This is a genomic window from Streptomyces sp. NPDC023481, from assembly GCF_055560195.1.
The window spans coordinates 1-56,773 of record NZ_JBVHJE010000002.1 but is presented as its reverse complement, the minus strand read 5'-3'; the positions used below and the strand labels follow the sequence as shown (position 1 = coordinate 56,773).

Below are 56,773 nucleotides of genomic sequence, written 5' to 3'. Positions count from 1 at the left end.
AAGGCCACCTACACCGCCGCCCAGGCCCAGACCCGTATCGGCGAGGCCTTCTCCGGCATCTCCGAGGAGATGGGCGACGTCGGCCTGGCCATCCAGCGCGCCGAGGACAAGACCGCCCAGCTCCAGGCCCGGGCCGGCGCCATCGACGAACTGCTCGCCTCGGGCGCCCTTGACGACCAGTCCGGGATGCACAAGGACGACCTCCAGGCCGAGCTGGACCGGCTCTCCGGTGGTACGGATGTGGAGCTGGAACTGCAGCGCATGAAGGCCGAGCTGGCCGGGGGCTCCCCGCAGCAGGCCATCGAGGGCGGCACCGGTCAGGGGCAGCCCCGGCAGCAGCCGCAGGACACCCCGCGCTTCGACAAGCAGTAGCGGCGCCGGGGCCCGAGCCGAGGAGGCCGACGTGATCGTACGGATCATGGGGGAGGGCCAGGTGAGGCTGGACGACACCCACCTCGCCGAGCTGAACGAGCTGGACGACGAGCTGCTGGCCGCGATGGAGAGCGGCGACGAGGACGGCTTCCGCCGCACCCTCGGCGCCCTCCTGGACGCCGTCCGCCGGCTCGGCGCGCCCCTGCCGGACGCCTCCCTGGAGCCGTCCGACCTGATCCTGCCGTCGTCCGACGCGACGCTGGAACAGGTCCGCGAACTGCTGAACGACGACGGACTGATCCCGGGCTGAGCGGCGCGGTCTGGTTCCGGGCCGGGCGGCCGAGTGGCTGGTCCGGGCCGAGCGGGCGGGCGGTGAGGGGCTGGGCGCGGCCGTGGGGCGGGAAGGCCGTTCGGCCGTCGGCGTCCTGCCCCGGAACCGTACTGTTCCTTACGTGAGCACTCTCGAACGCGCCCGGTGCGGTCTCAAGGCACACCCTCTCGCCCTGGACGCGGCCCTCGCGGCGGGCGTGCTGGCCTGCATGATCGCCGGTACCTTCGCGGTGCCCCGGCGGGAACAGGGCGTCACCTGGGAGCTGCGGATCCCCGCCACCCTCAGCCTGCTGCTGATGCTGGCCGGCGCGGCGGCGCTCGTCTTCCGCCGCCGTACCCCGCGCACGGTCCTGGCCGTCACCGGCACGGCGTCCCTCGTCGAGTTCGTCACCGGTGACCCGCGCGCCCCGGTCGCCATGTCCGCCGTCGTCGCCCTGTACACGGTGGCGGCGACCACCGACCGCCCCACCACCTGGCGCCTCGGCCTGCTCACCATGACCGTGCTGACGGCCGCCGCCATGCTCGCCGGCCCGCTGCCCTGGTACGCCCAGGAGAACCTGGGCGTCCTCGCCTGGACCGGCATCGGCGCCACCGCCGGGGACGCCGTACGCAGCCGCCGGGCGGTCGTCCAGGCCATCCGGGAGCGCGCCGAACGCGCCGAACGCACCCGGGAGGAGGAGGCCCGCCGCCGGGTCGCCGAGGAGCGGCTGCGCATCGCCCGCGACCTGCACGACGTCGTCGCCCACCACATCGCCCTGGTCAACGTGCAGGCCGGTGTCGCCGCCCATGTCATGGACAAGCGGCCCGACCAGGCCAAGGAGGCCCTCGCGCACGTGCGGGAGGCCAGCCGCAGCGCGCTGAACGAACTCCGCGCCACCGTGGGCCTGCTGCGCCAGTCCGGCGACCCGGAGGCGCCCACCGAACCGGCCCCCGGTCTGAGCCGCCTGGAGGAGCTGGCCGACACCTTCCGCAGCGCGGGCCTGCCGGTCGCCGTGGCCCGCGCCGACCAGGGCACCGAACTCCCGGCCGCCGTCGATCTGGCCGCCTACCGGATCGTCCAGGAGGCCCTCACCAACGTCCGCAAGCACGCGGGCCCCGGCGCCGAGGCCGAGGTGAGCGTCGTACGGGTCGGACCACGGGTGGAGGTCACCGTGCTGGACGACGGCTCGGGCACGGTCGGCGCCCCGGAGGCCGGCGGCGGGCACGGGCTGCTCGGCATGCGCGAGCGGGTCAGCGCCCTCGGCGGCACCCTGACCACCGGGCCCCGCTACGGGGGCGGTTTCCGGGTCCATGCGATCCTGCCGGTCAAGACGCCGACGGCCCAGGGGGAGTCCGTATGACCATCCGTGTCCTGCTCGCCGACGACCAGGCGCTGCTGCGCAGCGCGTTCCGGGTGCTGGTCGACTCCGAGCCCGACATGGAGGTGGTCGGGGAGGCCTCCGACGGCGCGGAGGCGGTCCGTCTCGCCCGGGAGCACGGTCCCGACATCGTCCTCATGGACATCCGGATGCCCGGCACCGACGGTCTCGCCGCGACCCGGCTGATCAGCGCCGATCCCGCCCTCGCGCGGGTCCGCGTGGTCATCCTGACCACGTTCGAGGTCGACGACTACGTGGTGCGGGCGCTGCGGGCCGGCGCCTCCGGCTTCCTCGGCAAGGGCAGCGAGCCCGAGGAGCTGCTGAGCGCCATCCGGGTCGCGGCCGGCGGCGAGGCGCTGCTGTCCCCGGCCGCCACCAAGGGGCTGATCGCCCGCTTCCTCGCCCGGGGCGACGACGGCGACGACCGCGACCCGGCCCGCTCCGAGCGGCTCGGCGCGCTCACCGGCAGGGAGCGCGAAGTCCTCGTCCAGGTGGCCGGCGGCCACTCCAACGACGAGATCGCCGAGCGCCTCGCGGTCAGCCCGCTGACGGTGAAGACGCACGTCAACCGGGCCATGGCCAAGCTGGGCGCGCGGGACCGGGCCCAGCTCGTCGTGATCGCGTACGAGTCGGGGCTGGTCCGCCCGAGGATGGACTGATCTCCACCCACGCGTACTGCGCGCGGAGTAGGGGCCGGGTAAAGGAACGGGACCTGGGGCCTACGGTTCGGGCCCCCGGCATGGCTCAGATTGGTCGGGTGGGCGCTCACCTGCGTCCTTGCCGCTTCTGCCGCTCACAGAAGAGAGACCCCGAACCATGTCCTGGCTGTCCAGGTTCAGCCTCGCCCAACGGGCCCTCGTCGGGCTCGTGTCGGTCATCGCGCTCGCCTTCGGGCTGATCGCGATACCCCAGATCAAGCAGCAGCTGCTGCCCACCATCGAACTGCCCATGGTGTCGGTCATCGCGCCGTACCAGGGCGCCTCGCCCGACGTGGTCGAGAAGCAGGTCGTCGAGCCCATCGAGGACAACCTCCAGGGCGTCGACGGCGTCACCGGGGTCACCTCCACCGCGAGCGAGGGCAACGCCGTGATCATGGCGTCCTTCGACTACGGCAACGACACCGACCGGATCGTCTCCGACGTCCAGCAGGCCGTGAACCGGTCCCGCAACCGGCTCCCGGACGACGTCGACCCGCAGGTCGTCTCCGGCTCCACGGACGACATGCCGACCGTGGTCCTCGCCGCCACCTCGGGCAAGGACCAGCAGGCCCTCGCCGACCAGCTCGACACGACCGTCGTACCGGCCCTGAAGGACATCGACGGCGTCGGCCGGGTCCAGGTCATGGGCGTGCGCGACCTCCAGGTCACCGTCACCCCCGACGACGCGAAGCTCGCCCGGGCCGGCCTCACCCCCGCGGCCCTCGGCCAGGCCCTCCAGGCGGGCGGCGCGACCGTCCCGGCCGGCTCCTTCGACGAGGACGGCGCGAACCACACCGTCCAGGTCGGCGGCGGCTTCACCTCGCTGCAGCAGATCCGGGACCTCGCCGTCGCCGGTGAGAAGGGCGGCAGGCCGGTACGCCTCGGTGACGTGGCCGCCGTCGCGGAGCGGCCGGCCCCGGCCGACTCCCTCACCCGCACCGACGGCCGGCCGAGCCTCGCCGTCAACGTCACGATGGACCACGACGGCAGCGCGGTCGCCATCTCGGACGCGGTCAAGGACAAGCTGCCCGGCCTGCGCGCGGCCCTCGGCTCCGGCGCGCGGCTCACCATCGTCAGCGACCAGGGCCCGGCCGTGTCCAAGTCCATCAAGGGCCTGACCACGGAGGGCGCCCTCGGCCTGCTCTTCGCGGTCCTGGTGATCCTGGTCTTCCTGGCGTCGGTGCGCTCCACCCTGGTCACGGCGGTGTCCATCCCGCTGTCCGTGGTCCTCGCGCTGCTCGTGCTGTGGACACGCGACCTGTCGCTGAACATGCTGACGCTGGGCGCTCTGACCATCGCCATAGGCCGGGTCGTCGACGACTCCATCGTGGTCCTGGAGAACATCAAGCGGCACCTCGGCTACGGCGAGGAGCGCAGGGAGGCCATCCTCACCGCCGTGCGCGAGGTGGCCGGCGCGGTCACCTCCTCCACCCTCACCACGGTCGCCGTGTTCCTGCCGATCGGCCTGGTGGGCGGCATGGTGGGCGCCCTGTTCGGCTCGTTCAGCATCACGGTGACGGCGGCCCTGCTGGCGTCCCTGCTCGTGTCGCTGACGGTCGTGCCCGTGCTGTCGTACTGGTTCCTGCGCGCCCCGAAGGGCACCCCCGCCGACGCGGCCGAGGCCCGCCGCAGGGCCGAGGAGAAGGAGGCGGGCAGCCGCCTCCAGCGCGTCTACGTCCCCGTCCTGCGCTTCGCGACCCGCCGCCGTCTCACCAGCGTGGCCATCGCGCTCGTCGTCCTGGTCGTCACCTTCGGCATGTCCGGCCTGCTGAAGACGAACTTCTTCGACCAGGGCGACCAGGAGGTCCTCACCGTCAAGCAGAAGCTGAAGCCCGGCACCAGCCTCGCCGCCACCGACGCGCAGGCGAGGAAGGTCGAGAAGCTGCTCGCCTCCACCGAGGGCGTGAAGGACTACCAGGTCACCGTCGGCTCCTCCGGCTTCATGGCGGCCTTCGGCGGCGGCACCGACACCAACCAGGCGTCGTACCAGGTGATGCTGAAGGACTCCGCGTCCTACGACGACGTGCAGAAGCACCTCCAAGACGGCCTGAGGAAGCTGGACGGCGTCGGTACGACCACCGTGTCGGCCGGTGACGGCTTCGGCAACCAGGACCTGAGCGTCGTGGTCAAGGCGTCCGACCCGCAGGCGCTGCGCACGGCGGCGGAACAGGTCCGCTCCACGGTCGCCGGCCTCGACCACGTCACGGACGTCAGCAGCGACCTCGCGACCAGCGTCCCGCGGATCTCGGTGAGGGCCGGCGCGAAGGCGGCGGCGGCCGGGTTCGACGACCAGAAGCTCGGTGCGGCGGTCGCCCAGGCGGTGCGCGGCACAACGGCGGCCAAGGCGGTCCTCGACGACACCGAGCGGGACGTCGTCGTACGGTCGGCGAAGCCCGCGACCACGCTGGCCCAGCTGAAGGCGCTGCGCCTCGGCCCGGTGAAGCTGGGCGACATCGCCACGGTGAAGCTGGTGGACGGCCCGGTGTCCATGACCCGCATCGACGGGCAGCGCGCGGCCACCGTCACGGCCCGGCCGACCGGTGACAACACGGGCGCGATCAGCACCAGGCTCCAGGCGAAGATCAAGGACCTGAAGCTCCCGGCGGGCGCCACGGCCGAGATCGGCGGTGTCAGCTCCGACCAGGACGACGCGTTCAAGAACCTGGGCCTGGCCATGCTGGCGGCCATCGCGATCGTCTTCATGCTCCTGGTCGCGACGTTCCGCTCGCTCGTCCAGCCGCTGATCCTGCTGGTCTCCGTCCCGTTCGCGGCGACGGGCGCGATCGGCCTGCTGGTCGCCACCGGTACCCCGATGGGCGTGCCCGCGATGATCGGCATGCTGATGCTGATCGGCATCGTGGTGACCAACGCGATCGTGCTGATCGACCTGATCAACCAGTACCGGGCGCAGGGCCACGGCGTGGTGGAGGCCGTGATCGAGGGCGGCCGGCACCGGCTCCGCCCGATCCTGATGACGGCGCTGGCGACCATCTTCGCCCTGCTCCCGATGGCCCTGGGCGTCACCGGCGAGGGCGGCTTCATCGCCCAGCCGCTGGCCGTGGTCGTCATCGGCGGCCTGATCACCTCGACCCTGCTGACCCTGCTCCTCGTCCCGACGCTCTACGCGATGCTGGAGCTGCGCAGGGAGCGGCGGGCGAGGAAGCGGGCGGCCAGGCGCGGCACGCGGCAGACGGAGGTGCCGGAACCGGCGGGCGTGTAGGCCGGTGAGGCGACAGGGGCGCCCCCGGCCTCGGGGGGCGCCCCTGTCCGCGTTCGGGCGATGAGCCCTACGGCAGCGCCAGCATCCGCTCCAGCGCCAGCTTGGCGAACGCCTCAGTCTCCTCGTCGACCTCGATCCGGTTGACCAGGTTGCCCTCGGCCAGGGACTCCAGGGTCCAGACCAGGTGGGGCAGGTCGATGCGGTTCATGGTCGAGCAGAAGCAGACCGTCCTGTCGAGGAAGACGATCTCCTTGCCCTCGGGCGCGAAACGGTTCGCCAGGCGGCGGACCAGGTTCAGCTCGGTGCCGATGGCCCACTTCGAGCCGGCCGGGGCGGCTTCGAGGGCCTTGATGATGTACTCGGTCGAGCCGACGTGGTCCGCCGCGGCCACGACCTCGTGCTTGCACTCGGGGTGGACGAGGACGTTCACCCCGGGGATGCGCTCGCGGACGTCGTTGACCGAGTCCAGGCTGAAGCGGCCGTGGACCGAGCAGTGGCCGCGCCACAGGATCATCTTCGCGGCACGCAGCTGCTCCGCGGTGAGCCCGCCGTTCGGCTTGTGCGGGTTGTAGACGACGCAGTCGTCCAGGGACATGCCCATGTCGCGGACGGCGGTGTTGCGGCCCAGGTGCTGGTCGGGCAGGAAGAGGACCTTCTCGCCCTGCTCGAAGGCCCATTCGAGGGCGCGCTTGGCGTTGGACGAGGTGCAGATCGTGCCGCCGTGCCTGCCGGTGAACGCCTTGATGTCGGCGGAGGAGTTCATGTACGACACCGGGACCACCTGCCCGGCGACGCCCGCCTCGGTCAGCACGTCCCAGCACTCGGCGACCTGTTCCGCCGTCGCCATGTCGGCCATGGAGCAGCCGGCCGCCAGGTCGGGCAGGACGACCTTCTGCTCGTCGGAGGTGAGGATGTCCGCGGACTCGGCCATGAAGTGCACACCGCAGAAGACGATGTACTCCGCCTCCGGGCGCGCCGCCGCGTCCCGGGCCAGCTTGAAGGAGTCGCCCGTGACGTCGGCGAACTGGATGACCTCGTCGCGCTGGTAGTGGTGGCCGAGCACGAAGACCCTGTCGCCGAGCTTCTCCTTGGCGGCGCGGGCGCGCGCGACCAGGTCGGGGTCGGACGGCGACGGCAGGTCACCGGGACACTCGACGCCCCGCTCGCTCTTGGGGTCGGCCTCGCGGCCGAGCAGCAGCAGGGCGAGCGGAGTCGGCTGCACGTCGAGCTCCTGGGTCTGGGCGGTGGTCACCACACGCACCCTTTCTACTTTTCGTCTAACTGACGCTATCTATCATAACCGGTTCACGTCACTTTGACGATGGCGATTGCGTCGATGTGACGTGAATCCCGCCGGGAGTCCCTCTTCGGGCGCCTGTCCGCGTTCCCGGGCGTGTGCGAGCATGAGGGAGCAAGGAAAGAACAACGCGACCACGCGAATGCCCGGCCCGGAATGAATCCGGGGGAACGCCGGTTGCACTCGTCGGCAAGCAGTCTCCGTACAACCCGGGAGAGATGTAGATGTCCGTATCGGACGAGACCACCACCGTCACCGACGGCATCATCCTGACCGACGCCGCCGCGGCCAAGGTCAAGGCCCTGCTCGACCAGGAAGGCCGCGACGACCTCGCGCTGCGCGTCGCCGTCCAGCCCGGCGGCTGCTCCGGCCTGCGCTACCAGCTCTTCTTCGACGAGCGCTCGCTCGACGGCGATGTGGAGAAGGACTTCGGCGGGGTCAAGGTCGTCACGGACCGGATGAGCGCTCCGTACCTGGGCGGCGCCACCATCGACTTCGTGGACACCATCGAGAAGCAGGGCTTCACGATCGACAACCCGAACGCGACCGGCTCCTGCGCCTGCGGCGACTCCTTCAGCTGAGCCGGCCACCGGCCCGCACGGGCACGGACAAGGCGGAAAGGGCGGCGGTCCCCTCCGGGGGGCCGCCGCCCTTTCGTACGCCCTTCTCCGCTCCCGTTACCCTCCGGCGCCCGGCCGGCGCGGCTGCGCCGACGCGTCCGGCCGCAGCGAGCCCGGCTTCGCCTTCGCGACCGCCTTGCCGTCCGTGCCGACCACCGTCCGGCCGTCCAGCGGAGCCTTGAGCGTCACCGTCTTCACGTACTGCTTCGCGATCAGCACGCACACCCGGCCCGGCCAGGGCCGCTCGGTCACCCGCACCGTCACCCGGTCGCCGCTCTCCCGGGCCGACGTCCTGTAGTCGGCACACACCCCGCCGTAGAAACTCAGGTTCAGGGTCCGCCCGTCGGCCGTGTAGGCGGCCACCTCCACGCTCCGGCTCCGGCCGGGCGCCCCGGACGCCGACGGTGCGGGGGACGACGACGAGGACGGCGAGGACGGCGAGGACGCGCCCGCCAGGTACTCGGGGGCGACCGCCGGGTAGGTCACCGTGAACGCGGCGTCCGCCGCGGACCCGCGCACCCGGAACAGCCAGGACGGCACCAGCGTCTGCCGGCCGCCGACTGAGTGCGCGGCCAGCCCGAACACGGCCTTCTCGACCGTGACGGTGCCCGTGCCCGTCGCCTGGCCGGCCGACGGCTCCGGCGCCCCCGTGGACGCGCCGCACGGCTGCTCCAGCCGGTCCTTCGGCGGCACCGCGCTGGCGCACCCCCCGATCCCCATCCGGTGGTCGCCCTTCGCCGCCCCGTTCATCAGCTCCAGCGTCTTCTGCGCGCCCAGCACGGGATAGGTGGCGCCCTTCACCGGCGCGCCCAGCAGCCCCTGACCGCCGACCAGCACACCCTCGCGGTCCACGGTCAGGCCGGTCGTCCAGCCGTACGTGGGCAGCCCGCCCACCACCGGATCGGCGTTCACCACCCGCTGGGCGCCCATGACCTGGCTCGCGTCGAGCTTCGCGTCGTCCAGTCCCGCCGCCTTCAGCACCGGCGCCGCCGCCTTCTCGGCCGCGGCCACGCTCACCGGTGCGCCGGCCGGAGCGCCCGGGTCCTGCGCGCAGACGGTCACCTTGCGGCAGTTGTCGGTGCCGGGCGCGTACCGGTCGAAGCTCCAGCTGCCCGGCGCGTCCCGGTTCACCGTCAGGCGCGGCCCCGAGCCGTCCCCGCCGCCGACCCGCCAGATCCGGCCCTCGGCCACCGGCGCGCCGTCGATCCCGAGCGCCTTCGCCAGCCGGACCACCCGGTCCCGGCCGACCTCGCCGCGCGGCTCGTACACCGGCGCCGCGCGGGGGCCGTCCGGCAGGTCGCCCCCCGCCACGTACCGGGTGCCGTACGGATCCGGCTCGCCGGGCGCGATCCCACCGGTGCCGGTGTGCTCCCAGCCGTCCAGGGTGAGCGGCGGGGGAGTGCCGCCCGCCCCGCCGGGAGCGGCCGTGTCACCGGAGTGACCGCCCGTGCCGCCGCTCGCGGCGAGGTAGGCGCCCCCGCCACCGACCAGCAGGACGGCCGCGGTGGCGACGGCGACGACGACGGCGGTGGGGCGTCGACTGCTCGTCCGCCCCGGCTCCGCCCCTTCGGGCGCTTCGGCGTTCTCGGGCCGCTCGGTGTTCACCGCATCGCTCCTCGCTGGTCGTGTCCCGCGTCCCCGGCCGCGGGGGACGGCGATGGGACGCGGGAGGGGAGCGTACGGTTCCCGGGCGCGCGCCCTCCGTCAGTCGCCGTAGTCGGACATCGCGTCCAGCAGCCTGGCCGAGCGCACCGGCACGTCCACCCCGTGGATGCGGGACGGCGACACCGGCCGGGACTCGGCGTGGTCCGGGGCCGCCCAGTGCGGGACCATCCGGGCGCAGTCGCCGCGCAGCGCGGCGAGGCCGCCGTCGAGGTCGGCCGGGGCGGTGGAGGTGACCTTGAGGTTCGTCATGCCCGAACCGTAGGCACGGCCGACGGTGTGGAGAAAGAGCTACTATCGGGTAGTTTTGCCTCCTTCAGTGGCGGCGTCCGACCGGGTAGCGTGAACTGTCAATCCCGCCTCCCGCAGGAGAATCCCCGTCGTGCGCATCGCAGTCACCGGCTCCATCGCCACCGACCACCTCATGACCTTCCCCGGCCGTTTCGCCGACCAGTTGGTCGCGGACCAGCTGCACACGGTTTCGCTCTCCTTCCTCGTCGACAACCTCGACGTGCGCCGCGGCGGCGTCGCCGCGAACATCGCCTTCGGCATGGGCCAGCTCGGCACCCGCCCGATCCTGGCCGGCGCCGCCGGCTTCGACTTCGACGACTACCGGGCCTGGCTCGACCGGCACGGCGTCGACACCGAGTCGGTCCGCATCTCCGAGACCCTGCACACCGCCCGCTTCGTGTGCACCACGGACTCCGACCACAACCAGATCGGCTCCTTCTACACCGGCGCGATGAGCGAGGCGCGCCTCATCGAGCTGAAGACCGTGGCGGACCGCGTGGGCGGCCTCGACCTGGTCCTCATCGGTGCCGACGACCCCGAGGCGATGCTCCGCCACACGGAGGAGTGCCGCTCCCGCTCGATCCCCTTCGCCGCGGACTTCTCCCAGCAGATCGCCCGCATGGAGGGCGAGGAGATCCGGATACTGCTGGACGGGGCGACGTACCTCTTCTCCAACGAGTACGAGAAGGGCCTCATCGAGTCCAAGACCGGCTGGAGCGACGCCGAGATCCTCGCCAAGGTCGGCCACCGGATCACCACGCTCGGCTCGCGCGGCGTACGCATCGAGCGCACCGGCGAGGACCCGATCGAGGTCGGCTGCCCCGAGGAGGAGCGCAAGGCCGACCCCACGGGCGTCGGCGACGCCTTCCGCGCGGGCTTCCTGTCCGGGCTGGCCTGGGGCGTCTCCCTGGAGCGCGCCGCCCAGGTGGGCTGCATGCTGGCGACCCTCGTCATCGAGACCGTCGGCACGCAGGAGTACCAGCTGCGGCGGGGCCACTTCATGGAGCGGTTCGTGAAGGCGTACGGCGACGAGGCCGGGCAGGAGGTCCGCGGCCACCTGAGCTGAGGCCGGCCGCGTCCTCGGGGGTCCGCCACCCGGACCCCCTCGGCTCCTCAGCTCACCCGGCGGACCACGTACGCCGATCCCCGGTCCGCCGGCTCCTCCCCGACGTACTCCTGCCCCCGCATCTCGCACCACGCCGGGATGTCCAGGCGGGCCGCCTCGTCGTCGGACAGGACGCGCACGGTGCCGCCCACGGGGACCTCGCCGAACACCCTGGCCAGCTCGATGACGGGGATCGGGCAGCGCTTGCCGAGCGAGTCGACGACCAGCTCCTCGGGGCCCGCCCGGACGACCGGCGCGGGCGCGCCCAGCTTCTCGCGCACCCCGGCCACCGCCCCCGGCAGCACCTGGAGGAACCGCTCCACGTCGGCCTCCGCCGTGCCGGGCGGCAGCGAGACCCGTACGTTGCCCTCGCTGAGCACCCCCATCGCCTTCAGCACATGGCTGGGCGTCAGCGTACTGCTCGTGCAGGAGGAGCCGGAGGAGACCGAGAAGCCGGCCCGGTCCAGCTCGTGCAGCAGGGCCTCGCCGTCGACGTACAGGCAGGAGAAGGTGACGATCCCGGGCAGCCGGCGCTCGCCGTCGCCGACCACCTCCACGTCCGCCACCAGCTCCGGCACCCGCGCCCGGATCCGCGCCGTCAGCTCCCGCAGCCGTACCGCCTCCTGGGCCGCCTCGGCCCGGACCGCGCGCAGCGAGGCCACGGCCGCCACGATCGCCGGGATGTTCTCGAACCCGGGCGCCCGGCCCGACTCCCGCTCGTCCACCGGCCCCTGCGCCGCGAACCGCACCCCCTTGCGGACGGCCAGCAGCCCCACGCCCGACGGGCCGCCCCACTTGTGGGCGCTCGCCGCCAGCAGCGACCAGTCACCCCCGACCGGCCCCCAGCCCAGCGACTGCGCCGCGTCCACCAGCAACGGCACCCCGGCCGCCCGGCACGCCTCCGCCACCTCGGCCACCGGCTGTACGGTCCCCACCTCGTGGTTGGCCGACTGCAGGCAGGCCAGGGCGGTGTCGGGGCGCAGCGCGTCCGCGTACCCGGAGGGATCGACGGCCCCGGCCCGCCCGACCGCCACCCGGGTCACCGTCCCGCCCCCGGCCTCGCACTCCTCCGCCGAATGGAGGACGGAGGAGTGTTCGACCGCGGACACGATCAGGTGGCGTCCGACCCGCCGCCGCCCGGCCAAGGCCCCCGCGACGCCCGCGTGTACGGCCCGCGTCCCGGACGGCGTGAACACCACCTCGTCCGCCCGGCACCCGACGGCCTCCGCGGCCGCCTCCCGCGCGGCGTCCAGCAGCATCCGCGCCTTGCGGCCCTCCCGGTACAGCCGGGCCGGATCGGCCCACCCCTCGTCCAGGCAGGCCAACAGCGCCTGACGGGCGACGGGATGGAGAGGGGCGGCGGAGGCAGCGTCAAAGTAGGCCATACGGCAACGTTAAGACCCCCGCGGAGGTGGCCGAGCCAGGGTCGCGACCAGCCACGATGACCCCGCAGCCGCCAATCAAGCGAACCACCCCACCCAGTAGGCACCCCTCCCCGCGAACCCCCGGAGAGGGTGGGCTAGGGTTTGGTCCGCATAAACATCCAAACCCCTGCCCGACGCAGGGCGGCGACCGACCAGCGAGAAGGCCGCAGCCAACCGCGCGGGCGAGACTCTCGGGAAGGCGCTACGTGAGTCCCAACGGCTCCGACCGCTCGCCGCGGCGCCCGATGCGGCGGAAGCTGCTGCAGGCACTGACCGCGGGCCTGGTCCTGGCGACCGCAACCGGTTGCACATACAAGGACTTCCCCCGCCTTGGCATGCCCACCCCGACCACGGAAGAGGCTCCGCGGATCCTCTCCCTGTGGCAGGGCTCCTGGGCTGCCGCGCTCGCCGTCGGCGTGCTGGTGTGGGGCCTGATCCTGTGGAGTGCCCTCTTCCACCGGCGCAGCCGCACCAAGGTCGAGGTTCCTCCGCAGACTCGGTACAACATGCCGATCGAGGCCCTGTACACGGTGGTCCCGATCATCATCATCTCGGTGCTCTTCTACTTCACGGCCCGGGACGAGTCGAAGCTGCTCAGCCTCACCGACAAGAAGCCGGACGTCACGGTCAACGTGGTCGGCTTCCAGTGGAGCTGGGGCTTCAACTACATCGAGAACGTCCCCGGTTCCACGGGCGACGCCAAGACCGACAAGAACCTGGACGCCATCCCGGCCCGGTTCAAGAAGGACTTCCCGGCGAACGCCGGCGGTGTCTACGACGTCGGTACCCCTGGCACGCGGAACCCGCAGACGAACAACCCCGGTCCGACGCTCTGGCTCCCCAAGGGCAAGACGGTCCGCTTCGTCCTCACCTCGCGTGACGTCATCCACTCCTTCTGGGTGGTGCCGTTCCTGATGAAGCAGGACGTCATCCCGGGCCACACCAACGCGTTCCAGGTGACCCCCAACAAGGAGGGGACCTTCCTGGGCAAGTGCGCGGAGCTCTGCGGCGTCGACCACTCCCGGATGCTGTTCAACGTGAAGGTCGTCTCCCCGGCGGCTTACCAGAAGCATCTCCAGGACCTCGCCAAGAAGGGGCAGACCGGTTACGTTCCCGCCGGCATCGCGCAGACGGGCCACGAGAAGAACCGGGAGTCGAACGTACTGTGAGCATCGTCAACGAACCCCAGGGTGCCGCGGCAGCTGAGGACTCGTACGAGAACGAGCTGCCGGTCCGGCGCAAGCAGCCCGGCAACGTCGTGGTGAAGTGGCTGACGACCACCGACCACAAGACGATCGGAACGCTGTATCTGGTCACCTCGTTCGCGTTCTTCCTGATCGGTGGCGTGATGGCGCTGCTGATGCGCGCCGAGCTGGCCCGTCCTGGCCTGCAGTTCATGTCGAACGAGCAGTTCAACCAGGCGTTCACGATGCACGGCACGATCATGCTGCTGATGTTCGCGACGCCGCTGTTCGCCGGCTTCACGAACTGGATCATGCCGCTGCAGATCGGCGCGCCCGACGTGGCGTTCCCGCGGCTGAACATGTTCGCCTACTGGCTGTACCTGTTCGGCTCGACCATCGCCGTGGGCGGCTTCCTCACCCCGCAGGGTGCGGCCGACTTCGGCTGGTTCGCCTACAGCCCGCTGTCGGACGCGGTCCGCAGCCCCGGCATCGGCGCCGACATGTGGATCATGGGTCTGGCCTTCTCCGGCTTCGGCACCATCCTCGGCGCGGTCAACTTCATCACCACCATCATCTGCATGCGCGCCCCCGGCATGACGATGTTCCGCATGCCGATCTTCGTGTGGAACGTGCTGCTGACCGCCGTGCTGGTCCTGCTGGCCTTCCCGGTCCTGGCGGCCGCGCTGTTCGCGCTGGAGGCGGACCGCAAGTTCGGCGCCCACGTCTTCGATGCCGCGAACGGCGGAGCGTTGCTCTGGCAACACCTCTTCTGGTTCTTCGGGCATCCAGAGGTGTACATCATCGCGCTGCCGTTCTTCGGCATCATCTCCGAGGTCATCCCGGTCTTCTCCCGCAAGCCGATGTTCGGCTACATGGGCCTGATCGCCGCGACCATCGCGATCGCCGGTCTCTCGGTGACGGTGTGGGCGCACCACATGTACGTCACCGGCGGAGTGCTGCTGCCGTTCTTCTCCTTCATGACGTTCCTCATCGCCGTCCCGACCGGCGTGAAGTTCTTCAACTGGATCGGCACGATGTGGAAGGGCTCGCTGTCCTTCGAGACGCCGATGCTCTGGGCGGTCGGCTTCCTGATCACCTTCACCTTCGGTGGTCTGACCGGTGTCATCCTGGCGTCGCCGCCGATGGACTTCCACGTCTCGGACTCGTACTTCGTGGTGGCCCACTTCCACTACGTGGTGTTCGGTACGGTCGTCTTCGCGATGTTCGCAGGCTTCCACTTCTGGTGGCCGAAGATGACCGGCAAGATGCTGGACGAGCGCCTCGGCAAGATCACGTTCTGGACGCTGTTCGTCGGCTTCCACGGCACGTTCCTGGTCCAGCACTGGCTCGGTGCCGAGGGCATGCCCCGCCGGTACGCCGACTACCTGGCGGCCGACGGCTTCACCGCGCTGAACACGATCTCCACGATCAGCTCGTTCCTGCTCGGCCTGTCGATCCTGCCGTTCCTCTACAACGTGTGGAAGACGGCCAAGTACGGCAAGCCGGTCGGCGTGGACGACCCGTGGGGCTACGGCCGCTCGCTGGAGTGGGCGACCTCCTGCCCGCCGCCGCGGCACAACTTCCTCACCCTGCCGCGGATCCGCAGCGAATCCCCGGCGTTCGACCTGCACCACCCTGAGATCGCCGCGCTCGAACAGCTCGAGCACGCCGGTCATGGCACCGCCGTCGCGGGCAGCAAGGAGGCCGGCAAGTGAAGATCCAGGGTCGGATGTTCATCTGGCTGAGCGTCTTCATCCTGATCATGGCCATCGTGTATGGCGTGTGGTCGAAGGAGCCGGCCGGAACCACCGCGCTCTTCCTGGCCTTCGGCCTGAGCGTCATGATCGGCTTCTACCTGGGCTTCACCGCCCGGCGGGTCGACGCGGGCGCCCAGGACGACAAGGAGGCGGACGTCGCGGACGACGCGGGCGAGCTGGGCTTCTTCAGCCCGCACAGCTGGCAGCCGCTCATGCTGGGCTTCGGCGGCGCGATCGCCTTCCTCAGCATCGCGGTCGGCTGGTGGCTGATCTACTTCTCCGCGCCGTTCATCGTGCTCGGCCTGTTCGGCTGGGTGTTCGAGTACTACCACGGTGAGAACCGCACCCAGTAGGACTCGCGGAACGCACCAGGAGCCCGGACCTTCCCTCAGGAGGGTCCGGGCTCCCGGCTTTTCCGGCGGCCCCGGCGTGTCCTTCCTTTGCCGCAGTGTCGTTCCCTCGTACGAGTTACCTGCCGTGCCAGTACGGTCTCCAGCTCATAGCGTGATCGTATGAACCACACTCCGCGGACCCGCACCGTCGTCAGCTGCACCCTGCTGGTGACCGCCCTCGGCGCGGGCGTCACCGCTTGCGGTTCGGACGGCAACCCCCTGTCGGCCAGGCCGTACGACGCAGCGGGCCTGATCTCCTTCAACGGCCCCACCGAGGCGGGGAAGCGGGCCGACCCGGACAAACCCCTGGAGGTCACCGCCGACAGCGACGAGGGCCGTATCACGGACGTCACCGCCCAGGACTCCGCAGGGCGCTACGTGGCGGGCGAACTCGCCGCCGACGGCAGCCGCTGGCACAGCACCTCCCCGCTGGCCGCCAACGCCCACTACACGGTCACGGTGAGCACCGAGGACGACGACGGCGCGCCCGGCCGCAGGATCCTCACGTTCGACACCAGCAAGCCCACCAGCAAGCAGCGCCTGAACGTCACGTTCGGCCCCCAGAAGGGCACCTACGGCGTCGGACAGCCGATCACGGCCCAGCTCGACCACGAGATCAAGGACAAGGCGCAGCGCGCCGTCGTGGAGCGCGCCCTGCGGGTGGACTCCACGCCGGCCGTGCAGGGCGCCTGGCACTGGGTGGACAACAAGGAACTCCACTACCGGCCCAAGGAGTACTGGCCCGCCCACGCCACCCTCCAGGTGCACAGCAACCTGGAGGGCGTCCGGATCAGCGACCGGATGTGGGGCGGCAGGGCCAAGCCGCTGACGATCACCACGGGCGACCGGATCGAGGCCGTCACGGACGCCGCCTCGCACCAGATGACCGTCTACAAGAACGGCCAGGAGATCAACCAGATCCCGGTCACCACCGGCAAGCCCGGCTACGAGACCCGCAACGGCGTCAAGGTCGTCCTGGCCAAGCAGTACTTCGTACGCATGCGCGGCACCACCGTCGGCATCGCCGAGGGCAGCGCCGACTCCTACGACCTGCCGGTCTACTACGCCACCCGGGTCACCTGGTCGGGCGAGTACGTCCACGCCGCCCCCTGGTCCGTGGGCTCCCAGGGCTACGCCAACGTCAGCCACGGCTGCACCGGGATGAGCACGTCCAACGCCGAGTGGTTCTTCGACACCGTCCGCGAGGGCGACATCGTCAAGGTCGTCAACTCCAACGGCGACGAGATGGAACCCTTCGGCAACGGCTTCGGCGACTGGAACGTCGACTGGCAGAAGTGGCGCCAGGGCAGCGCCCTCTTCAACGGCAAACCGGACGGTCCCACGCCGTCGGACGCCCTGAGGATCCAGCCAGCGGCCCTGTGAACGCCCTCAGGGGGCGCGGGGAGCGCGCGCGGGCCGGTGGCCTCGTCGCGCGCTCCCCGCGCCCCTGTGCGCTACGCGCCCACCAACCGCCGCCGGCGGAGCAGGGTGGCCAGTGCGGTGGCGAACTCCACCGGGTCCACCGGCAGGGTCACCGCCGCGTCGGCCCGGCTCCACGTGGCCAGCCACGCGTCCTGCGGCCGTCCCATCAGCAGCAGCACCGGCGGGCAGTCGAACACCTCGTCCTTGATCTGCCGGCACATCCCCATGCCGCCCATCGGCACGGCCTCGCCGTCGAACACGCAGACGTCGATGCCGCCCTTGCCCAACTCCCTCAGGACCGCGTCGGGGGTCGCGCACTCCACGAACTCGACCAGGGGCACGTCCGGCGCCGGCCGACGCCCGGTGGCCAGCCGTACTTGCTCGCGGGTGGTGGAGTCGTCGCTGTAGACCAGCACCGTGGCGGTCGGCTGCATTGTTCCTCCGGGACGTCAGCGTCGTACGGACAGGACGGGCGGGGCCGTCGCGGCGGATGTTACTCCCGTCGTCATGCCCCTGAACACCACGCGGAACACCCCGTCGAACACCACGTCAACACCGGTCCGACGGGTGGCAACACTCCGAACGGCACCCCCCGGAGTGAGCGCGAGATAAGCGACCGACATAATGTCGGTCGTGGCGACAGCAACGACAGTAGATACCGGGCACGCGCACCCGTCGGTCAACCGGCCGAACCTCACCAGCGTCGGAACCATCATCTGGCTGAGTTCCGAGCTGATGTTCTTCGCGGCCCTCTTCGCGATGTACTTCACCCTCCGGTCGGTGACCGGACCGGCTCACTGGAAGGAGATGGCGCACGCACTGAACGTGCCCTTCTCCGCGACGAACACCACGATCCTGGTGCTCTCGTCCCTCACCTGCCAGCTCGGCGTGTTCGCGGCCGAACGCGGCGACGTGAAGAAGCTCCGTGGCTGGTTCATCCTCACCTTCATCATGGGTGCGATCTTCATCGGCGGTCAGATCTACGAGTACACCGAGCTGGTGAAGAAGGACGGCATCTCGCTGTCCTCCGACCCGTACGGCTCGGTGTTCTACCTGACCACCGGCTTCCACGGCCTGCACGTGACGGGCGGTCTCATCGCCTTCCTGCTGGTCCTCGGCCGCACCTACATGGCCAAGAGGTTCACTCACGAGCAGGCGACCGCCGCCATCGTCGTGTCCTACTACTGGCACTTCGTCGATGTCGTCTGGATCGGCCTCTTCGCCACGATCTACCTGATCAAGTAGCCGGGACCGCTCCCGCACATCCAGAAGCACCGACGCAGAAGATCCTGACACCGGGGTAATCCGTGAAAAAGCTCTCCGCACGACGACGCCATCCGCTGGCGGCGGTCGTCGTCCTACTCCTCGCGCTGGCGGCCACTGGGGGGCTGTACGCCGCGTTCGCGCCCGCGGGCAAGGCGCAGGCCGATGAAACCTCCCAGTCCCTGACCATCAAGGAGGGCAAGAAGCTCTACCAGGTCGGCTGCGCCAGCTGCCACGGCACCGGTGGCCAGGGCTCCTCCGACGGCCCGAGCCTCGTCGGCGTGGGTGCCGCCGCGGTCGACTTCCAGGTCGGCACCGGCCGTATGCCCGCCGCGACCTCGCAGGGCGCCCAGGTCCCGCGCAAGAAGAACATCTACACGCAGGCCCAGATCGACCAGCTCGCCGCGTACGTCGCCTCGCTGGGTGCCGGCCCGAGCGTGCCCACCAAGCAGCAGTACGGCCCCGAGGGCGCGGACATCGCCAAGGGTGGCGAGCTGTTCCGCACCAACTGCGCGCAGTGCCACAACTTCACCGGTAAGGGCGGTGCCCTGACCAAGGGCAAGTACGCGCCCAACCTGGAGGGTGTCGCTCCCAAGCACATCTACGAGGCCATGCAGACGGGCCCGCAGAACATGCCGTCCTTCCCCGACACCACGATGTCGGAGAAGAACAAGAAGGACATCATCGCGTACCTGAACGCGGTCAACGGCAGCGAGACGGAGAACCCGGGCGGTCTGGAGCTGGGCGGCCTCGGGCCGGTCAGTGAGGGCCTGTTCGCCTGGATCTTCGGCCTCGGCGTGCTGATCGCGGTCGCCGTCTGGGTCGCCGCTCGGACCGCAAAGGCCAAGAAGTCATGAGTAGCCAAGACATTCCAGAAGAGAACCTGCCCGCTGAGCAGGACCACGCGCACGGCGCGGTAAGCGTCGCGGACGAGGAGAACCCGTTCGCCGACCCGGGGCTGCCGCCGCACGAGCACCGGATCCAGGACGTCGACGAGCGGGCCGCCAGGCGGTCCGAGCGCATGGTCGCCCTGCTGTTCACGGTGTCGATGCTGGCCACCATCGGCTTCATCGCCTCGTACGTGGCGATCCCGCACGACAAGTCGATCTTCGTCTTCCCGATCGGGCACATCAGCGCGCTGAACTTCGCGCTGGGTCTGACCCTCGGCGTGGCGCTGTTCTGCATCGGCGCGGGCGCGGTCCACTGGGCCCGCACCCTGATGTCCGACGTGGAGGTCGCCGACGACCGGCACCCGATCGAGGCCTCCCCGGAGGTCCGGGCGAAGGTCCACGCGGACTTCCGCCAGGGCGCCAAGGAGTCGGCGCTCGGCCGGCGCAAGCTGATCCGCAACACGATGTTCGGCGCGCTGGCCATGGTGCCGCTCTCCGGCGTCATGCTGCTGCGCGACCTCGGTCCGCTCCCGCACAGCAAGCTGCGCCACACCCTGTGGGCCAAGGGCAAGCGCCTGGTCAACATGAACACGAACCAGCCGCTGCGTCCCGAGGACGTCGCCGTCGGCTCGCTCACCTTCGCCAAGCCGGACGGCCTGGAGGAGAAGGCAGAGGACTTCCAGACGGAGATCGCCAAGGCCGCCCTGATGATCGTCCGGCTGCAGCCGGGCAACATCAAGGACAAGCGCGAGCTCGACTGGTCGCACGAGGGCATCGTCGCCTTCTCCAAGATCTGCACCCACGTCGGCTGCCCGATCTCGCTGTACGAGCAGCAGACGCACCACGTGCTGTGCCCGTGCCACCAGTCCACCTTCGACCTCTCCGACGGTGCCCGAGTGATCTTCGGCCCCGCCGGCCACGCCCTGCCGCAGCTGCGCATCGGTGTGGACAGTGAGGGTTACCTCCAGGCGCTCGGCGACTTCGAGGAGCCCGTCGGTCCTGCATTCTGGGAGCGCGGATGAGTACTGCAGCGAACGAGACGCCCCGCTCTCGCGGGAAGGCCCCGGCCGGCGAGCGTGTCGCCGACTGGGCCGACGGCCGGCTCGGGATCTACTCCCTGGCCAAGGCCAACATGCGCAAGATCTTCCCCGACCACTGGTCGTTCATGTTGGGCGAAGTGTGCATGTACAGCTTCATCATCATCATCCTGACGGGTGTGTACCTGACGCTGTTCTTCCACCCGTCGATGAACGAGGTGGAGTACCACGGCAGCTACGTCCCGCTCCAGGGGCAGCTGATGTCCGAGGCGTTCAGCTCGACCCTGCACATCTCCTTCGACGTGCGCGGTGGTCTGCTGGTCCGGCAGATCCACCACTGGGCCGCGCTGATCTTCCTCGCCGGCATGTTCGTGCACATGATGCGCGTGTTCTTCACCGGCGCGTTCCGCAAGCCGCGTGAGATCAACTGGCTGTTCGGCTTCCTGCTGTTCGTCCTCGGCATGTTCACCGGCTTCACCGGTTACTCGCTCCCGGACGACCTGCTCTCCGGCACCGGTGTCCGCTTCATGGAGGGCGCGATCCTGTCCGTGCCGATCATCGGCACGTACCTGTCGTTCTTCCTGTTCGGCGGAGAGTTCCCCGGCCACGACTTCGTCGCCCGGTTCTACTCGATCCACATCCTGCTGCTGCCGGGCATCATGCTCGGCCTGATGGTGGCGCACCTGATCCTGGTCTTCTACCACAAGCACACGCAGTTCGCGGGTCCCGGCAAGACGAACAACAACGTCGTCGGCATGCCGCTGCTGCCGGTGTACATGGCCAAGGCCGGAGGCTTCTTCTTCCTGGTCTTCGGTGTCATCGCGGCCATCGCCGCGGTCGCGCAGATCAACCCGATCTGGGCGATGGGCCCCTACCGTCCGGACCAGGTGTCCACCGGCGCCCAGCCCGACTGGTACATGGGCTTCGCCGAGGGTCTGATCCGCTTCATGCCGGGCTGGGAGATCAACTTCTGGGGTCACACGCTCGTCCTGGGCGTGTTCATCCCGCTGGTGCTCTTCCCGCTGGTCCTGGCCGGAATCGCGGTCTACCCGTTCATCGAGTCCTGGGTCACCGGCGACAAGCGCGAGCACCACATCCTGGACCGCCCGCGCAACGCCCCGACGCGTACCGCGTTCGGTGTCGCCTGGGTGACGATCTACATGATCACCCTGGTCGGCGGTGGCAACGACCTGTGGGCCACCCACTTCAACCTGTCGATCAACGCCGTCACCTGGTTCGTCCGGATCTTCTTCTTCGCCGGACCGGTCATCGCGTTCCTCGTCACCAAGCGGATCTGCCTGGGCCTGCAGCGCCGCGACCGCGACAAGGTGCTGCACGGTCGCGAGACCGGCATCATCAAGCGGCTGCCGCACGGTGAGTTCGTCGAGGTGCACGAGCCGCTCAGCCAGGAGCAGCTGCACACGCTCACCGCGCACGAGCAGTACCAGCCGGCCGAGATCGGCCCGACGGTCGACGAGAACGGTGTCGAGCGCAAGGTGCCGGCCGCGGAGAAGCTCCGGGTCAAGCTGTCCAACGCCTACTACGGCGAGGACAACCAGATCCCGAAGCCGACCGTCGAGGAGTACAAGGAGATCACGAGCGGCCACGGCCACCACTGATCCCGCGTCGCCACGCCACAGGAGGGCCCCGTCCGGTTCACGGACGGGGCCCTTCGCCCTGTGCGGGGGTCGATAGGCTGGGGGACGGACCACCGATGGCCTGTACGAGACCCAGGAGCGGCTGATGAGCGCTGTGACCCCCGCTGGAGGCGACACCGCGGCGGGCCGTTCCTGGCCCGAGGTGCTGAACGCCCTGCTGGAGGGCCGTGACCAGAGCGCGGACGCCACGGCATGGGCGATGGACCGGATCATGCGCGGGGAGGCGACCGACGCGCAGATCGCGGGATTCGCGGTGGCCCTGCGGGCCAAGGGCGAGACGGTGGCGGAGATCACCGGGCTGGTCCGCGCGATGTACGCGCACGCGAACGTCATCGAGGTGCCGGGCCCGACCGTCGACATCGTCGGCACCGGCGGCGACGGCGCCAAGACGGTGAACATCTCCACGATGTCCTCGATCGTGGTCGCCGGCACCGGCGCGAGGGTCGTCAAGCACGGCAACCGGGCCGCGTCCTCCGCGTCGGGCGCGTCGGACGTGCTGGAGAAGCTGGGCGTCAATCTGAACCTGCCGCTGGAGCGGGTCCCGCAGGTCGCCGAGGAGGCCGGGATCACGTTCTGCTTCGCGGTCCGGTTCCACCCCGCACTGCGTCACGTGGCCGCGGCCCGCGGCCAGTTGGGCATCCGTACGACCTTCAACGTGCTGGGTCCGCTGACGAATCCGGCGAAGGTCCGGGCCCAGGCCGTCGGCGTGGCCGACCCCCGGATGGCCCCGGTCGTGGCCGGCGTCCTCGCCGAGCGCGGCAACTCCTCGCTGGTCTTCCGCGGCGACGACGGCCTGGACGAGCTGACCACGACCGCCACCTCGCGGGTGTGGGTCGTCCGGGACGGCAAGGTCACCGAGGAGTCCTTCGACCCGAGGGACGTCGGCATCGACCTCGTCCCCGTGGAGGCCCTGCGCGGCGCGGACGCGTCGTACAACGCGGAGGTCGCCCGCCGTCTGCTCGACGGCGAGAGGGGGGCCGTGCGGGACGCGGTGCTGCTGAACTCCGCGGCGGCGCTCGTCGCGCTCACGCCGACCGACGCACCGCTGGCGGAGCAGCTGCGGGCCGGAATGGCCCGGGCCGCCGAGTCCATCGACTCGGGCGCGGCCAAGCGCACGCTGGAGCGCTGGGTGGCCGCCAGCAACGCCTGACGGGGTGTCGTCCCGCGATCCGGACACGGGTTGCGGGACGACGATCACCTCACGTACGTTCCTGTACCAGGTCATGAGTGACAGTCATGAGGCCCCGGCCGACTGTCCGGCAACCCTCCGTCCGTGGCGGGGTGCCCCGGGTGAAGACCAGGCCGTGGACAGCAAGGTCCACGGCAAGCGCGGATCCCTCACGCAGCCAGGGATCCTGGTCGTCGAGGAGTCTCCCGTGAGCAAGCGAATGCGTTAGGGCCGCAGAGCCCCGCCTCCGCACACCCTTCTTCTCTTCCTCGCCCTTCCTCTCACGGGAGTTCCGCCATGTCCGTCTCCACCGCTGCCACCGACCAGTCCGTTTGCACCCCTCTGCCCGTTCTGGGGCGCGATGTCACCGTCCCGCTGGTCACCGGCGGCGAGGTCACCTACGCCGCGCTGGACTACGCGGCCAGCGCCCCCGCCCTCCAGCGCGTCTGGGACGACGTCGCCGCGTACGCCCCCTACTACGGCAGCGTCCACCGCGGTGCCGGGTACCTCTCCCAGCTCTCCACGGACCTGTTCGAGAACGCCCGCGCGACGGTCGCCGAGTTCCTCGGCTGCCGCCCGGCCGACCAGGTGGTCTTCACCCGCTCGACCACCGACTCCCTCAACCTCCTCGCCCGCGCGATCCCGGCCGACTGCCAGGTCTTCGTCTTCGAGACCGAGCACCACGCCTCCCTGCTGCCCTGGCAGGACGCGCGGGTCACCTACCTCGACGCCCCGCGCACCCCGCGCGAGGCCGTCGAGACCCTGGAGCGCGCCCTCGCCGGCCGCGACCCGTACGGCCCGGCCCTGGTCTGCGTCACCGGCGCCTCCAACGTCACCGGCGAGCTGTGGCCGGTGCGCGAACTGGCCGCCGCCGCGCACGCCCACGGCGCCCGCATCGTCCTGGACGCGGCCCAGCTGGCCCCGCACCACCCGGTGTCCGTCACCGACCTCGACGTGGACTGGGTCGCCTTCTCCGGCCACAAGCTGTACGCCCCCTTCGGCTCCGGTGTCCTGGCCGGCCGCGCCGACTGGCTCCAGGCGGCCGAGCCGTACCTCGCGGGCGGCGGCGCCAGCCGCAGGGTCAGCCGGCGCGAGGACGGGGGCGTGGCCGTCGAGTGGCACGAGACCGCGGCCCGCCACGAGGCCGGCTCCCCGAACGTCATCGGCGCCTACTCCATCGCCTCCGCCTGCAAGGCCCTCACCGAGGCCGGCTGGGACACCCTCGTCGCCCGCGAGCAGCAGCTCGTCCGTACCGTCCGCGACGGCCTCGCCGAGATCCCCGAGGTGCGGATCCTCTCCCTCTTCGGCGACGACGCCCCGCGGGTCGGCGTCCTCTCCTTCGTCGTCGAGGGCTGGAACAGCTCCCACTTCGCCGCCGCCCTCTCCGCCGAGTACGGCATCGGCGTCCGCGACGGCCTCTTCTGCGCCCACCCCCTGGTCCGCACCCTGCTCGGCAGCGACCCGGGGACCCAGGGCGAGTGCGGCGCGCCCGAGGCGGCCCCCGGCGAGCGGTCCCTCAACGCCATCCGGGTCAGCTTCGGCGCGGGCACCCCGGACGAGCACGTCGAGCGCTTCGTGGGCGCCGTCAGGGAACTCGTGGCGGACGGCGCGAAGTGGCGGTACCGCACGGAGGACGGCCGCTGCGTGCCGGCGGTCTGATGGAGCCCGGCGGGCCCGTATAACCTCCCCCTGACGACACGTTGGAACAGGGGGAGCCCGGAGTGCAGCCGCTGCGCGCAGCAGACCCGCGCCACATCGGCCCGTACACAGTCCTGCACCGGCTCGGCGCCGGCGGCATGGGCGAGGTCTACCTCGCCGAGTCCCGCACCGGGCTCAGGCTCGCCGTGAAGGTCGTACGGGCCGAGCACGCCGAGGACCGCACGTTCCGTGCCCGGTTCCGCCACGAGGTCCGCGCCGCGCAGACCGTCGGCGGCGCGGGCACGTACACCGCGCGGGTCGTGGACGCCGACACCGAGGCGGAACGGCCCTGGATGGCCACGGAGTTCGTGCCCGGGCCGAACCTGCGCGACGCCGTCCTGGACCACGGGGCGCTGCCCGGTGCGGCGGTGCGGATCCTCGCGGCCGCGCTCGGCGAGGCGCTGGCGGCCATCCACGCCAAGGGTCTGATCCACCGTGACCTGAAGCCGTCCAACATCCTGCTCGGCCCGGACGGGCCCCGGGTCATCGACTTCGGGATCGTACGGGCCCTGGAGGCCACCTCGCTGACCCGTACCGGCGCGGTCGTCGGGTCGGTGGGGTACGTCTCGCCGGAGCAGATCCGCAACGGCGGGCAGGTCGGGCCGCCGAGCGACGTCTTCTCCCTCGGCGCGGTCCTCGCCTACGCGGCGGCGGGCCGGGAGCCGTTCGGGGAGGGCCAGGACTCGGTGGTGCTGCTGCGTATCCTGACCCGCGACTTCGACCTGTCCGGCGTCCCGGAGGACATCCGCCCCCTGGTGGCGGCCTGCCTGGCCGAGGACCCGCTCCAGCGCCCGGAACCGTCACGGCTGCCGGCCGCGGTGGGCCTCACCCCCGCCGCCCTGCGCACCGCGGCCCACCCCTCCTGGTACGGCTCCGCCGCCACCCCGGCCCCCACCCCCGACCCCCACTCCAGCGGCGTGGAGTACCTGACCCCCACCTCCCTCGGCCTCCCCCTCACCCCCGGCCTCCGCACGGCCGGACCCGCGACGGGGCCCACCCCGGAGCCCCTGGTCCGAGAACCCGCCGCCCCGGCGCCCGCCTCCGGGTCCCTCGACCCCGAGCCCGCGGCCCCAGCGGCCGCGCCGCGGCTTCTCGCCGCCGGCTCCGCCGCGTCGGGGGCCGTCCCCGAGCCGCTCGCCCCCGAGCCCGCCGCCTCCCGAGCACCCACCCCGGAGCCCCTGGTCCGAGAACCCGCCGCCCCGGCGCCCGCCTCCGAGCCCCCCGCCCCCGACTCCACAGCCCCGACCCCCGAACCCACCACCCCGACCCCCCTCACCCCCACCCGCAAGGGCCCCGTCGCCCCGGGCAGGCGGCGGGCGTTGGCGGTGTTGGGCGGGGGAGTCGTGGCCGGGGCCGCGGGGTGGTGGGTGTGGCGGGGATCGGGGAGCCAGGAACTGGGGGGTGGTTACCGGGCGCCCGAGAGTTCGGCCCCCGGGGTGGTGGACAGCGAGGCGTCCGCCCGGCCCGCGGTGCTGCGCTGGCAGTACGACCTCGGCGGCATCGGCGGTCTGGACGGCGCCTGCTGCGGGCTCTCCCCGGACGGTTCCGTCGTCTACGCCGGCACCTCCGGCGGTGTCCTGCACGCGGTCTCCCGGGACGGCACCCGGCGCTGGAAGGTCCGGCTCGGCGACGACGTCTCCACGCCGGTGGCCACCCGGGACGCCGTGTACTGCGTGGTGGGCCTGCGCGGCGACGGCGTGCGCCGGCTGACCGCGGTGAGCCCGGCCGGCCGGCCGCTGTGGACCCGCGCCCTCGGCGCCGACGCCTACGCCGTCCCCGTCCTGCTCGGCACGGACGTCCTCGTCTCCACCGGCGGCACGGACGCGGGCGGCCTGCGCAGCTACGCCTCCGACGGCAGCGTGAACTGGTCCGCGACGACCCCGGGCGGCCCCACCGGCACCCCCTTCGTCGCGGCCGGCGTGATCTACACGGGCAGCTACGGCGACCAGCTGCTGGCGCTGGACGCCCGGGACGGTAAGCGGAAGTGGCAGGTGGCCGGGGGCGCCGACGTCACGGTCCTCGCCCTCGCCGGCACCACCCTGGTCACGGACACCGGCCCCCTGCGCCAGGGCTTCCGCGTCTCGGACGGCCGGCGCCTGTGGCGCAGGGACGACGACGGCGGGTCCCTGACGGCCGGCACCCGGTCCCTGGCCGTCGGCACGGGCCAGGGCACGGTGTACGCCGTACGCGCGGCCGACGGCTCCCGTGCCTGGGCGTACGACCTCAAGGGGAGCCCGGCCGGGCCCCGGGCGGTGGTGGCCGGCGACACCGTGTACGTCCGCGCGGCCGACCGGGTGTGGGCGCTGGACCTGAACGGCAAGCGGCGCTGGGACGCGGCCCTCGGCCGGGCCGCGACCGACGACCAGCACACCCCGCTCGTCCGCGGCAGCCGCCTCTACGTCCCCTCGGGCACCGGCATCGCCGCGGTCGACCTGACGGCGTAGGGCTAGTTGTCGAGGCCGATCGCGAAGGCGGCCTCCAGGTCGTGCTGGGAGTAGGTGCGGAAGGCGACGTGCGTGTCCGTGGCCTCCACGCCGGGGATCTTGCTGATCCGGCCCGGGATGACCTCGGCGAGGTCCTCGTGCTGCGCGACCCGGACCATGGCGATCAGGTCGTAGGTGCCGGTGACCGAGAAGACCTCGCTGACGCTGTCGAGCGCGGCGATCCGCTCCGCGATCTCGGGGATCCGGTCCACACTGGTCTTGATCAGGACGATCGCGGTGATCACGGCTGTTTCTCTCCCTCGGTGACCGGAGCTGGGGCGGCTTTCACTCTAGTGGTACGCCCGTAGCGCACCCACGCGTAGCCGAAGCCCAGCCCGAACCCCACCAGGTGCGCCAGGTAGGCCACCCCCGGCCCGTCCGAGGCTCGCCCCGCCGCCAGCCACTGCACGGCCGCCCAGAACGGCAGCACCACCCACGCGGGCAACCGCAGCGGCAGGAAGAACAGGAACGGCAGGAGACTGGTCACACGCGCGCGGGGGAACAGGTAGAGGAACGCGCCGAGCACCGCGGAGATCGCCCCGGAGGCGCCGACCAGCGACTGCTCGGACGAGGCGTTGGCGGCCGCGTACCCCAGCAGGGCGAGGTAGCCGCAGCCGGCGTAGAAGAGGGTGAACTCCACCCGCCCCATCCGTTCCTCGGTCATCGCCCCGAAGACGAAGAGGAAGAGCATGTTGCCGAGCAGATGCACCCAGCTGCCGTGCACGAACAGCGCGGTGACCGGGGTGAGCGCCGCCCCGGCGGGGCCGGCGAACAGCTCGGCCGGGACCACCCCCCAGTGCCGGAAGTACGTCCGCTGCGCCGTGAGCAGCGCCTCCCCGGAGCCGTACCCGGGGACGAGACCGGAGGCCGGGCCGAGCGCGAAGATCAGGGCGCACAGGGCGATCAGGCCGTACGTCACCGGCGCCGGCGCACCGCGGACCGCTCCGCGTGTCCGGCCCGCCGCCCTGTTCCAGGTGCTGATCATGACTACAGAGCATGACGTAACGGGACGCAAGCTGACAGACCGCCTCGCCGCCGTGAACGGACGGGCGGCGAGTCCCCGCCAGGCCGTAGGGTTACGAGCCACACGCGTCGGGGGACGGCGCGGACCGACACGAGAAGGAAGAGAACAGTCACCATGACGGTTCCCCTGCCGACGGCCACCACGCGATGGCGCTGCACCCTGTGCGGCAACCTGACCCGGTTCGACGTCACCCGCTCGTCGAAGGTCGTCGAGTACGTCCACCTCGACCTGGCCGGCGAGCCGACGGTGGAGGAGCGCGAGGTGGTCAGTGAGACCATCGAGTCGGTGCGCTGCCGCTGGTGCAACGCGGTGGACCAGGTGGAACTGGTGGACAGGCCGGGCGCCGGCTCCTGAGCGGAGCCGCCCCGGAGAGGCTTTTTCCGGTATTGGGGTGTGACGGATGGTGGAGACCGCGGGCGGGGGGCCGGACGACGGCACCGCCGAGGTGCTTGACCGTCCGCTGCCCGACGGCGTGCGCCGCCGGGTCGTACAGATCGTGTCGGACGGTTTCGGCGGGCTGACCCTGGCGGAACTGCCCGCCCAGCTGAGGCAGTACGCCCGGTTCGCCCCGAACCGCCGGGCCAAGTTCGCCGGGAACGCGATGGCGGCGGCGCTGGAGACCGATCCGGTGTTCCGGCAGCGGATCGGGGAGAAGTTTCGGGAGGCCCAGCCGGAACTGGCCGGCGCCCTCGACTCCGGCTCTCCGCCCCCGGCCGCGGACCCGCTCGACGTGGCGGCCGCGGCCTACGTGCTGCGCCCGGCGGGCTGGGTGAAGCTGGTCACCGCGGCCGGTGAGGAGGCCCAGCGCGCGGACGCCGAGCGCGCCGACGAGGAGAGCCGGGCCGAGCTGGAGCGGCTGCGCGCGGAGCTGGCGCAGGCCCGGGAGCACACCCGCGCCGAGACCGAACGGCTGCGCACGGACCTGGAGTCGGCCCGCAAGGAAGCGGAGTCGCTGCACCGCAAGCTGCGCGCCGCGCTGAGCGACGTCAAGCGGGGCGAGGCCGCGCTGCGCAAGGCGCACGGCGAGATCGACGCCGTACGCGGCGAGGCGCAGGCGCAGGTGTCGGCCGCGGAGAGCGAGTCCCGGCGGCTCAAGGCCCGCCTGGGCGAGGCCGAGTCCGCGCTGGAGGCCACCCGCCGGGCCGCCCGGGAGGGCCGCAGCGTGGAGGACATGCGGGTACGGCTGCTGCTGGACACCCTGCTGGACGCCACCCAGGGGCTGCGGCGCGAACTGGCGCTGCCGCCGGTGTCCGTGCGCCCGGCGGAGACCGTCGACGCGGTGGAGCCGGGCCGGATGACCCCGAAGGACATCGCGGCGCGCGCCCTGTCGGAGCACGACCCGGCGATCCTCGACCAGTTGCTGGCGCTGCCGCAGGCGCACCTGGTCGTCGACGGCTACAACGTGACCAAAACCGGTTATCCGCAGATGCCGCTGGAGAAGCAGCGGCTGCGGCTGCTCGGCCAGCTGTCGGCGCTCGCCGCGCAGACCGGCGCCGAGGTGACCTGTGTCTTCGACGGCGCCGAACTGGCCGCGCCGGTGCTGCTCGCGCCGCCGCGCGGGGTGCGGGTGCTGTTCTCCAAACCGGGTGTGACGGCCGACGAGCTCATCCGCCAGCTGGTGCGCGCCGAGCCGCCGGGGCGCCCGGTCATCGTCGCCTCCACCGACCGGGAGGTCGCCGACGGGGTCGCGAAGGCGGGTGCCCGACCGGTGGCCTCTGCGGTGCTTCTGAAGCGACTGTCCTGAAAGTCCAACGGGCACCGCTCATGCCCGAATTGGCCGTCTCGTCACGCAACGTAGGGTCAATCGACTCTTACTGCACGTGAGTTGTGTGCAAAGAATGCATTGCGTGACGGGTTTTTTTGCTGTGGGATTTGAACTGATCACAACTGGGTCACTAGGGTCTGGGCTCGAACCTCCGAACGGGTGATCACTCACAAGAAGGAGTTCGTCCTCCGTGGCGTCCCACCGTCGACCCAAGCAGCCGAGCCGCACTCGCGTGACCGTGCTCACCACCGCTGCCGCAGCTGCCGTCGCGCTCAGCGCCAACGCCGCCAACGCCGCCCCGAGCGAGAAGCTCGGCAAGGACGAGGTCAAGGCCAAGGTCGACAAGCTCTACGAGCAGGCCGAGCAGGCGACCGAGAAGTACAACGGCGCCAAGGAGAAGCAGCAGAAGCTGCAGAAGGAAATCGCCACCATCCAGGACAACGTCGCCCGCGGCCAGGAGGACCTGAACAAGCTGCGCGACGGCCTGGGTTCGCTGGCCACCGCGCAGTACCGGTCCGGCGGCATCGACTCCTCGGTCCAGCTCTTCCTGTCCTCGAACCCGGACGACTTCCTCGACAAGGCCTCCACGCTCGACCAGTTGAGCAGCCAGCAGGTCGACGCGCTGAAGAAGATCCAGGACAAGCAGCGCGAACTCGCCCAGGAGCGGGCGGAGGCCACCGAGAAGCTCAAGGACCTCTCCGCCACCCGCACCGAACTGGGCAACAAGAAGAAGGAAGTCCAGAGCAAGCTCGCCGAGGCGCAGAAGCTGCTCAACTCCCTGACCGCCAAGGAGAAGGCGCAGCTCGCCGAGGAGCAGCAGCGCGCCAACCGCTCCTCCACCGAGCGCGTGGACCTCGGTGACGCCCCGCCCGCCTCCGGCCGGGCCCAGGCGGCCTTCTCCGCCGCCCAGACCAGACTCGGCTCGCCGTACGTCTACGGCGCCACCGGCCCCTCCTCCTTCGACTGCTCGGGCCTGACCTCCTGGGCCTACGCCCAGGCCGGCGTCTCCATCCCGCGCACCTCCGAGGCGCAGGCGCAGATCGGTACGAAGATCTACAACCAGAGCGACCTCAAGGTCGGCGACCTGGTCTTCTTCTTCAACGACATCCACCACGTCGGCCTCTACGCGGGCAACGGCCAGATCCTGCACGCCCCGCGCACCGGCACGGTCGTCCGCTACGAGTCCATGTCGACCATCGGTGGCCCGTTCATGTTCGGCGTCCGGGTCTGACACCCGGCGACACACCACGACACACGGACACGGTGGCGCCCGAACGGGCGAATCACCGGGACCCGAACTGACTCCGCGCCCCGCCGGTGACCTGCGTCAGCGGCGGGGCGTCACTCTGCGTTGACCCCGGCGTCTTTGGCCCGGGCCGCCCCGCACGGCTACTGTCTGCCGCGTTTCCCCGGCGCCGGGGCCTCCCCGTCCCCAGGCGCCGGGGAAGCGGTCTGTGTCCGCCAGCAGTAAGGACTGCCGTGGGGTCCCATCGTCGCCTTGCCCCGTCCGGATTCGACCGGGGTGCCGTCGCCCTGTGCGTGCTGTCCGCCGCGATGGCCGCGCTCGGAGCCGTACCGGCGCACGCGGCGCCCGGCGCCGGCACCCGGGCCGAGGTGGACCGCCTCTACGAGGAGGCCGAGAAGGCGACCCAGGCCTACGACAAGGCCGACGAGCAGGCCGGCCGGCTGCGCCGCCGGGTCCGGGACGCGCAGGACCACATCGCCCGCCAGCAGCAGCGCGTCAACCACCTGCGGGAGCAGCTCGGTTCGCTGGCCGGCGCCCAGTACCGCTCCGGCGGCATCGACCCGACGGTCGCCCTGCTCTTCTCCGCCGACCCCGACGACTACCTGGACAAGGCGGCCACGCTGGACCGCGTCGGCAGCCGGCAGGAGGGCCGGCTCAAGGAGTTGCAGTCGGTGCTGCGCGACCTCGCCCAGGAGCGCGCGGAGGCGGCCGACACCCTCGCCGAGCTGGAACGCAGCCGCAAGGCCGTGGCCGTGCACAAGCGGACCGTGGAGCGCAAGCTGGCCCGGGCCCGGCAGCTGCTCAACGCCCTGCCCACCGCCGAGCGGGCCGCGTACGACCGGGCCTCCCGCGGCGAGCGCCCGGAGCTGCCCGACCCGTCCGGCGCCGCCGCGTCCGACGGCCGTGCCGCCGCGGCCCTCGCCGCCGCCCGCGCCGCCCTCGGCCGCCCCTATGTGTGGGGCGCCAACGGCCCCTCCGGGTTCGACTGTTCGGGCCTGATGCAGTGGGCGTACGCGCACGCCGGCATCCATCTGCCGCGCACCTCGCAGGAGCAGCGGTTCGCCGGCCGGCAGGTCCCGCTCTCCGAGGCCCGCCCCGGCGACCTGGTCGTCTACCGCTCCGACGCCAGCCATGTGGCGATGTACGCGGGCAACGGCCAGGTCATCCACGCGCCCTACCCCGGCGCCCCGGTGCGCTACGACCCGGTCGGGATGATGCCGGTCTCCTCGGTCACCCGGCCCTGACCGCCCCGCGCACCGTACGATCGGGAAGTGGCTGGTCGCGGGCGGGCGTGGGGCATCGGAGCCGTGGGGCTCGGGCTGCTGCTGCCGCTGACCGGGTGCGGCGGGCCCACCGCGGCCGACTCCGTACGGACCGGGGTGCAGCGGGTGCTGGACCGGCGCGCGGCCGCCCTCCTCGTCCACGACGAGACGGCGTACGGCGCGACGGGCACCCGAGCCGAGTACACCCGGCTGCGCGCCCTCCCGCTTGCCTCCTGGGACTACCGGGTCACCGCCGTGCGCCGCACCGCCGCCGGGGCCACCGCCGACGCCGAGCTGCGCTACCGGGTCGCCGGCTACGACAAGGCCCCCGTCGACGCCCTGCGCACGCTCACCCTGGGCCGCACCGCCGCCGGCGGCTGGTACGTCACCGCCGATCGCCCCGCCGCCCGGGCCGGGCAGCAGCTGTGGGACCAGGGCACGGTGACCGCCGTGCGGGGCGCGCACAGCCTGGTGCTCGGCACCGGGGGCCCCGCCGGCCTCAGGCCGTACGCCCGGCTGGCGGACCGGGCGGTCCCGGCCGTCTCCGGGGCATGGGGCACCGACTGGAGCCGCCGGGTCGTCGTGCTCGTCCCGCGGTCCCTGGCGGACATGGCGTCCCTGCTGGGCTCGCCCGCCGCCGGCTACCGGGGCATCGCCGCCGTCACCACCGGCGAGGCGGGCGGTTCGGGCCGGACGCCCGCGGACCGGGTGGTGGTCAACCCGGAGGCGTACGCCGGGCTCGGCGACCTCGGCAAACAGGTCGTCCTCACCCACGAGACGACCCATGTCGCCACCCGGGCGCGCACCACCGCGGCCACCCCGCTGTGGCTCTCCGAGGGCTACGCCGACTGGATCGGCTACCTCGGCACCGGCCGCACCCCGGACGAGGCCGCCCCGGAACTCGCCCGTGCCGTCCGGGACGGCGAGACGCCCCGCGCGCTCCCCTCCGACAAGGACTTCGCCTTCACCAGCGAACCCACCGGGCTGGCCCGCGCCTACGAGAGCGGCTGGCTGGCCTGCCGGATGATCGCCGACCGGTGGGGCGCGGCCAAACTCGGCGCCTTCTACCGGGCCGTCGGTGCCCACGGCAGGCGGGCGGGCGCGGTCGAGCAGGCCCTGGCGAAGGTGCTGGGCACGACCCCGCGGGAGTTCACCGCGCGCTGGCGCGCCTACGTGGCGGCGCAGCTCCGCTGAGGCGCGGGCCTCAGGAGGACACCGGGCTCTCCTCCTGGCGGGCGGCCCGGGGCGGGAAGGGGGCGGCCGGGGACCGCGGGACGGTCGCGCGCCACAGCCGGCGGGCCGCCACGACGCCGGCCGCGACCAGCAGGCCGTTGCGCACCACCAGCAGCGCGACGCCGTACCAGTCGCTCATCACGACGTGCGAGAAGCCGAGCGGGAACTCCAGGACCGTCACGAAGGACGCGAGCATGACCAGCAGCGCGGGCGGTCCCATCCGGCTCGCCCGGTAGGCCAGGCACACGGCGGCCAGGCCGACCAGCCACACCAGGTACTGCGGGCTGATCACCCGGCTGGTCACCGTGAACAGCAGCACCGCCGTCAGGGCCGCGTCGGGCAGGGTGTGCGGCGCGAACCGGGCCGCGCGCAGCCGCCACAGCAGCAGCCAGCCGAACGCGACCCCGGTCAGCGCCAGCGCCGCCGTGCTGACCTGGTCCACGTGCGGGCCCAGGAACTCGATCGACCCGTAGTTCAGCAGCACCTCGCCCCGCCAGCCGAAGTGCCGGGCCACATGGAAGACCAGGGCGCCCAGCGACTCCACCTCGGTGCCTCGGTCGCGCTGGAAGGTGAGGAACGCGAAGGCGCCGGGCATGGACACCGCGAACAGCAGCGCGAGGCCCGCCGCGGTCACCGCCGCCGCCCCCCACGCCCGCCGCCGCACGGCACCGACCAGCAGCAGCGCCGGCCACACCTTCAGCAGCGCCCCGAACGCCGTCAGCGCGCCCATCACCCGCGGGCGGCGGGCCCCGGCGAGCAGCGCCGCCACGGCCACCGCGGTCACCATCACGTCGTAGCGGGCGTACACCGTCGGCCCGAGCAGCGGTACGCCCGCCACCCACACCCAGGCCCCGCGCGGGGACCGCTCGGGCCGCCGGGCCGCGTACCCCAGCAGCGCCAGGACGACGCCGTCGGCCAGGCACGCGAGCAGGTAGAAGGCGTGCGCGTACGACAGGGAGGGCAGCACGGCGGGGGAGAGGATCGCGAGGGCCGCGGCCGGCGGGTACTGCCAGGTCACGTCGTCCAGCGGAAACGTTCCCTGGCGCAGGACCTCGTACCAGCCGCGGTAGATCACCGACACGTCCGAGGTGACGTCCGGGCCCGGGAAGGAGTACACCCGGAACACGAACACCAGCAGCAGCGCGCGGGTGACGACCCAGGTCCCGAGCAGCCAGGCCAGGGACCGCCCGGCGCCCTTCGTGTCCACGTGATCCCCTGCCGTTCGATTTCCGTGTCGGGCGACCATGATGTCCTGCCCGGCTGTGCACATGCCACAGACCCGGCCGGGCCCGGACCGCCGGACGGCCCATTCGGTAGGGTCGGCGGCGATGCACAAGACCCTGATCGTCACCAACGACTTCCCGCCCCGGCCGGGCGGCATCCAGGCCTTCCTGCACAACATGGCGCTCCGCCTGGACCCCGGCCGGCTGGTCGTCTACGCCTCCACCTGGAAGCGCGGCCGGGAGGGCGCCGAGGCCACCGCCGCCTTCGACGCCGAGCAGCCCTTCACCGTCGTGCGCGACCGTACGACCATGCTGCTGCCCACCCCGGGGGCCACCCGGCGGGCGGCCGGGCTGCTGCGCGAGCACGGCTGCACCTCGGTGTGGTTCGGCGCGGCCGCCCCGCTCGGCCTGATGGCGCCCGCGCTGCGCCGGGCCGGCGCCGAGCGGCTGGTGGCCACCACCCACGGCCACGAGGCCGGCTGGGCCCAGCTGCCCGCCGCCCGGCAGCTGCTGCGCCGGATCGGCGAGTCGACGGACACGATCACCTACCTCGGGGAGTACACCCGCTCCCGGATAGCGACCGCGCTCACCCCGGACGCGGCCGCCCGCATGGTGCAGCTGCCGCCCGGGGTCGACGAGAAGACCTTCCACCCCGGCTCCGGCGGCGACGAGGTCCGTGCGCGGCTCGGGCTCACCGACCGGCCGGTGGTGGTCTGCGTCTCCCGCCTGGTGCCGCGCAAGGGCCAGGACACCCTCATCCGGGCCATGCCCCGCATCCTCGCCGCCGAGCCGGAGACCGTGCTGCTGATCGTCGGCGGCGGCCCCTACGAGCAGGACCTGCGCCGCCTGGCCCGCGAGACGGGCGTCGCCGACTCGGTCCGCTTCACCGGTGCCGTCCCCTGGCCGGAGCTGCCCGCCCACTACGGGGCCGGTGACGTCTTCGCCATGCCCTGCCGCACCCGCCGCGGCGGCCTCGACGTGGAGGGCCTCGGCATCGTCTACCTGGAGGCCTCCGCCACCGGCCTGCCCGTCGTCGCGGGCGACTCCGGCGGCGCCCCGGACGCCGTCCTGGACGGCGAGACCGGCTGGGTGGTGCGGGGCGGTTCGGTGGAGCAGACGGCCGAGCGGATCGTCACCCTGCTCCAGGACCCCGAGCTGCGCCGGAGGATGGGCGCGCGCGGCCGGCGGTGGGTCGAGGAGAGGTGGCGCTGGGACCTGCTGGCGGAGAAGGCGAAAGCTCTGCTCTAGAAACCCGCCGCGGCCCTAGGCGGAACGGGAAAATCCGCACATGCTGCGCGCATGACAGCAAAACTGATGCAGCGTCAGCTGACGAGACGTCACATCCTCGGTATGGCCGCACTCCAGACGGCGGCCGCCCTCGGCTTCACCCGCGTCGGGCTCCAGTCGGCCCGCGCGGCGGAGCCCGCCCCCACCGACAACTCCCCGGCGATCGTGGTCGGTTCGGGATACGGCGGCGCGGTCGCCGCCCTCCGCCTCGGCCAGGCCGGCATCCGCACCCTCGTCCTGGAGATGGGCCGGCTGTGGAACACCGCCGGCGCCGACGGCAAGGTGTTCTGCTCCACCACCGCCCCCGACCAGCGCTCCATGTGGTTCCGCACCCGCACCGAGGCGCCGCTCGCCACCTTCCTCTGGCTGGACGTGGTCAACCAGGCCATCAGCGCCTACCCCGGGGTCCTCGACCGCGTGCACTACGACGCCATGTCGGTCTACGTCGGGCGGGGCGTCGGCGGCGGCTCCCTGGTCAACGGCGGCATGGCCGTCACCCCGCAGCGCTCGTACTTCACCGAGCAGTTCCCGGCCGTGGACGCCGACGAGATGTACGGCACCTGGTTCCCGCGCGCCCGCGCCATGCTCGGCGTCAACTCCGTCGACCCGGCCTGGTTCGAGTCGACCGAGTGGTACCGGTTCGCCCGGACCTCCCGGAAGGCCGCCGCCAACGCCGGCCTGAAGACCACCTTCGTGCCCAACGTCTACGACTTCGGCTACATGCAGCGCGAGGCCGCCGGCACGGCCGTGAAGTCCGCGCTGGCCGGCGAGGTCATCTACGGCAACAACCACGGCAAGCGCAGCCTCGACCAGACCTACCTGGCCGCCGCCCTCGGCACCGGCAACGTCACCATCCACACCCTGGAGAAGGTCACCTCCGTCAGCCGCCTGGGCGACGGGTCGTACGTCCTGACCGCCGACCGGATCGACGGCACCGGCGCGGTCGTGGAGAGCAGGCAGTACGGCTGCGCGTACCTCTTCCTCGGCGGCGGCAGCCTCGGCACCACGGAACTCCTCGTCCGCGCCCGGGACACCGGCACCCTGCCCGGCCTCGGCCCCGAGGTCGGCGCGGGCTGGGGCACCAACGGCAACACCATGCTCGGCCGCGCCAACCACGTCTGGGACACGGTCGGCGCCCACCAGGCCACCATGCCCGTGCTGGGCATCGACGACTGGGCCAACCCGGACAACCCGGTCTTCGCCGAGATCGCCCCGCTGCCCATGGGCTTCGAGCACTGGGTCAGCATGTACCTGGCGATCACCAAGAACCCCGAGCGGGCGGCGTTCTCCTACGACTCCTCGTCCGGGGCCGTGCGGCTCGGCTGGACCGCCGCCCAGAGCGCCGTCTCCGTGCGCATGGCCAAGAACCTGTTCGACCGGATCAACGCGGCCAACGCCACGATCTACCGGTACGACCTGTTCGGCTCCGGCGGCAAGGTCTTCGCGGACGACTTCACCTACCACCCGCTCGGCGGCTGTGTCCTCGGCCGGGCCACCGACGACTACGGCCGGGTGAGGGGATACCCGCGGCTGTACGTCACCGACGGCTCGCTCGTCCCCGGCTCGATCGGGGTGAACCCGTTCGTCACCATCACGGCCCTCGCCGAACGCACCATGGCGCGGGTCCTCGCCGAGGACACCGCGCCCTGAGGCACCGCCGGGGTCACTTGGCGTAGATCGCCTCGATCTCGTCCGTGTAGTCCTTCGCCACCACGTTCCGCTTGAGCTTCAGCGACGGGGTGAGGTGGCCCGACTCCTCCGTGAACTGGGAGGACAGAATGCGGAACTTCCGCACCGATTCCGCCTTCGACACCGCGGCGTTGCCGTCGTCGACCGCCGCCTGGATCGCCGCGTGCAGATCCGGGTCGTCCTTCAGCGACGCCGCGGTGGCACCCGCCGGCTTGCCGTGCTCGGCGGCCCAGCGGCCCAGGAACTCCTCGTCGATGGTGACCAGCGCGCCCACGAAGGGCCGCCCGTCGCCCACCACCATGCACTCCGCGACCAGCGCGTGCGCCCGGATCCGGTCCTCGATCACCGCGGGGGCCACGTTCTTGCCGCCCGCCGTGACGATGATCTCCTTCTTCCGGCCGGTGATCCGCAGATAGCCGTCCTCGTCCAGGGTGCCGATGTCACCGGTGTGGAACCAGCCGTCGGCCAGCGCCTCCGCGGTCGCGCCCGGGTTGTTCCAGTACTCCTTGAACAGGTGCTCGCCGTGCAGCAGCACCTCGCCGTCGTCCGCGATCCGCACCACCGAGCCGGGCAGCGGCTGCCCGACCGTGCCGATCTTCTGCCGGTCCCACGGGTTGAACGCGGTCGCCGCACAGGACTCGGTCAGGCCGTAGCCCTCCAGGACCGTGAAGCCGATGCCCCGGAAGAAGTGCCCGAGCCGCTCGCCGAGCGGGGCGCCGCCGGAGATGGCGTACTCGCCCCGGCCGCCCAGGACCGCGCGCAGCTTGCTGTAGACCAGCTTGTCGAAGACCTTGTGCTTGACCTTCAGACCGAGGGAGGGACCCGACGGGCTGTCCAGCGCCCTGCTGTAGGCGATCGCCGTGTCCGCCGCCTTGTCGAAGACCGCGCCCTTGCCGTCCGCCTGCGCCTTGGCCCGCGCCGAGTTGTAGACCTTCTCGAAGACCCGCGGCACACCCAGGATCAGCGTCGGCCGGAACGCGGCCAGCTCGTCGGTGAGGTTCTTGATGTCCGGGACGCAGCCCAGCTTGATCGGCGCCATCATCGGCGCGACCTGCACCAGCCGCCCGAAGACGTGCGCGAGCGGCAGGAACAGCAGCACCGAGCACTCGCCGGTGCGGAACAGCGGACGCAGCCGCTCCACCACGTTCCCGCACTCGGCGAAGAAGCTGCGGTGGGTGAGCACACAGCCCTTGGGGCGCCCGGTCGTGCCGCTCGTGTAGACGATGGTCGCCGGGTCGTCGGCCCGGGTTAGCGAGCCGCGCTCGTCCACCGTGCGGTCCGACACGTCCTGCCCGAGCCGGCCCAGCTCCGCCACGGCCCCGGCCTCGATCTGCCAGACGTGCTTGAGGGCGGGCAGCGCCTCACGCACCGACTCCACGGCCGCCGTGTGGTTGTCCAGCTCCGTCACGCAGGCGGTGGCGCCCGAGTCGGACAGGATCCACTGCACCTGCTCGGGGGAGCTGGTCTCGTACACCGGCACGGTGATCGCGCCGGCGCTCCAGATCGCGAAGTCCAGCAGCGTCCACTCGTACCGGGTGCGGGACATCAGGGCCACCCGGTCGCCCGGCTGCACCCCGGAGGCGATGAGACCCTTGGCGGCGGTGCGCACCTCGGCCAGGAACTCCCGGGCGGTCACGTCCTGCCAGACACCGCCGGTCTTGCGGGCGATCACGGCGACGTCGGGATGCTGCGCGGCGTTTCTGCGGACGATGTCGGTCAGATTCCCGTCCGCGGGGACCTCGTACAAAGCCGGAAGGCTGAACTCGCGCAAGACTGCTGCTCCTCATAGGGCGCCGGCGCCACGACGTTGTGCGATGCGACGGTGCGGTCCAAGGCTCGGGCAAGTGCTCCGGGACAACATGACGATTCACCTGTTGAAATCCTGAGCACGACTGGACTGCCCGGACGTTACCCGCCGGTATGGCGTCTACGACAGGGGGTCCCGGCGAGATGTTCGCTGCGTCACACACGTGGGCGTTCCTTCGCGCACAGTAGTCCACGGCCGAACCGACCGGCGAGTAACCGCAGGCCGGACCGGCACTGTTCACCTCCACCGCACACGCCTACGCTTGATCACCATGGCATCCACACGCTCCGGCAACCGGCGGACCCGCGTCCACGTCGTCAGCGACGTGCACGGCAACGCCCGCGACCTGGCCCGCGCCGGCGACGGTGCCGACGCCCTGATCTGCCTGGGCGACCTCATCCTCTTCCTCGACTACGCCGACCACTCGCGCGGCATCTTCCCGGACCTGTTCGGCGAGGAGAACGCCGACCGCATCGTCGAGCTGCGCACCGCCCGCCGCTTCGCCGAGGCCCGCGAGTTCGGCGCCCGGCTGTGGGGCGGGATCGGCACCGACCGGGCCACGGCCATCGAGAAGGCCGTACGCAAGCAGTACGCCGAGCTGTTCGCCGCGTTCCCCACCCCGACGTACGCCACCTACGGAAACGTCGACATGCCCCAGCTGTGGCCGGAGTACGCCCGGCCCGGCACCACCGTCCTCGACGGCCGGCGGGTGGAGATCGGCGGCCGGGTCTTCGGCTTCGTCGGCGGCGGCCTGCGCACCCCGATGCGCACCCCGTACGAGATCGGCGACGAGGAGTACGCGGCGAAGATCGAGGCCGTCGGCGAGGTCGACGTGCTGTGCACCCACATCCCGCCCGAGGTCCCCGAGCTGGTGTACGACACCGTCGCGCGCCGTTTCGAGCGGGGCAGCCGGGCCCTGCTCGACGCCATCCGCCGCACCCGGCCGCGGTACGCGCTGTTCGGGCACGTGCACCAGCCGCTGGCGCGCCGGATGCGGATCGGCGCCACCGAGTGCGTGAACGTGGGGCACTTCGCGAGCACCGGCACGCCCTGGGCGCTCGAATGGTGAGGCGCACGCGGGCGCGGTGAAGGCGGCAGGTCGGCGGCGCGGTAGCCTTCACGCTGCACACACGTGCGCACCCCGGCGCACACGGACCTCTCCCACCGGCCCGCATCTGGAGGAGCCACCGCGATGGCGGAACACACCAGTTCGAGCATCACGATCGAGGCGGCTCCGGCCGACGTCATGGCGGTGATCGCCGACTTCGCGCGGTACCCGGACTGGACCGGCGAGGTGAAGGAGGCGGAGGTCCTCGCCACCGACGCGCAGGGCCACGCCGAGCAGGTCCGCCTCGTCATGGACGCCGGCGCCATCAAGGACGACCAGACCCTCGCCTACACCTGGACCGGCGCCCACGAGGTCTCCTGGACCCTGGTCAAGTCCCAGATGCTCCGCTCCCTCGACGGCTCCTACCTGCTGCGGCCGGCCGGCGCGGGCGCCACCGAGGTCACCTACCGGCTGACGGTCGACGTCAAGATCCCCATGCTCGGCATGATCAAGCGCAAGGCGGAGAAGGTCATCATCGACCGGGCGCTGGCGGGCCTGAAGAAGCGGGTCGAGTCCGGTGAAACACCCGGTGAGACGGCCGGGGAGAAGACGGAGAGGCCCGGGGAGCAGTAGTCGCTCCGCCGCGGTCCGCGCGCACGGCGGTAGCGTTCACCCCCATGCGCACCATCCTGATCACGGGTCCGGGCGGCAGCGGACGTACGACCGTCGCCGCCGCCACCGCGCTCACCGCCGCCCGCGAGGGCCACCGCACCCTCCTGCTGAGCGCCGACCGCACGGACACCCCGGGCGCGGCACTGGGCACCGCGACAGGACCGGCCCTCGCCGAGGTCACCGAGAACCTCACCGCCTGGCGCCCCGACGCCGTCGAACGCTTCCGGCAGGACCTCACCGCCTTCCAGAGCCGCGCCGCGAACGTCCTCGACCTCCTCGGCGCGGCACGCCTGGACGCCGAGGAGGTCACCCCGCTGCCCGGCGCCGAGGAACTGTCCTTCCTGCGCGCGCTGCGGGACGCGGCCCTGTCCGAGCGGTACGACCTGCTCGTCGTCGACCTCCCGCCCCTGCCGGCGGCCCTCGCCCTGCTCGCCCTGCCCGAGGAACTGCGCCGCTACCTGCGCCGCCTGCTGCCGCCCGAGCGGCAGGCCGCCCGCGCCCTGCGCCCGGTCCTCGGCCGGCTGGCCGGCGTCCCCATGCCCGCCGACTGGCTGTACGAGACGGCCGCCCGCTGGGACGTCGAACTGGCCGCCGTCGAGGCCGTCCTCACCGACCGGGACACCGTCGTACGGCTGGTCGCCGAACCCGGCCCGGCGGGTGCCGACGCCGTCCGCGCCGCCACCCTCGGCCTCGCCCTGCGCGGCCTGCCCACCGAGGCCCTGATCGCCAACCGGACGCTGCCGGAGGCCGCCCCCGACAGCTGGCTCGGCTCCCTCGTCGCCCAGCAGCGCAAGACGCTCGCCGACTGGCGGGAGGGGTACGACGTCCACACCGCCCCGCACCTCGGCCGCGACCCGCACGGCCCGGACGACCTCACCGCCCTCGCCGTACCCGCCGTCAACCCGGCACCCGCCCCGGTCGGGTGGCCCGTCGCCGACCGGCTCGCCGAGGACGGCGTGCTGGTCTGGCACCTCCCGCTGCCCGGCGCGATACGGGACGAACTCGACCTCGTCCGACGCGGCGACGAACTCCTGATCACCGCGGGCCCGTTCCGCCGGATCGTCCCGCTGCCCTCCGCGCTGCGCCGCTGCACCGTCGCCGGCGCCGCGCTGCGCGACGGCGAGCTGCGCATCCGGTTCGCCCCGGACCCGCACCTGTGGCCCGCCGCGGGACGGTGAACGGATACGCCCGTTCGGGTAACGTCGTAAAGGCGAACCGTAGTCAGGAGCCGCCATGAGCGAAGAGCGCCCCGCACCCGAACCTTCCGAGGAGGAGCGGCAGCGGGCGACCGACGCCGACGCCTGGTCCACGGCCTGCGCCGAGGACCTCGCCGCCGAGCAGGCCCGCCGCCGCACCCAGCACGGCCCGCCCCCCGGGTCCGCCGCCGAGGAACTGAAGAAGCTCGTGGACACGGTGGCCGACAAGCTGTCCGGCCTCCCCTCCCCCCTCCTCGGCGGCCTCGCCGGACCCGCCGCCCAGCAGATGGTGCGGCAGGTCGTCCAGCAGGCGAAGGCCGCCGTCGAGCCCGTCATAGACCGCAACCCGGACGTGTTCGACCACCTGGCCGCGGCCGGCAGCGAGCTGCTCGCCGCCTACCGCTCCGCCGTCCAGGCCCAGGAGCACCGCTGGACCGCCCGTACGGCCGACCCCGCGGGCGACGACCGGCCGCATCCGCGCGACCCGGGGGAGGGCACCGGCCCGGGGGAACGCATCGACCTGGACTGAAGCCCTCGCACGGCAGGGCCTCGGGTACGGTTGCCGTAGCGGGGCTCGACCGAAACTGAGGGATTCATGGGACTCACCATCGGCGTCGACATCGGCGGCACGAAGATCGCGGCCGGCGTGGTCGACGAGGAAGGCAACATCCTCTCGACCTTCAAGGTGCCGACCCCCACCACGCCCGAGGCCATCGTGGACGCCATCGCCTCGGCGGTGGAGGGCGCGCGCGCCGGGCACGAGATCGTCGGCGTGGGCATCGGCGCGGCCGGTTACGTCAACCGCCAGCGGTCCACCGTGTACTTCGCCCCGAACATCGACTGGCGCAACGAGCCGCTCAAGGAGAAGGTCGAGGCCCGCACGGGCCTGCCGGTCGTGGTCGAGAACGACGCCAACGCCGCCGCCTGGGGCGAGTACCGGTTCGGCGCCGGCAAGGGCCACCGCAACGTCATCTGCATCACGCTCGGCACCGGCCTCGGCGGCGGCATCATCATCGGCAACAAGCTGCGCCGCGGCCACTTCGGCGTGGCCGCCGAGTTCGGCCACATCCGGATGGTCCCGGACGGCCTGCTGTGCGGCTGCGGCTCGCAGGGCTGCTGGGAGCAGTACGCCTCCGGCCGCGCCCTGGTCCGCTACGCCAAGCAGCGCGCCAACGCCACCCCCGAGCGCGCCGAGGTGCTGCTGGCGCTCGGCGACGGCACCCCCGACGGCATCGAGGGCAAGCACATCTCCATGGCCGCCCGCCAGGGCGACCCGGTCGCCGTGGACTCCTACCGGGAGCTGGCCCGCTGGGCCGGCGCCGGCCTCGCCGACCTGGCCTCCCTGTTCGACCCGTCCGCGTTCATCGTCGGCGGCGGCCTCTCCGACGAGGGCGACCTGGTCCTCGACCCGATCCGCAAGTCGTACAAGCGCTGGCTGGTGGGCGGCAACTGGCGCCCGGTGGCCGACGTCATCGCGGCCCAGCTCGGCAACAAGGCCGGCCTGGTGGGCGCGGCGGACCTGGCCCGGGAGCCCGACCCCGTCATGTGACCGGTGTCCACCGCACGAGGGGGCGCGAGGCCGTGTCGACGGTTCCCGCGCCCCGCTCCGTCGGTCCCGTACCCGGTGGGCGTAGATTGATCCACATGGAGCCGCTCCCCAACTCCCTTACGGAACCCGACGGTTCCGCGGTCATCAGGGTCCTGAGCTACAACATCCGCTCGATGCGGGACGACACGGCCGCCCTCGCCCGGGTGATCACGGCCTGCGCCCCCGACCTGGTCCTCGTCCAGGAGGCCCCGCGCTTCTTCCGCTGGCGCAAGAAGCTCGCCCGGCTGGCCGCGGACTCCGGCCAGGTGATCCTCACCGGCGGGGCGGACGCCGCCGGCCCCGCGATCCTCTGCTCGCTCCGGGCCACGGTCGAGCGGACGGAGGACGTCCTCCTGCCGCTCACCCCGGGCCTGCACCGGCGGGGCCTGGCCACGGCGGTGGTCCGCTTCGGCGGCGCCCGCCTCGGTGTCGTCAGCTGCCACCTCAGCCTCCAGCAGGCCGAGCGTCACGACCAGGGCGGGATACTCCTCGACCGCCTCGCCGGACTGGGCGTGGAGCACGCCGTCGTGGGCGGCGACCTCAACGAACGCCCCGACGGCCGCACCTTCCGGCGCCTCGCCGGGGCCCTCCAGGACTGCCGTACGGCCGCTCCCTGGGGCGGTGAGTTCACCTCCACCGCCACCGACCCGCACCAGCGCATCGACGCGGTCTTCGCCACGCGGGGCATCGAGGTGCTCGGCTGCGGGGTCCCCCTGGACCAGCCGGGCGTCAGCCGGGACGACCTGGCCGCGGCCACGGACCACCTGCCGGTGCTGGCCGCGCTGCGCGTTCCGGCCGCCGGAACAAGCAATTGAACTAAGTACAGGAAATCTCTTGTCCACCGCTCCCGGATGCCCTACGGTCGTCCTGTACTTAGTTCAAGTCAGCCGATCCGGCACCAGGGGGAACCATGTCCTACGAGGAACTGTCCGCGTTCGTGACCGCCACCGCGAAGGAGTACGGGATACCCGGCGCCGCCGTCGGCATCCTCGACGGAGACCGGGAGAGCCGGATCACCCACGGCGTGACCAGCGCCGGGCACCCGCTGCCCGTGGACGGGAACACCCTCTTCCACCTGGCCTCGGTCAGCAAGACCTTCACGGCGACCGCGCTGATGCGGCTGGCCGAGCAGGGCCGGGTGGACCTGACCGCGCCGGTCCGCCGGTACGTGCCCGAACTGCGCCTCGCCGACGAGGAGGCCGCCGAGCGGATCACGCTGCTGCACCTGCTCAACCACACCGCGGGCCTGGACTGGAACCTGGTCGGCACCGACGAGGACGACGGCTCGCTCGCCGCGTTCGTCGCCGGGCTCGACCGGCTGCCGCTGATCGCGCCGCCCGGCACCCGCGCCTCCTACAGCCAGGCCGGCTACAACCTGCTCGGCCGGGTGATCGAGCACGTCACCGGGCTGCCGTTCGAGAAGGCCCTGGCCGGGCTGGTCCTGGAACCGCTGGGCCTGCGCGACACCGTCTTCGACCTGGACGACGTCGCGGTCCGGCGGTTCGCCGTCGGCCACAACCGCGCCGCGGACGGCACCCTCACCCCGGCCCGCCCCTGGAAGTCCTGGCGGGCGGGGGCCCGCGGCAACAACCCCGGCGGCGGGGTCGTCTCCTCGGTGAGCGACCTGCTGCGCTGGGCCCGGTTCCACCTGGGCGGCGGGGACGGCCTGCTGTCCGCCGAGGCGCTCGACCGGATGAGGCGGCCCACCGTCGAACTGCGGGGCAGCACGCTCGGCGACGCCTTCGGGATCTGCTGGTTCGTCCGGGACGTCGACGGGGTCCGCACGATCGGGCACGGCGGCTCGGGCAACGGCCAGTTCGCCGAGCTGCTGCTGGTGCCGGAGCACGACTTCGCCGTCGTCTCGCTGGCCAACGCCGGGCCCGGCGGGTACCTGTTCAACCAGGCCGTGCTGAAGCGGGCGCTGGAGCTGTACCTCGGCGTGGCCGAGCGGGAGCCGGAGCCGCTGCCCCACGACGAGAAGCGGGCGCGCGAGGTCGCCGGGCGGTACGAGATCGACGCGATGAACCTCGACATCACCGCCGAGGACGAGGCCGGCCGGCTCACGCTCGCCGTCGGCATCAAGCCGGAGATCCGCGCGGCCTCCGACGTGCAGATGCCCCCGGACCACCCGGCCGCCGCGATCGGCTTCCTGCCCGGCACCGGCGACGAGTACATCGTCACGGAGGGCGGTCTGAAGGGTCAGCGCGGCTTCTTCTCCCGCGCGGCCGACGGCACGATCACCGGCGCCGACCTGGCCGGGCGCCTCTTCACCCGCACGAAGTAGCCCCCGCCCGGGCGGGGGTTCCCGGTACGGCGCCCGCCCCCGGCCCTCAGGTGCCCTCGGGTCGCAGCCCCGCCAGCAGGGCCCGCAGGCCCGCCGCGTACGTGCCGTCGGGGGCGGCGGCGTACTCCGTGGCCGCGGAGGTGTTCAGCCGGGCCTTCAGGCGGGGGAAGGCGGCGGCCGTCTCGGCTGCCTGGGAGACGGTCCGCCGGAACCGTTCGTCGCTGTCGCCGCCGGCCCGCCGCACCTTGCGGGTCAGGGACGCCGTCGCGGACGCTCCCAGCGCGTTGCCCAGCACGTACGTGACCACCGCGCCCGCGGCCCGGTCGGCCTCCTCGGGCGGGAAGCCGGCGGTCTCGAAGACGCCGAGGAGGTGGTCGTCGAAGCGGGCCTTGCCGGTGCCGTACAGGAGGTGGGAGCTGATGGCCTGGATCAGCCAGGGGTGGCGGGTCAGCGCCGCGTACAGGCCGTCGGCCATGGCCGTGGCGGTGCCGCGCCAGTCGGAGGGGTCCAGCGGCGGCAGCTCGACCTCCCGCCACACCTCGTCGGCGACCATCAGCACCAGGTCGTCCTTGTTCCTGACGTGCCAGTAGACGGCCGTCGCCGCGACCCCGAGCCGCTGGCCCAGGCTCCGCATGTTCAGGCCCTCCAGGCCCTCCTCGTCCAGCAGCTCCACGGCGGTGCGGACGATGGTCCGGGGAGTGAGCGTGTCGCGCGGCATGGGCCTCACGATAGGCCACGGGACCACGCCCTGTACAAAGTTCAGGTCGCGGTCCCGCCGCTCTCACCCGGCGTCAGACCACCGCCCCGCGCCCGGGGTCGTCGTCCTCCTCGTCGTCCGTCCGCATCCGCGCCACCAGCGTCGCGAAGCCGCCGAGGAAGCCGCCGATGCCGGCGGTGGCCAGCCACCAGGTCATCTCCCAGCCCAGCACCACCGCCAGCAGGAGCAGGACGGGACCGCCGACCACCCCGAGCCAGGCGAACCGGGCGGTGGTGTCCGCGGTCGGCAGCGGCGGCGGCTCCGGGGGGACGAAGTGGCCCTCGTCGTCCTCGTCGAAGTCGTCGTCGGACGGCTCGGTCACCGCGTAGTCACGCGGGCCGATGCCGGGCGCGAAGGAGACGGACCCGCCGAGCGGCCGGGCGGGCGGCCGGCCCGCGGGCTCCTCCGCCTCGCCCCCGGCGTCCCCGTCGGGCTCCGGCACCGGTTCCTTCGCCGGTTCCGTCACCGGCTCCTTCGCCACCTGCTTCTCCAGCAGCGCCAGGTCCTCCACCGGCTTGAACGGCCGGGCGCCCGGCGGGTCCGGCGGCTCCTCGCCGTACCCGGCGACGATGGCCCGCCAGACGGCGTCCTCGTCGAACGGCACCCCCTGCTCGTCCGGCTCGCGGTCCTCGCGGCCCTCACGGTCGGAGTCGTGCTCAGCCAACTGCGGCCGTCCCTTCCTTGCCGACACTGGGTGCGAGCCGGCCGATGAAGGCGAGGCTCTCCTCGAAGATCCGGTCCGCATCCTCGTCCAACGTCGCCACGTGGTAACTGTGTTCCAGCACGATCTGCGTGACGTCCGTGGAGGACACCCGGCTCAGCACGCGCGCCGAGTCGGCCGCCGGCACGACATGGTCCCGGGCGCTGCGCAGCAGCAGCAACGGCTGGGTGACCTGGGGCAGCTCGCCGTCCAGCCGGCGCAGGAACTGCCGCAGGGAGTGCGCCGCGTGCAGCGGCACCCGGTCGTACCCCAGCTCGGCCGCGCCCTCCTTCGCGATGTCGCTGGCGATGCCCCTGGTCGTGCGCACCAGGTGCCGGGCCACCGGAAGGGCGTACGCGGACAGGCCGTGCACCCGGTTCGCCGGGTTGACGACCACCGCGCCGGCGATCCGCTCGCCGTGCCGGGCGGCGAGCCTGAGCGCCAGCGCGCCGCCCATCGACAGGCCCGCGACGAAGACCCGGGGGCAGCGCTCGGCGAGCAGACGCAGCTCGCGGTCCACCTCCGCGTACCAGTCGTGCCAGGTGGTGAGCTGCATGTCCTCCCAGCGGGTGCCGTGGCCGGGCAGCAGCGGCAGGGACACGGTCAGCCCGTGGGCCGCGTGGTGCTCCGCCCAGGGGCGCAGCGACTGGGGTGAGCCGGTGAAGCCGTGGCAGAGGAGGACCCCCACCTCCCCGCCCTGGTGGCGGTACGGCTCGGCTCCGGGGAGAACTGGCATGTGCTTCACCGTACGCGACCGCACTGACACCGACCAGGGTCGTCGGACCCATTGACGGCCCCCCGGGTTAAGGTCTCCTGGACGGAAACAGGAGGCACACGGGTGTTGTACGGCACGATGAAGGTCGCCATCGGCGGGCCGCTGAAGGTCGCCTTCAGGCCTTGGGTGGAGGGCCTGGAGAACGTTCCGGCCACGGGCCCGGCCATCCTGGCCAGTAATCATCTCTCCTTCTCGGACTCGTTCTTCCTGCCGACGATGCTGAACCGCAAGGTCACCTTCATCGCCAAGGCCGAGTACTTCACCACCCCGGGCGTGAAGGGCCGGCTCACCGCGGCCTTCTTCAAAGGCGTCGGCCAGCTCCCGGTGGACCGCTCCGGGGCGCGCGGCGCCGGCGAGGCGGCGATCCGGAGCGGCATAGAGGTGCTGGAGCGCGGCGAGCTGTTCGGCATCTACCCGGAGGGCACCCGCTCGCCGGACGGACGGCTGTACCGGGGCAAGCCCGGCGGTCTCGCGCGCGTGGCCCTCGCCACCGGCGCGCCGGTCATCCCGGTCGCCATGATCGACACGGAGAAGATCCAGCCGCCCGGCAAGGTGATGCCGAAGCTGATGCGGCCCGGCATCCGCATCGGCAAGCCCCTGGACTTCAGCCGCTACCAGGGCATGGAGCACGACCGGTTCGTGCTGCGGGCCGTGACCGACGAGGTCATGTACGAGATCATGAAGCTCTCCGGCCAGGAGTACGTCGACATGTACGCCACCGCCGCCAAACGGCAGATAGCCGAGGCGGCGAAGGCGGCCAAGGAGGCCGAGAAGGCCCAGAAGGCCGGGAAGAAGCAGGACGAGTCCTAGACGGGGGCACAGGGGGAAGCCGGGGGGCCAGGGGGACATGCCCGAGCGCGAGCGCGTCATGCGGATGTCGGTGGAGCTGCCGCTGTGGCGCGCGCTCGCCGGCTACCGCGTCCTGACCATGCTGTACTCCATCGGCCTGTGCGCCAGCGCGTACGACCACTTCGTGCGGCCCTGGATCGCCGTCGCCTACTACGCCGTCCTGGTGGTGTGGACCCTCGCCACCCTGCCCAGGGTGGCCAACGCGGCGAGCTGCACCCGGCGTTTCCTGGCCGTGGACCTGACCGTCGCCGTCGTCGGCATCCTGCTCACCCCGCTCGCCGACAACCACGAACGCATCGTGGGCGGCGGCCCCACCCTGCCCTCGATATGGACCGCGGGCGCGGTGCTGGCCTTCGCCCTCAAGGGCGGCTGGCGCTGGGCGGCGGCCGCGTCCACGGCTGTGGCCGCCGCCAATCTGGTCGAACGCGGCCACCCGGCCCGGGACACCGTGCACAACGTGATCCTCGTCTGGGTGGCCGCCATCGCGATCGGCTACGTCGTGGAGGTGGCCCGCGTCTCCGAGCGCACCCTCGCCCGCGCCCTGGAGATCGAGGCCGCGACCCGGGAGCGGGAGCGGCTGGCCCGGGACATCCACGACAGCGTGCTCCAGGTGCTGGCGATGGTGAAGCGCCGGGGCGCGGCCCTCGGCGGTGAGGCGGCCGAGCTGGGCCGGCTGGCAGGGGACCAGGAAGTGGCCCTGCGCACGCTGGTGTCGGGCGGTCTGCTCCCGGTGTCCCGGGTCTCGGAGGACCTGGCGGCCGGCGCCGTCGTCCGCGCGGTGGAGGAGCCGGAGCAGGAGGACCCGGCGACGCCCGTCGACCTGCGCTCCCTGCTCGCCCGGCACGCCGGTGCCCGGGTCGCACTCGCCGAGCCCGGCGCCCCGGTGCTGCTGCCGCCCGAAGCGGCCCGCGAGGTGGCCGCCGCGGTCGGGGCCGCCCTGGACAACGTACGCGGGCACGCCGGGGACGAGGCGCGGGCCTGGATCCTGGTCGAGGACGAGCCGGAGGAGATCGTCGTCACCGTCCGGGACGACGGCCCCGGCATCCCCGAGGGCCGGCTCGCGCAGGCCGAGGGGGAGGGCCGGATGGGCGTGGCCCTGTCCATCCGGGGCCGGCTGCGCGACCTCGGCGGCAGTGCCGAGATCGTCTCGGTTCCCGGGCAGGGCACGGAAGTCGAACTGAAGGTACCGAAGGGCGCCGTGCGGGCGCGGGGGAAGAAGGCGGAACAGCGATGACACGGCAGCCGGACCCGATCAGGGTGATGGTGGTGGACGACCATCCGATGTGGCGTGACGCGGTCGCCCGGGACCTGGCCGAGTCCGGTTTCGAGGTGGTCGCCACCGCCGGCGACGGCGAGCAGGCGGTCCGCCGGGCCAGGGCCGCGGCCCCGGACGTCCTGGTGCTGGACCTCAACCTGCCGGCCAAGCCCGGCGTCCAGGTGTGCAAGGAACTCGTGGGCCACGACCCGGCGTTGCGGGTCCTGGTCCTCTCGGCGAGCGGTGAGCACGCGGACGTGCTGGAGGCCGTGAAGTCCGGCGCGACCGGCTATCTGCTGAAGTCGGCCTCCACCGAGGAGCTGCTGGACGCGGTGCGCCGTACCGCCGCCGGCGACCCGGTGTTCACGCCGGGACTGGCCGGCCTGGTCCTCGGCGAGTACCGGCGGCTGGCCGCCGAACCGGTGCCCGCCCCGGACGCCGGCGAGCCGGGGGCGCCCCGGCTGACGGGCCGTGAGACCGAGGTGCTGCGGCTGGTGGCCAAGGGCCTGAGCTACAAGCAGATCGCCGAACGCCTCGTCATCTCCCACCGCACGGTCCAGAACCACGTCCAGAACACCCTCGGCAAGCTGCACCTGCACAACAGGGTGGAGCTGGTGCGGTACGCGATAGAGCGCGGACTCGACGACGCCTGACGCGCCGGAATCACCCTTCCCGCCTCTCCCGATGTGACGCGGATCACCACTAGCGTGACTCTCTGTCAGGAAAGCGCGGTGAAGGGACAATTCCATGCGGGTCGGAGTACTGACCGGAGGCGGCGACTGCCCCGGGCTCAACGCCGTCATCCGGGCCATCGTGCGCAAGGGCGTACAGGAGTACGGCTATGACTTCGTCGGCTTCCGGGACGGCTGGCGCGGACCGCTCGAAGGCGACAGCGTGCGCCTCGACATCCCCGCGGTGCGCGGCATCCTGCCCCGCGGCGGCACCGTCCTCGGCTCCTCGCGCACCAACCCCCTCAAGGTGGAGGGCGGTATCCGCCGTATCAAGGAGAACCTGGCCAAGCAGGAGATCGACGCCCTGGTCACGATCGGCGGCGAGGACACCCTGGGCGTCGCCGCGCGCCTGTCCGACGAGTACGGCGTGCCGTGCGTCGGCGTGCCCAAGACGATCGACAACGACCTGTCCGCCACCGACTACACCTTCGGCTTCGACACCGCGGTCGGCATCGCCACCGAGGCCATCGACCGGCTGCACACCACCGCCGAGTCCCACATGCGGGTGCTCGTCTGCGAGGTGATGGGCCGGCACGCCGGCTGGATCGCCCTGCACTCGGGCCTCGCCGGCGGCGCCAACGTCATCCTCATCCCGGAGCAGCGCTTCGACCTCGACCAGGTGTGCGCCTGGATCACGTCCCGCTTCCGGGCGTCGTACGCGCCGATCGTGGTAGTCGCCGAGGGCGCCATGCCGAAGGACGGCGACATGGTGCTCAAGGACCAGTCGCTGGACTCCTTCGGGCACGTCCGGCTCTCCGGGGTCGGCGAGTGGCTGGCCAAGGAGATCGAGAAGCGCACCGGCAAGGAGGCCCGCACCACCGTCCTCGGCCACATCCAGCGCGGCGGCACCCCCAGCGCCTTCGACCGGTGGCTCGCGACCCGCTTCGGCCTGCACGCCATCGACTGCGTCCACGACGGCGACTTCGGCCGGATGGTCGCCCTGCGCGGCACCGACATCGTCCGCGTCCCGATCTCCGAGGCCACCGCCCGGCTGAAGACGGTGGACCCGAAGCTGTACGAGGAGGTCGGGGTGTTCTTCGGCTGAGGCCTCCGGGCGGCTACACGGTCGTACGGCGCAGCCGGCCGATCAGCTCCCGTACGACCGCCGCCCCGTTCAGCGTCAGCACCGACTCGGGGTGGAACTGCACGCCCGCGAAGCCGGGGCCGCGCAGCGCGTGCACCTCGCCGTTCCCCGCCCGGCTCACCTCCACCCCGTGCGCGGCCAGCTCCCGGGCCGCGTCCTCGTCGCAGCGCGCCACGAAGCTGTTGTAGAAACCGACGGTCTCCACGCGTCCGAACAGGTCGATCGCGGTCTGCGCCCCCTGGTACGGCACCTCCTTGCGGACGATCTCCAGGCCCAGCTCCGCCGCGATCAGCTCGTGCCCGAGGCAGACGCCCAGCAGACCGTGCGCATGGCCGCGGACCACCTCGGAGGCGAGGTCGCGCAGGAACGCCATCTTCGGGTCGGCGAGGTCACGGGGGTCACCGGGCCCGGGCCCCAGGACGACCGGCCCCCGGTGCCCGAGCACCGCCTCCCGCAGCCCGGGCTCGTCGTAGCGCCGGACGCTCACGTCGAGCCCGCCCGAGCGCAGGACGTGCGCCAGCATCGCGGTGAAGGTGTCCTCGCCGTCCACCACCAGAGCGTGGCCCGCCAGGGCCTCGGAGCGCTCCTGCATCCGCAGCCAGAACGGCGCGAGCCCGGCCCGGCGCCCGTCCAGCGCGGCCCGCACCCGCGGGTCGTCGGCCAGCCGGGGCCGCTCCCGCTCCCGGCGCGGCCGGGCCGGCCCCGTCCCGAGGGCGGCCAGCACGCCCGCCGCCTTCGCGTGGGTCTCCGCGACCTCGCCCGCCGGGTCGGAGCCGCGCACCAGCGTCGCCCCGACCGACACCCGCAGCCGGCCGTCGGCGCCGATGTCGGCGGTGCGGATCAGGATGGGGGAGTCGAGGGTCTGCGCGCCCCCGGAGTCCCGGCCGAGCAGCGCCAGCGCACCGGCGTAGTAGCCGCGCCCGCCCGCCTCGTGCCGTTCGATCACCCGGCAGGCGTTGCGCACCGGCGACCCGGTGACGGTCGCCGCGAACATCGTCTCCCTCAGCACCTCCCGCGCGTCCAGCGAGGACTTCCCGCGCAGCTCGTACTCGGTGTGCGCGAGGTGCGCCATCTCCTTCAGCCGCGGCCCGACGACGACCCCGCCCATGTCGCCGACGGTGCACATCATCTTCAGCTCCTCGTCGACGACCATCGACAGCTCCTCGATCTCCTTGCCGTCGGCGAGAAACGTGAGCAGGTGCTCCGGCGTGGGCCCCTCGGCGGGATAGCGGTACGTCCCGCTGATCGGGTTCATCACCACCGTGCCGCCGCTCATCCGGACGTGCACCTCCGGGCTCGCCCCGACCAGCGTGCGGTCCCCGGTGTGCACGACGAACGTCCAGTACGCGCCCCGCTCGCCCTCCAGCAGCCGCCGGAACAGCGCGAGCGCGTCCGCGCGGCCGAAGCCGGGGACCGTGCCCTCGTACGTGCGCCGGATCACGAAGTTCGCGCCCTCGCCCCGGCCGATCTCCTCGCGCAGCACCCGCCCGACGATCTCGCCGTACTCCTCGTCGCCGACGTCGAACCCGCCGCCCTCGACCCGCACCTCGTGCGCCGGGAGCCGGGACAGCGCCTCGGCGAGCGGGATCTCGTACGACTCCTCGGGGGTCAGCACCAGCAGCGGGGTGCCGTCGTCGCGGACGTCGAAGCCGCGCTCGCGCAGCTGCCGGAACGGGACGAGGGCGAGTCCCTCGTCCGGCAGGTCGGCCAGCCGGTCCCGGCTGGTCACCGGGCCGAGCAGCACCTCCACCGGGTGCTCGTCGCGGCCCGGGGCGCGGCGGCGCAGCAGGGCGAAGGGGCGGGGGTCGTGCAGCAGCTGTGCCAGGTCCATGGTTCCTCTTTTCGTCGGTGACTCGATGACTCGGTGACTCGACGACTCGGTGACTGAGGAGGAACGGCCCCGGAAAACGCCGAAGGCCGCCCTCGGGCGGCCTTCGCGGAGTCGGTGGTACGCGCGATCAGTGGGCCGCCCAAGGAGCGGTCCACCACCAGTTCTGGATCGACGGCGCGAACATGCCCGGAACCCTACCGCATGTCCGCACTGTGTTCGCTGTGTCTCATCAGCTGAGCGCGGGCGGGAAGGCGCGACGGCACCCCGTAGGGTTGGGGATGTGACCGTGAACGCTAAGACCAGCCCGAGCGCTGGCAACACCTGGCGAAACCTGCCCGCGGCGCAGCAGCCCGAGTACCCCGACGCCGAGGCTCTGCGCGCAGTGATCGCGGACCTCGAGTCGTATCCGCCGCTCGTCTTCGCGGGCGAGTGCGACCAGCTGCGCGCCCGGATGGCGGCCGTCGCCAAGGGAGAGGCGTTCCTCCTCCAGGGCGGCGACTGCGCCGAGGCCTTCGACGCGGTGTCCGCCGACCACATCCGCAACAAGCTGAAGACGCTGCTCCAGATGGGTGCTGTGCTGACCTACGCGGCCTCCGTGCCCGTGGTGAAGGTCGGCCGGATCGCCGGGCAGTACTCCAAGCCCCGCTCCAAGCCGACCGAGACCCGCGACGGCGTGACGCTCCCGGTGTACCGGGGTGACTCCGTCAACGGGTTCGACTTCACCGAGGCCAGCCGCATCCCGAACCCGGAGCGGCTCAAGCGCATGTACCACGCCTCGGCGTCCACGCTGAACCTGGTGCGCGCCTTCACCACCGGTGGCTACGCGGACCTGCGCCAGGTGCACGCCTGGAACCAGGACTTCGTGCGCACCTCGCCGTCGGGCCAGCGCTACGAGCAGCTCGCCCGCGAGATCGACAACGCGCTGAACTTCATGCGGGCCTGCGGCACCGACCCGGAGGAGTTCAAGACCGTCGAGTTCTTCTCCTCGCACGAGGCGCTGCTGCTGGACTACGAGTCCGCCCTGACCCGGGTCGACTCCCGCACCGGCAAGCTGTACGATGTCTCGGCGCACATGGTGTGGATCGGTGAGCGCACCCGGCAGCTGGACCACGCGCACATCGAGTTCGCCTCGCAGATCCGCAACCCGATCGGCATCAAGCTCGGCCCGAACACCACGGCCGAGGAGGCGCTGCAGTACATCGACCGCCTGGACCCCGAGCGGGAGCCGGGCCGGCTGACCTTCATCGTCCGCATGGGCGCCGGGAAGATCCGCGACAAGCTCCCCGAGCTGGTCGAGAAGGTCACGGCGTCCGGTGCGACGGTGGCCTGGGTGACCGACCCGATGCACGGCAACACCTTCGAGGCGGCCTCCGGGCACAAGACCCGCCGCTTCGACGACGTGCTGGACGAGGTCAAGGGCTTCTTCGAGGTGCACAAGGCGCTCGGCACCCACCCGGGCGGCATCCACGTGGAGCTGACCGGCGACGACGTCACCGAGTGCGTGGGCGGCGGCGACGAGATCTTCGTGGACGACCTGCACCAGCGCTACGAGACGGCCTGCGACCCGCGGCTGAACCGCAGCCAGTCGCTGGACCTGGCGTTCCTCGTCGCGGAGATGTACCGCGACCAGTGAGCACGTGCGCGTGAGCGCCTGAGAGCGTAAGGGGCGTGGATCACACCGGATCCGCGCCCCCTCCTCTTTGCGGGTCCCCGCGGGATAGGTAAGGTTAGGTTTGCCTCACCGAGATTCGGGATGGCGCTACGACGGCGATCCCGCCGGGAGGTGAATCCGCGTGTACGTGTGCAGCTGCTTCGGCATCACCGAGGACCAGGTGAAGCAGCACGCGCAGGGCGGTGCCTGCACCCCTCGCCAGATCGCCTCCGCCTGCAAGGCCGGCACGGACTGCGGCTCGTGCGTCCGCCGGATCCAGGCCATCCTCGGCCGGGGCGCCCTCCCCCGCCGTGAGCCGGCCGGCCCGGGCGGCCCCGCACCGGCGGACCTGCCCGCGGACATCGCCGCAGGCCTCCCCGAGGCGGCCTAGCTGTATGGCCCTGTGAGGTTGGGGATGCGGCTGGCGGGTGGTTGGCCCTTCAGCGCGGTGTGTCCGCGGTGGTGATTGTAGGTGTGCAGCCACTGC

General features: G+C 72.2%; 52 protein-coding genes and 1 riboswitch (1 of these 53 cut by a window edge). Of the genes, 38 read left to right on the top strand and 14 right to left on the bottom strand.

The genetic code is table 11. The annotated features are described in order from the left end of the window. The 5 genes from ACZ3ZD_RS04450 to ACZ3ZD_RS04430 form a co-directional block, all read left to right on the top strand. On the top strand, positions 1-372 hold the 3' end of the coding sequence (locus tag ACZ3ZD_RS04450) for a PspA/IM30 family protein (protein WP_467393423.1). The gene continues 408 nt to the left of window position 1, outside the view; the window shows 372 of its 780 coding nt (coding positions 409-780); its start codon lies off the left edge, out of view; it ends in the stop codon at positions 370-372. A 31-nt stretch (positions 373-403) separates the two neighbouring features. Continuing rightward, the gene (gene pspAA / locus ACZ3ZD_RS04445) at positions 404-682 is read left to right on the top strand and encodes a PspA-associated protein PspAA (RefSeq protein WP_467393421.1); all 279 of its coding nucleotides are present in this window, start codon (positions 404-406) and stop codon (positions 680-682) included. Between the two features lie 142 nt (positions 683-824). Next, complete coding sequence (locus tag ACZ3ZD_RS04440; protein WP_467393419.1) at positions 825-2,042, top strand: sensor histidine kinase; 1,218 nt, start codon at positions 825-827, stop codon at positions 2,040-2,042. Further along, positions 2,039-2,719, top strand: a complete 681-nt coding sequence (locus ACZ3ZD_RS04435) for a response regulator (protein ID WP_467393417.1) — start codon at positions 2,039-2,041, stop codon at positions 2,717-2,719. Before ACZ3ZD_RS04440 ends, ACZ3ZD_RS04435 begins: the two co-directional genes overlap by 4 nt. 157 nt (positions 2,720-2,876) lie before the next feature. Next, on the top strand, positions 2,877-5,978 hold the full coding sequence (locus ACZ3ZD_RS04430) for an efflux RND transporter permease subunit (protein ID WP_467393415.1): 3,102 nt from the start codon (positions 2,877-2,879) through the stop codon (positions 5,976-5,978). A 67-nt stretch (positions 5,979-6,045) separates the two neighbouring features. On the opposite strand, the gene nadA is transcribed toward ACZ3ZD_RS04430, so the two are convergent. Beyond that, on the bottom strand, positions 6,046-7,230 hold the full coding sequence (gene nadA, locus ACZ3ZD_RS04425) for a quinolinate synthase NadA (RefSeq protein WP_467393413.1): 1,185 nt from the start codon (positions 7,228-7,230) through the stop codon (positions 6,046-6,048). 269 nt (positions 7,231-7,499) lie between these two features. Between nadA and ACZ3ZD_RS04420 the strand changes: the two genes are divergently transcribed. Beyond that, entirely contained in the window at positions 7,500-7,856 is a 357-nt protein-coding gene (locus ACZ3ZD_RS04420; protein ID WP_028422454.1) for an iron-sulfur cluster assembly accessory protein, read from the top strand. 96 nt (positions 7,857-7,952) lie between these two features. On the opposite strand, the gene ACZ3ZD_RS04415 is transcribed toward ACZ3ZD_RS04420, so the two are convergent. Both ACZ3ZD_RS04415 and ACZ3ZD_RS04410 read right to left on the bottom strand, forming a co-directional pair. Then, positions 7,953-9,500 (bottom strand): hypothetical protein, encoded by a 1,548-nt coding sequence (locus ACZ3ZD_RS04415; RefSeq protein ID WP_467393411.1) that lies wholly within the window; start codon positions 9,498-9,500, stop codon positions 7,953-7,955. 99 nt (positions 9,501-9,599) lie between these two features. After that, positions 9,600-9,809, bottom strand: coding sequence for a hypothetical protein (locus ACZ3ZD_RS04410; protein ID WP_467393409.1), 210 nt, complete (start codon positions 9,807-9,809; stop codon positions 9,600-9,602). Between the two features lie 130 nt (positions 9,810-9,939). Between ACZ3ZD_RS04410 and ACZ3ZD_RS04405 the strand changes: the two genes are divergently transcribed. Beyond that, complete coding sequence (locus ACZ3ZD_RS04405) at positions 9,940-10,914, top strand: carbohydrate kinase family protein (RefSeq protein ID WP_467393406.1); 975 nt, start codon at positions 9,940-9,942, stop codon at positions 10,912-10,914. Between the two features lie 47 nt (positions 10,915-10,961). On the opposite strand, the gene ACZ3ZD_RS04400 is transcribed toward ACZ3ZD_RS04405, so the two are convergent. Continuing rightward, positions 10,962-12,338 (bottom strand): aminotransferase class V-fold PLP-dependent enzyme, encoded by a 1,377-nt coding sequence (locus tag ACZ3ZD_RS04400; protein ID WP_467393402.1) that lies wholly within the window; start codon positions 12,336-12,338, stop codon positions 10,962-10,964. A 245-nt stretch (positions 12,339-12,583) separates the two neighbouring features. On the opposite strand from ACZ3ZD_RS04400, the gene ctaC reads away from it, so the two are divergent. The 4 genes from ctaC (at position 12,584) to ACZ3ZD_RS04380 (ending at position 17,093) form a co-directional block, all read left to right on the top strand. Further along, entirely contained in the window at positions 12,584-13,546 is a 963-nt protein-coding gene (ctaC, locus tag ACZ3ZD_RS04395) for an aa3-type cytochrome oxidase subunit II (protein WP_467393400.1), read from the top strand. Further along, the gene (gene ctaD, locus ACZ3ZD_RS04390; RefSeq protein WP_467393398.1) at positions 13,543-15,276 is read left to right on the top strand and encodes an aa3-type cytochrome oxidase subunit I; all 1,734 of its coding nucleotides are present in this window, start codon (positions 13,543-13,545) and stop codon (positions 15,274-15,276) included. The genes ctaC and ctaD overlap by 4 nt, the downstream gene beginning before the upstream one ends. Continuing rightward, positions 15,273-15,671 carry a cytochrome c oxidase subunit 4 gene (locus ACZ3ZD_RS04385; protein ID WP_030348416.1) on the top strand — a complete coding sequence of 133 codons (399 nt, stop codon included), beginning with the start codon at positions 15,273-15,275 and terminating at the stop codon, positions 15,669-15,671. Before ctaD ends, ACZ3ZD_RS04385 begins: the two co-directional genes overlap by 4 nt. Positions 15,672-15,830: 159 nt before the next feature. Further along, the gene (locus tag ACZ3ZD_RS04380; RefSeq protein WP_467393396.1) at positions 15,831-17,093 is read left to right on the top strand and encodes a L,D-transpeptidase; all 1,263 of its coding nucleotides are present in this window, start codon (positions 15,831-15,833) and stop codon (positions 17,091-17,093) included. Between the two features lie 71 nt (positions 17,094-17,164). On the opposite strand, the gene ACZ3ZD_RS04375 is transcribed toward ACZ3ZD_RS04380, so the two are convergent. After that, the gene (locus ACZ3ZD_RS04375) at positions 17,165-17,566 is read right to left on the bottom strand and encodes a response regulator (RefSeq protein ID WP_467393394.1); all 402 of its coding nucleotides are present in this window, start codon (positions 17,564-17,566) and stop codon (positions 17,165-17,167) included. Between the two features lie 190 nt (positions 17,567-17,756). On the opposite strand from ACZ3ZD_RS04375, the gene ctaE reads away from it, so the two are divergent. The 7 genes from ctaE (at position 17,757) to ACZ3ZD_RS04340 (ending at position 27,290) form a co-directional block, all read left to right on the top strand. Further along, positions 17,757-18,377, top strand: coding sequence for an aa3-type cytochrome oxidase subunit III (gene ctaE, locus ACZ3ZD_RS04370; RefSeq protein WP_467393392.1), 621 nt, complete (start codon positions 17,757-17,759; stop codon positions 18,375-18,377). A 62-nt stretch (positions 18,378-18,439) separates the two neighbouring features. Next, on the top strand, positions 18,440-19,252 hold the full coding sequence (qcrC, locus tag ACZ3ZD_RS04365) for a cytochrome bc1 complex diheme cytochrome c subunit (protein ID WP_467393390.1): 813 nt from the start codon (positions 18,440-18,442) through the stop codon (positions 19,250-19,252). Continuing rightward, positions 19,249-20,307 carry a cytochrome bc1 complex Rieske iron-sulfur subunit gene (qcrA, locus tag ACZ3ZD_RS04360; RefSeq protein ID WP_467393388.1) on the top strand — a complete coding sequence of 353 codons (1,059 nt, stop codon included), beginning with the start codon at positions 19,249-19,251 and terminating at the stop codon, positions 20,305-20,307. The genes qcrC and qcrA overlap by 4 nt, the downstream gene beginning before the upstream one ends. Further along, the gene (qcrB, locus tag ACZ3ZD_RS04355) at positions 20,304-21,941 is read left to right on the top strand and encodes a cytochrome bc1 complex cytochrome b subunit (RefSeq protein WP_467393386.1); all 1,638 of its coding nucleotides are present in this window, start codon (positions 20,304-20,306) and stop codon (positions 21,939-21,941) included. The genes qcrA and qcrB overlap by 4 nt, the downstream gene beginning before the upstream one ends. Before the next feature lie 124 nt (positions 21,942-22,065). Continuing rightward, the gene (gene trpD, locus ACZ3ZD_RS04350; protein ID WP_467393384.1) at positions 22,066-23,130 is read left to right on the top strand and encodes an anthranilate phosphoribosyltransferase; all 1,065 of its coding nucleotides are present in this window, start codon (positions 22,066-22,068) and stop codon (positions 23,128-23,130) included. Between the two features lie 69 nt (positions 23,131-23,199). Then, positions 23,200-23,316: riboswitch (SAM riboswitch) on the top strand. Between the two features lie 129 nt (positions 23,317-23,445). Beyond that, on the top strand, positions 23,446-24,807 hold the full coding sequence (locus ACZ3ZD_RS04345; protein WP_467393382.1) for an aminotransferase class V-fold PLP-dependent enzyme: 1,362 nt from the start codon (positions 23,446-23,448) through the stop codon (positions 24,805-24,807). A gap of 62 nt (positions 24,808-24,869) precedes the next feature. Further along, positions 24,870-27,290 carry a serine/threonine-protein kinase gene (locus ACZ3ZD_RS04340; protein WP_467393380.1) on the top strand — a complete coding sequence of 807 codons (2,421 nt, stop codon included), beginning with the start codon at positions 24,870-24,872 and terminating at the stop codon, positions 27,288-27,290. Between the two features lie 2 nt (positions 27,291-27,292). On the opposite strand, the gene ACZ3ZD_RS04335 is transcribed toward ACZ3ZD_RS04340, so the two are convergent. Continuing rightward, the gene (locus ACZ3ZD_RS04335; protein ID WP_189983858.1) at positions 27,293-27,574 is read right to left on the bottom strand and encodes an Lrp/AsnC family transcriptional regulator; all 282 of its coding nucleotides are present in this window, start codon (positions 27,572-27,574) and stop codon (positions 27,293-27,295) included. Then, the gene (locus ACZ3ZD_RS04330) at positions 27,571-28,314 is read right to left on the bottom strand and encodes a rhomboid family intramembrane serine protease (RefSeq protein WP_467393377.1); all 744 of its coding nucleotides are present in this window, start codon (positions 28,312-28,314) and stop codon (positions 27,571-27,573) included. Before ACZ3ZD_RS04330 ends, ACZ3ZD_RS04335 begins: the two co-directional genes overlap by 4 nt. Positions 28,315-28,467: 153 nt before the next feature. Between ACZ3ZD_RS04330 and ACZ3ZD_RS04325 the strand changes: the two genes are divergently transcribed. The 5 genes from ACZ3ZD_RS04325 to ACZ3ZD_RS04305 all read left to right on the top strand — a co-directional run bounded on the left by ACZ3ZD_RS04325 (position 28,468) and on the right by ACZ3ZD_RS04305 (position 33,820). Further along, a complete protein-coding gene (locus ACZ3ZD_RS04325; protein WP_014672226.1) occupies positions 28,468-28,707 on the top strand; it encodes a hypothetical protein in 240 nt (79 codons plus the stop codon). Between the two features lie 46 nt (positions 28,708-28,753). Beyond that, a complete protein-coding gene (locus tag ACZ3ZD_RS04320) occupies positions 28,754-30,097 on the top strand; it encodes an NYN domain-containing protein (protein WP_467393375.1) in 1,344 nt (447 codons plus the stop codon). A 211-nt stretch (positions 30,098-30,308) separates the two neighbouring features. Next, a complete protein-coding gene (locus tag ACZ3ZD_RS04315; RefSeq protein WP_467393373.1) occupies positions 30,309-31,349 on the top strand; it encodes a C40 family peptidase in 1,041 nt (346 codons plus the stop codon). A gap of 248 nt (positions 31,350-31,597) precedes the next feature. After that, the gene (locus tag ACZ3ZD_RS04310; protein WP_467393371.1) at positions 31,598-32,608 is read left to right on the top strand and encodes a C40 family peptidase; all 1,011 of its coding nucleotides are present in this window, start codon (positions 31,598-31,600) and stop codon (positions 32,606-32,608) included. Positions 32,609-32,635: 27 nt separating this feature from the next. Next, a complete protein-coding gene (locus tag ACZ3ZD_RS04305) occupies positions 32,636-33,820 on the top strand; it encodes a hypothetical protein (RefSeq protein ID WP_467393370.1) in 1,185 nt (394 codons plus the stop codon). Positions 33,821-33,830: 10 nt separating this feature from the next. On the opposite strand, the gene ACZ3ZD_RS04300 is transcribed toward ACZ3ZD_RS04305, so the two are convergent. Next, positions 33,831-35,066, bottom strand: coding sequence for a glycosyltransferase 87 family protein (locus tag ACZ3ZD_RS04300; protein ID WP_467393368.1), 1,236 nt, complete (start codon positions 35,064-35,066; stop codon positions 33,831-33,833). A gap of 121 nt (positions 35,067-35,187) precedes the next feature. On the opposite strand from ACZ3ZD_RS04300, the gene ACZ3ZD_RS04295 reads away from it, so the two are divergent. Then, on the top strand, positions 35,188-36,330 hold the full coding sequence (locus ACZ3ZD_RS04295) for a glycosyltransferase family 4 protein (RefSeq protein WP_467393366.1): 1,143 nt from the start codon (positions 35,188-35,190) through the stop codon (positions 36,328-36,330). A gap of 51 nt (positions 36,331-36,381) precedes the next feature. Beyond that, positions 36,382-38,019, top strand: a complete 1,638-nt coding sequence (locus ACZ3ZD_RS04290; protein WP_467393364.1) for a GMC oxidoreductase — start codon at positions 36,382-36,384, stop codon at positions 38,017-38,019. Between the two features lie 13 nt (positions 38,020-38,032). Here the strand turns inward: ACZ3ZD_RS04290 and ACZ3ZD_RS04285 are convergent, their stop codons facing one another. After that, a complete protein-coding gene (locus tag ACZ3ZD_RS04285) occupies positions 38,033-39,829 on the bottom strand; it encodes an AMP-dependent synthetase/ligase (protein ID WP_467393362.1) in 1,797 nt (598 codons plus the stop codon). A gap of 307 nt (positions 39,830-40,136) precedes the next feature. On the opposite strand from ACZ3ZD_RS04285, the gene ACZ3ZD_RS04280 reads away from it, so the two are divergent. The 7 genes from ACZ3ZD_RS04280 (at position 40,137) to ACZ3ZD_RS04250 (ending at position 46,653) form a co-directional block, all read left to right on the top strand. Continuing rightward, on the top strand, positions 40,137-40,934 hold the full coding sequence (locus ACZ3ZD_RS04280; protein ID WP_467393360.1) for a metallophosphoesterase family protein: 798 nt from the start codon (positions 40,137-40,139) through the stop codon (positions 40,932-40,934). A gap of 123 nt (positions 40,935-41,057) precedes the next feature. Next, positions 41,058-41,546: an SRPBCC family protein gene (locus tag ACZ3ZD_RS04275; RefSeq protein ID WP_467393358.1), complete on the top strand. Its 489-nt coding sequence runs from the start codon at positions 41,058-41,060 to the stop codon at positions 41,544-41,546. A gap of 44 nt (positions 41,547-41,590) precedes the next feature. Beyond that, the gene (locus tag ACZ3ZD_RS04270) at positions 41,591-42,763 is read left to right on the top strand and encodes an ArsA family ATPase (RefSeq protein ID WP_467393356.1); all 1,173 of its coding nucleotides are present in this window, start codon (positions 41,591-41,593) and stop codon (positions 42,761-42,763) included. Positions 42,764-42,818: 55 nt separating this feature from the next. Then, entirely contained in the window at positions 42,819-43,310 is a 492-nt protein-coding gene (locus ACZ3ZD_RS04265; protein ID WP_467393354.1) for a DUF5304 domain-containing protein, read from the top strand. A 66-nt stretch (positions 43,311-43,376) separates the two neighbouring features. Beyond that, a complete protein-coding gene (locus tag ACZ3ZD_RS04260) occupies positions 43,377-44,330 on the top strand; it encodes an ROK family glucokinase (RefSeq protein ID WP_467393352.1) in 954 nt (317 codons plus the stop codon). A 95-nt stretch (positions 44,331-44,425) separates the two neighbouring features. Further along, on the top strand, positions 44,426-45,184 hold the full coding sequence (locus ACZ3ZD_RS04255; protein ID WP_467393350.1) for an endonuclease/exonuclease/phosphatase family protein: 759 nt from the start codon (positions 44,426-44,428) through the stop codon (positions 45,182-45,184). A 95-nt stretch (positions 45,185-45,279) separates the two neighbouring features. Further along, on the top strand, positions 45,280-46,653 hold the full coding sequence (locus tag ACZ3ZD_RS04250) for a serine hydrolase domain-containing protein (protein WP_467393348.1): 1,374 nt from the start codon (positions 45,280-45,282) through the stop codon (positions 46,651-46,653). 46 nt (positions 46,654-46,699) lie between these two features. Here the strand turns inward: ACZ3ZD_RS04250 and ACZ3ZD_RS04245 are convergent, their stop codons facing one another. From ACZ3ZD_RS04245 to ACZ3ZD_RS04235, 3 genes are all read right to left on the bottom strand, one after another. Next, a complete protein-coding gene (locus ACZ3ZD_RS04245; protein ID WP_467393346.1) occupies positions 46,700-47,371 on the bottom strand; it encodes a TetR/AcrR family transcriptional regulator in 672 nt (223 codons plus the stop codon). A gap of 73 nt (positions 47,372-47,444) precedes the next feature. Beyond that, on the bottom strand, positions 47,445-48,074 hold the full coding sequence (locus ACZ3ZD_RS04240; protein WP_467393344.1) for a hypothetical protein: 630 nt from the start codon (positions 48,072-48,074) through the stop codon (positions 47,445-47,447). Further along, positions 48,067-48,846, bottom strand: a complete 780-nt coding sequence (locus ACZ3ZD_RS04235; RefSeq protein ID WP_467393342.1) for an alpha/beta hydrolase — start codon at positions 48,844-48,846, stop codon at positions 48,067-48,069. Before ACZ3ZD_RS04235 ends, ACZ3ZD_RS04240 begins: the two co-directional genes overlap by 8 nt. 117 nt (positions 48,847-48,963) lie before the next feature. Between ACZ3ZD_RS04235 and ACZ3ZD_RS04230 the strand changes: the two genes are divergently transcribed. The 4 genes from ACZ3ZD_RS04230 (at position 48,964) to ACZ3ZD_RS04215 (ending at position 52,765) form a co-directional block, all read left to right on the top strand. Beyond that, positions 48,964-49,695, top strand: a complete 732-nt coding sequence (locus ACZ3ZD_RS04230; RefSeq protein ID WP_467394530.1) for a lysophospholipid acyltransferase family protein — start codon at positions 48,964-48,966, stop codon at positions 49,693-49,695. A 37-nt stretch (positions 49,696-49,732) separates the two neighbouring features. Continuing rightward, positions 49,733-50,968, top strand: a complete 1,236-nt coding sequence (gene macS / locus ACZ3ZD_RS04225; protein ID WP_467393340.1) for a MacS family sensor histidine kinase — start codon at positions 49,733-49,735, stop codon at positions 50,966-50,968. Beyond that, entirely contained in the window at positions 50,965-51,642 is a 678-nt protein-coding gene (locus tag ACZ3ZD_RS04220) for a response regulator (RefSeq protein ID WP_467393338.1), read from the top strand. Before macS ends, ACZ3ZD_RS04220 begins: the two co-directional genes overlap by 4 nt. A gap of 94 nt (positions 51,643-51,736) precedes the next feature. Then, positions 51,737-52,765 (top strand): 6-phosphofructokinase, encoded by a 1,029-nt coding sequence (locus tag ACZ3ZD_RS04215; protein ID WP_467393337.1) that lies wholly within the window; start codon positions 51,737-51,739, stop codon positions 52,763-52,765. A 13-nt stretch (positions 52,766-52,778) separates the two neighbouring features. On the opposite strand, the gene ACZ3ZD_RS04210 is transcribed toward ACZ3ZD_RS04215, so the two are convergent. After that, the gene (locus ACZ3ZD_RS04210; protein WP_467393335.1) at positions 52,779-54,635 is read right to left on the bottom strand and encodes an anthranilate synthase family protein; all 1,857 of its coding nucleotides are present in this window, start codon (positions 54,633-54,635) and stop codon (positions 52,779-52,781) included. Positions 54,636-54,762: 127 nt separating this feature from the next. After that, the gene (locus ACZ3ZD_RS04205) at positions 54,763-54,819 is read right to left on the bottom strand and encodes a trp operon leader peptide (protein WP_467394528.1); all 57 of its coding nucleotides are present in this window, start codon (positions 54,817-54,819) and stop codon (positions 54,763-54,765) included. A 96-nt stretch (positions 54,820-54,915) separates the two neighbouring features. Between ACZ3ZD_RS04205 and ACZ3ZD_RS04200 the strand changes: the two genes are divergently transcribed. Both ACZ3ZD_RS04200 and ACZ3ZD_RS04195 read left to right on the top strand, forming a co-directional pair. Continuing rightward, positions 54,916-56,268, top strand: a complete 1,353-nt coding sequence (locus ACZ3ZD_RS04200; protein WP_467393334.1) for a class II 3-deoxy-7-phosphoheptulonate synthase — start codon at positions 54,916-54,918, stop codon at positions 56,266-56,268. Between the two features lie 160 nt (positions 56,269-56,428). Next, positions 56,429-56,677, top strand: a complete 249-nt coding sequence (locus ACZ3ZD_RS04195; protein WP_467393332.1) for a (2Fe-2S)-binding protein — start codon at positions 56,429-56,431, stop codon at positions 56,675-56,677. Positions 56,678-56,773: the final 96 nt, after the last annotated feature.

Bases quoted from the DNA above. Each gene is read 5' to 3' on its own strand.
- ACZ3ZD_RS04435 (WP_467393417.1), top strand. From the start codon at position 2,039: ATGACCATCCGTGTCCTGCTCGCCGACGACCAGGCGCTGCTGCGCAGC.
- ACZ3ZD_RS04430 (WP_467393415.1), top strand. From the start codon at position 2,877: ATGTCCTGGCTGTCCAGGTTCAGCCTCGCCCAACGGGCCCTCGTCGGG.
- ACZ3ZD_RS04420 (WP_028422454.1), top strand. From the start codon at position 7,500: ATGTCCGTATCGGACGAGACCACCACCGTCACCGACGGCATCATCCTG.
- ACZ3ZD_RS04410 (WP_467393409.1), bottom strand. From the start codon at position 9,809: ATGACGAACCTCAAGGTCACCTCCACCGCCCCGGCCGACCTCGACGGC.
- ACZ3ZD_RS04400 (WP_467393402.1), bottom strand. From the start codon at position 12,338: ATGGCCTACTTTGACGCTGCCTCCGCCGCCCCTCTCCATCCCGTCGCC.
- ACZ3ZD_RS04380 (WP_467393396.1), top strand. From the start codon at position 15,831: ATGAACCACACTCCGCGGACCCGCACCGTCGTCAGCTGCACCCTGCTG.
- ACZ3ZD_RS04375 (WP_467393394.1), bottom strand. From the start codon at position 17,566: ATGCAGCCGACCGCCACGGTGCTGGTCTACAGCGACGACTCCACCACC.
- ctaE (WP_467393392.1), top strand. From the start codon at position 17,757: ATGTCGGTCGTGGCGACAGCAACGACAGTAGATACCGGGCACGCGCAC.
- qcrA (WP_467393388.1), top strand. From the start codon at position 19,249: ATGAGTAGCCAAGACATTCCAGAAGAGAACCTGCCCGCTGAGCAGGAC.
- qcrB (WP_467393386.1), top strand. From the start codon at position 20,304: ATGAGTACTGCAGCGAACGAGACGCCCCGCTCTCGCGGGAAGGCCCCG.
- trpD (WP_467393384.1), top strand. From the start codon at position 22,066: ATGAGCGCTGTGACCCCCGCTGGAGGCGACACCGCGGCGGGCCGTTCC.
- ACZ3ZD_RS04345 (WP_467393382.1), top strand. From the start codon at position 23,446: ATGTCCGTCTCCACCGCTGCCACCGACCAGTCCGTTTGCACCCCTCTG.
- ACZ3ZD_RS04330 (WP_467393377.1), bottom strand. From the start codon at position 28,314: ATGATCAGCACCTGGAACAGGGCGGCGGGCCGGACACGCGGAGCGGTC.
- ACZ3ZD_RS04325 (WP_014672226.1), top strand. From the start codon at position 28,468: ATGACGGTTCCCCTGCCGACGGCCACCACGCGATGGCGCTGCACCCTG.
- ACZ3ZD_RS04320 (WP_467393375.1), top strand. From the start codon at position 28,754: ATGGTGGAGACCGCGGGCGGGGGGCCGGACGACGGCACCGCCGAGGTG.
- ACZ3ZD_RS04295 (WP_467393366.1), top strand. From the start codon at position 35,188: ATGCACAAGACCCTGATCGTCACCAACGACTTCCCGCCCCGGCCGGGC.
- ACZ3ZD_RS04290 (WP_467393364.1), top strand. From the start codon at position 36,382: ATGACAGCAAAACTGATGCAGCGTCAGCTGACGAGACGTCACATCCTC.
- ACZ3ZD_RS04280 (WP_467393360.1), top strand. From the start codon at position 40,137: ATGGCATCCACACGCTCCGGCAACCGGCGGACCCGCGTCCACGTCGTC.
- ACZ3ZD_RS04275 (WP_467393358.1), top strand. From the start codon at position 41,058: ATGGCGGAACACACCAGTTCGAGCATCACGATCGAGGCGGCTCCGGCC.
- ACZ3ZD_RS04270 (WP_467393356.1), top strand. From the start codon at position 41,591: ATGCGCACCATCCTGATCACGGGTCCGGGCGGCAGCGGACGTACGACC.
- ACZ3ZD_RS04265 (WP_467393354.1), top strand. From the start codon at position 42,819: ATGAGCGAAGAGCGCCCCGCACCCGAACCTTCCGAGGAGGAGCGGCAG.
- ACZ3ZD_RS04260 (WP_467393352.1), top strand. From the start codon at position 43,377: ATGGGACTCACCATCGGCGTCGACATCGGCGGCACGAAGATCGCGGCC.
- ACZ3ZD_RS04255 (WP_467393350.1), top strand. From the start codon at position 44,426: ATGGAGCCGCTCCCCAACTCCCTTACGGAACCCGACGGTTCCGCGGTC.
- ACZ3ZD_RS04250 (WP_467393348.1), top strand. From the start codon at position 45,280: ATGTCCTACGAGGAACTGTCCGCGTTCGTGACCGCCACCGCGAAGGAG.
- ACZ3ZD_RS04245 (WP_467393346.1), bottom strand. From the start codon at position 47,371: ATGCCGCGCGACACGCTCACTCCCCGGACCATCGTCCGCACCGCCGTG.
- ACZ3ZD_RS04235 (WP_467393342.1), bottom strand. From the start codon at position 48,846: ATGCCAGTTCTCCCCGGAGCCGAGCCGTACCGCCACCAGGGCGGGGAG.
- ACZ3ZD_RS04230 (WP_467394530.1), top strand. From the start codon at position 48,964: ATGAAGGTCGCCATCGGCGGGCCGCTGAAGGTCGCCTTCAGGCCTTGG.
- macS (WP_467393340.1), top strand. From the start codon at position 49,733: ATGCCCGAGCGCGAGCGCGTCATGCGGATGTCGGTGGAGCTGCCGCTG.
- ACZ3ZD_RS04220 (WP_467393338.1), top strand. From the start codon at position 50,965: ATGACACGGCAGCCGGACCCGATCAGGGTGATGGTGGTGGACGACCAT.
- ACZ3ZD_RS04215 (WP_467393337.1), top strand. From the start codon at position 51,737: ATGCGGGTCGGAGTACTGACCGGAGGCGGCGACTGCCCCGGGCTCAAC.
- ACZ3ZD_RS04210 (WP_467393335.1), bottom strand. From the start codon at position 54,635: ATGGACCTGGCACAGCTGCTGCACGACCCCCGCCCCTTCGCCCTGCTG.